The sequence below is a fragment of the Urbifossiella limnaea genome, from assembly GCF_007747215.1.
In the GTDB taxonomy this organism is placed as follows: domain Bacteria; phylum Planctomycetota; class Planctomycetia; order Gemmatales; family Gemmataceae; genus Urbifossiella; species Urbifossiella limnaea.
Genome location: NZ_CP036273.1, coordinates 2,299,060 through 2,356,730, shown reverse-complemented (window position 1 = coordinate 2,356,730; position 57,671 = coordinate 2,299,060). Strand labels below are relative to the sequence as shown.

At 71.2% G+C, this 57,671-nt stretch carries 40 protein-coding genes and 3 tRNA genes (2 of these 43 only partly in view); 18 read left to right on the top strand and 25 right to left on the bottom strand.

Translation table 11 applies throughout. From position 1 onward, the window contains the following. Window positions 1-2,332, top strand: the 3' portion of a protein-coding gene (locus tag ETAA1_RS31765; protein ID WP_202920789.1) for a hypothetical protein. The gene continues 344 nt to the left of window position 1, outside the view; the window shows 2,332 of its 2,676 coding nt (coding positions 345-2,676); its start codon lies off the left edge, out of view; it ends in the stop codon at window positions 2,330-2,332. A gap of 39 nt (window positions 2,333-2,371) precedes the next feature. Here ETAA1_RS31765 and ETAA1_RS09400 read toward each other — a convergent pair whose 3' ends face one another. From ETAA1_RS09400 to ETAA1_RS09385, 4 genes are all read right to left on the bottom strand, one after another. Next, window positions 2,372-3,658 (bottom strand): formylmethanofuran dehydrogenase subunit C, encoded by a 1,287-nt coding sequence (locus ETAA1_RS09400; protein WP_145236771.1) that lies wholly within the window; start codon window positions 3,656-3,658, stop codon window positions 2,372-2,374. A gap of 18 nt (window positions 3,659-3,676) precedes the next feature. Beyond that, entirely contained in the window at window positions 3,677-4,246 is a 570-nt protein-coding gene (locus ETAA1_RS09395) for a hypothetical protein (protein ID WP_145236768.1), read from the bottom strand. A gap of 145 nt (window positions 4,247-4,391) precedes the next feature. Beyond that, window positions 4,392-5,690, bottom strand: a complete 1,299-nt coding sequence (gene eno / locus ETAA1_RS09390; protein ID WP_145236766.1) for a phosphopyruvate hydratase — start codon at window positions 5,688-5,690, stop codon at window positions 4,392-4,394. A gap of 348 nt (window positions 5,691-6,038) precedes the next feature. Next, window positions 6,039-6,926 carry a deoxyribonuclease IV gene (locus tag ETAA1_RS09385; RefSeq protein ID WP_145236763.1) on the bottom strand — a complete coding sequence of 296 codons (888 nt, stop codon included), beginning with the start codon at window positions 6,924-6,926 and terminating at the stop codon, window positions 6,039-6,041. Between the two features lie 76 nt (window positions 6,927-7,002). On the opposite strand from ETAA1_RS09385, the gene ETAA1_RS09380 reads away from it, so the two are divergent. Next, a tRNA-Thr gene (locus ETAA1_RS09380) sits at window positions 7,003-7,074 on the top strand. Window positions 7,075-7,144: 70 nt separating this feature from the next. Here the strand turns inward: ETAA1_RS09380 and ETAA1_RS31760 are convergent. Further along, a tRNA-Ile gene (locus tag ETAA1_RS31760) sits at window positions 7,145-7,217 on the bottom strand. 316 nt (window positions 7,218-7,533) lie between these two features. Here ETAA1_RS31760 and ETAA1_RS09375 point away from each other — a divergent pair. Continuing rightward, window positions 7,534-8,622, top strand: a complete 1,089-nt coding sequence (locus ETAA1_RS09375) for a zinc-binding metallopeptidase family protein (RefSeq protein ID WP_145236760.1) — start codon at window positions 7,534-7,536, stop codon at window positions 8,620-8,622. Here the strand turns inward: ETAA1_RS09375 and ETAA1_RS09370 are convergent. The 8 genes from ETAA1_RS09370 to ETAA1_RS09340 all read right to left on the bottom strand — a co-directional run bounded on the left by ETAA1_RS09370 (window position 8,574) and on the right by ETAA1_RS09340 (window position 20,107). Then, entirely contained in the window at window positions 8,574-9,500 is a 927-nt protein-coding gene (locus tag ETAA1_RS09370) for a transglutaminase family protein (RefSeq protein WP_145236757.1), read from the bottom strand. The genes ETAA1_RS09375 and ETAA1_RS09370 overlap by 49 nt on opposite strands. Before the next feature lie 20 nt (window positions 9,501-9,520). Further along, complete coding sequence (locus ETAA1_RS09365; protein WP_145236754.1) at window positions 9,521-12,085, bottom strand: circularly permuted type 2 ATP-grasp protein; 2,565 nt, start codon at window positions 12,083-12,085, stop codon at window positions 9,521-9,523. Between the two features lie 81 nt (window positions 12,086-12,166). Further along, window positions 12,167-15,574, bottom strand: a complete 3,408-nt coding sequence (locus tag ETAA1_RS09360; RefSeq protein ID WP_145236751.1) for a transglutaminase family protein — start codon at window positions 15,572-15,574, stop codon at window positions 12,167-12,169. Window positions 15,575-15,595: 21 nt separating this feature from the next. Then, window positions 15,596-16,582 carry an alpha-E domain-containing protein gene (locus ETAA1_RS09355; protein ID WP_145236748.1) on the bottom strand — a complete coding sequence of 329 codons (987 nt, stop codon included), beginning with the start codon at window positions 16,580-16,582 and terminating at the stop codon, window positions 15,596-15,598. Between the two features lie 134 nt (window positions 16,583-16,716). Beyond that, entirely contained in the window at window positions 16,717-18,234 is a 1,518-nt protein-coding gene (locus tag ETAA1_RS09350; RefSeq protein WP_145236745.1) for a circularly permuted type 2 ATP-grasp protein, read from the bottom strand. A gap of 133 nt (window positions 18,235-18,367) precedes the next feature. Next, window positions 18,368-18,724: a 4a-hydroxytetrahydrobiopterin dehydratase gene (locus tag ETAA1_RS09345; RefSeq protein ID WP_145236742.1), complete on the bottom strand. Its 357-nt coding sequence runs from the start codon at window positions 18,722-18,724 to the stop codon at window positions 18,368-18,370. Window positions 18,725-18,739: 15 nt separating this feature from the next. Continuing rightward, the gene (locus ETAA1_RS31755) at window positions 18,740-18,892 is read right to left on the bottom strand and encodes a hypothetical protein (protein ID WP_202920787.1); all 153 of its coding nucleotides are present in this window, start codon (window positions 18,890-18,892) and stop codon (window positions 18,740-18,742) included. Between the two features lie 180 nt (window positions 18,893-19,072). Further along, window positions 19,073-20,107 (bottom strand): DUF2891 domain-containing protein, encoded by a 1,035-nt coding sequence (locus ETAA1_RS09340; RefSeq protein ID WP_145244608.1) that lies wholly within the window; start codon window positions 20,105-20,107, stop codon window positions 19,073-19,075. Between the two features lie 100 nt (window positions 20,108-20,207). Between ETAA1_RS09340 and ETAA1_RS09335 the strand changes: the two genes are divergently transcribed. Both ETAA1_RS09335 and ETAA1_RS09330 read left to right on the top strand, forming a co-directional pair. Further along, complete coding sequence (locus ETAA1_RS09335) at window positions 20,208-21,344, top strand: Kelch repeat-containing protein (RefSeq protein ID WP_145236740.1); 1,137 nt, start codon at window positions 20,208-20,210, stop codon at window positions 21,342-21,344. Between the two features lie 39 nt (window positions 21,345-21,383). Next, window positions 21,384-22,394 (top strand): alpha/beta hydrolase, encoded by a 1,011-nt coding sequence (locus ETAA1_RS09330; protein ID WP_145236737.1) that lies wholly within the window; start codon window positions 21,384-21,386, stop codon window positions 22,392-22,394. Here the strand turns inward: ETAA1_RS09330 and ETAA1_RS09325 are convergent. The 3 genes from ETAA1_RS09325 to ETAA1_RS09315 all read right to left on the bottom strand — a co-directional run bounded on the left by ETAA1_RS09325 (window position 22,391) and on the right by ETAA1_RS09315 (window position 27,954). Beyond that, entirely contained in the window at window positions 22,391-23,821 is a 1,431-nt protein-coding gene (locus ETAA1_RS09325; protein ID WP_145236734.1) for a DUF1501 domain-containing protein, read from the bottom strand. The two genes, ETAA1_RS09330 and ETAA1_RS09325, sit on opposite strands and share 4 nt — an antisense overlap. 140 nt (window positions 23,822-23,961) lie before the next feature. Then, window positions 23,962-26,373 carry a DUF1549 and DUF1553 domain-containing protein gene (locus tag ETAA1_RS09320; RefSeq protein ID WP_145236731.1) on the bottom strand — a complete coding sequence of 804 codons (2,412 nt, stop codon included), beginning with the start codon at window positions 26,371-26,373 and terminating at the stop codon, window positions 23,962-23,964. Window positions 26,374-26,544: 171 nt separating this feature from the next. Further along, on the bottom strand, window positions 26,545-27,954 hold the full coding sequence (locus tag ETAA1_RS09315) for an MBL fold metallo-hydrolase (RefSeq protein WP_145236728.1): 1,410 nt from the start codon (window positions 27,952-27,954) through the stop codon (window positions 26,545-26,547). A 107-nt stretch (window positions 27,955-28,061) separates the two neighbouring features. Between ETAA1_RS09315 and ETAA1_RS31750 the strand changes: the two genes are divergently transcribed. The 6 genes from ETAA1_RS31750 (at window position 28,062) to ETAA1_RS31745 (ending at window position 34,917) form a co-directional block, all read left to right on the top strand. After that, a complete protein-coding gene (locus ETAA1_RS31750) occupies window positions 28,062-28,478 on the top strand; it encodes a hypothetical protein (RefSeq protein WP_202920786.1) in 417 nt (138 codons plus the stop codon). A 147-nt stretch (window positions 28,479-28,625) separates the two neighbouring features. Beyond that, window positions 28,626-29,903, top strand: coding sequence for an acyltransferase family protein (locus ETAA1_RS09305; protein WP_145236726.1), 1,278 nt, complete (start codon window positions 28,626-28,628; stop codon window positions 29,901-29,903). Beyond that, window positions 29,903-32,062 (top strand): PSD1 and planctomycete cytochrome C domain-containing protein, encoded by a 2,160-nt coding sequence (locus ETAA1_RS09300; RefSeq protein WP_145236723.1) that lies wholly within the window; start codon window positions 29,903-29,905, stop codon window positions 32,060-32,062. Before ETAA1_RS09305 ends, ETAA1_RS09300 begins: the two co-directional genes overlap by 1 nt. A 3-nt stretch (window positions 32,063-32,065) precedes the next feature. Continuing rightward, complete coding sequence (locus ETAA1_RS09295; protein WP_145236720.1) at window positions 32,066-33,484, top strand: DUF1501 domain-containing protein; 1,419 nt, start codon at window positions 32,066-32,068, stop codon at window positions 33,482-33,484. A 9-nt stretch (window positions 33,485-33,493) separates the two neighbouring features. Continuing rightward, window positions 33,494-34,330: an endonuclease/exonuclease/phosphatase family protein gene (locus ETAA1_RS09290; RefSeq protein WP_145236717.1), complete on the top strand. Its 837-nt coding sequence runs from the start codon at window positions 33,494-33,496 to the stop codon at window positions 34,328-34,330. A 161-nt stretch (window positions 34,331-34,491) separates the two neighbouring features. Continuing rightward, window positions 34,492-34,917 carry an FHA domain-containing protein gene (locus ETAA1_RS31745; protein ID WP_202920785.1) on the top strand — a complete coding sequence of 142 codons (426 nt, stop codon included), beginning with the start codon at window positions 34,492-34,494 and terminating at the stop codon, window positions 34,915-34,917. 5 nt (window positions 34,918-34,922) lie between these two features. Here the strand turns inward: ETAA1_RS31745 and ETAA1_RS09280 are convergent, their stop codons facing one another. Beyond that, window positions 34,923-35,321, bottom strand: a complete 399-nt coding sequence (locus tag ETAA1_RS09280; RefSeq protein WP_145236712.1) for a hypothetical protein — start codon at window positions 35,319-35,321, stop codon at window positions 34,923-34,925. Between the two features lie 182 nt (window positions 35,322-35,503). Here ETAA1_RS09280 and ETAA1_RS09275 point away from each other — a divergent pair, with 182 nt between their 5' ends. Both ETAA1_RS09275 and ETAA1_RS09270 read left to right on the top strand, forming a co-directional pair. After that, window positions 35,504-36,397 carry a cysteine hydrolase family protein gene (locus tag ETAA1_RS09275; RefSeq protein ID WP_145236710.1) on the top strand — a complete coding sequence of 298 codons (894 nt, stop codon included), beginning with the start codon at window positions 35,504-35,506 and terminating at the stop codon, window positions 36,395-36,397. 182 nt (window positions 36,398-36,579) lie between these two features. Then, window positions 36,580-39,933, top strand: coding sequence for a PVC-type heme-binding CxxCH protein (locus tag ETAA1_RS09270; protein ID WP_145236707.1), 3,354 nt, complete (start codon window positions 36,580-36,582; stop codon window positions 39,931-39,933). A gap of 22 nt (window positions 39,934-39,955) precedes the next feature. On the opposite strand, the gene ETAA1_RS31740 is transcribed toward ETAA1_RS09270, so the two are convergent. The 7 genes from ETAA1_RS31740 to ETAA1_RS09235 all read right to left on the bottom strand — a co-directional run bounded on the left by ETAA1_RS31740 (window position 39,956) and on the right by ETAA1_RS09235 (window position 51,589). Continuing rightward, a complete protein-coding gene (locus tag ETAA1_RS31740) occupies window positions 39,956-41,338 on the bottom strand; it encodes an ATP-binding cassette domain-containing protein (protein WP_202920784.1) in 1,383 nt (460 codons plus the stop codon). A gap of 12 nt (window positions 41,339-41,350) precedes the next feature. Continuing rightward, window positions 41,351-42,565 (bottom strand): ABC transporter permease DevC, encoded by a 1,215-nt coding sequence (devC, locus tag ETAA1_RS09260; protein ID WP_145236705.1) that lies wholly within the window; start codon window positions 42,563-42,565, stop codon window positions 41,351-41,353. Next, on the bottom strand, window positions 42,562-43,794 hold the full coding sequence (locus ETAA1_RS09255; RefSeq protein ID WP_145236703.1) for an FtsX-like permease family protein: 1,233 nt from the start codon (window positions 43,792-43,794) through the stop codon (window positions 42,562-42,564). Before ETAA1_RS09255 ends, devC begins: the two co-directional genes overlap by 4 nt. Continuing rightward, window positions 43,791-46,703, bottom strand: a complete 2,913-nt coding sequence (locus tag ETAA1_RS09250) for a 4Fe-4S dicluster domain-containing protein (RefSeq protein ID WP_145236701.1) — start codon at window positions 46,701-46,703, stop codon at window positions 43,791-43,793. Before ETAA1_RS09250 ends, ETAA1_RS09255 begins: the two co-directional genes overlap by 4 nt. Before the next feature lie 115 nt (window positions 46,704-46,818). Next, window positions 46,819-49,065 (bottom strand): NADH-ubiquinone oxidoreductase-F iron-sulfur binding region domain-containing protein, encoded by a 2,247-nt coding sequence (locus tag ETAA1_RS09245; protein WP_145236698.1) that lies wholly within the window; start codon window positions 49,063-49,065, stop codon window positions 46,819-46,821. A 28-nt stretch (window positions 49,066-49,093) separates the two neighbouring features. Beyond that, window positions 49,094-50,617, bottom strand: a complete 1,524-nt coding sequence (locus tag ETAA1_RS09240; RefSeq protein ID WP_145236696.1) for a cytochrome c3 family protein — start codon at window positions 50,615-50,617, stop codon at window positions 49,094-49,096. Window positions 50,618-50,620: 3 nt separating this feature from the next. Next, window positions 50,621-51,589 carry a hypothetical protein gene (locus tag ETAA1_RS09235; RefSeq protein ID WP_145236693.1) on the bottom strand — a complete coding sequence of 323 codons (969 nt, stop codon included), beginning with the start codon at window positions 51,587-51,589 and terminating at the stop codon, window positions 50,621-50,623. A gap of 200 nt (window positions 51,590-51,789) precedes the next feature. On the opposite strand from ETAA1_RS09235, the gene ETAA1_RS09230 reads away from it, so the two are divergent. The 5 genes from ETAA1_RS09230 to ETAA1_RS09210 all read left to right on the top strand — a co-directional run bounded on the left by ETAA1_RS09230 (window position 51,790) and on the right by ETAA1_RS09210 (window position 57,324). Continuing rightward, window positions 51,790-53,142 (top strand): multiheme c-type cytochrome, encoded by a 1,353-nt coding sequence (locus tag ETAA1_RS09230; protein WP_202920782.1) that lies wholly within the window; start codon window positions 51,790-51,792, stop codon window positions 53,140-53,142. A gap of 53 nt (window positions 53,143-53,195) precedes the next feature. Beyond that, complete coding sequence (locus tag ETAA1_RS09225) at window positions 53,196-54,569, top strand: multiheme c-type cytochrome (protein WP_202920781.1); 1,374 nt, start codon at window positions 53,196-53,198, stop codon at window positions 54,567-54,569. Continuing rightward, window positions 54,566-56,326: a multiheme c-type cytochrome gene (locus tag ETAA1_RS09220; protein ID WP_145236685.1), complete on the top strand. Its 1,761-nt coding sequence runs from the start codon at window positions 54,566-54,568 to the stop codon at window positions 56,324-56,326. Before ETAA1_RS09225 ends, ETAA1_RS09220 begins: the two co-directional genes overlap by 4 nt. Window positions 56,327-56,417: 91 nt before the next feature. Then, window positions 56,418-57,158, top strand: a complete 741-nt coding sequence (locus ETAA1_RS09215; RefSeq protein ID WP_145236682.1) for a platelet-activating factor acetylhydrolase IB subunit — start codon at window positions 56,418-56,420, stop codon at window positions 57,156-57,158. An 82-nt stretch (window positions 57,159-57,240) separates the two neighbouring features. Then, a tRNA-Leu gene (locus tag ETAA1_RS09210) sits at window positions 57,241-57,324 on the top strand. Window positions 57,325-57,374: 50 nt separating this feature from the next. Here ETAA1_RS09210 and ETAA1_RS09205 read toward each other — a convergent pair. Then, window positions 57,375-57,671: the 3' portion of a PAC2 family protein gene (locus tag ETAA1_RS09205; RefSeq protein WP_145236678.1), read on the bottom strand. It continues 681 nt past the right edge of the window; the window shows 297 of its 978 coding nt (coding positions 682-978); its start codon lies beyond the right edge, outside the window; the stop codon is at window positions 57,375-57,377.

Below are 57,671 nucleotides of genomic sequence, written 5' to 3'. Positions count from 1 at the left end.
CTTCGCGGTCCCCGGTCCGGAGCAGCGCGTGGCGGTGCGGCTTGCGCTGGCGACCGGCTTCACGCCCGGCCAGCAGCAGCGGTTCCACGGCCAAACGGTCGCGCACCTGGCCCGAATCGGCTTCACGGAGCTGGTCGGCTACGACCCGCAGGGCTTCACGATCGTCCGCGGCGACCTGCCGGCCGGGAACCTGTTCCGCCTCGTGAAGGACGTGCGGAACGAGCCGTCGGGGTGGTTCGCGGCCGACGCCGCCGAGGTGGAATTGCCGGTGCCGCTGCGGGACGTGAACCCCGTCCGGCTGGTGCAGGTACTGAACGTCGCCGACCCGGCACCCTACGCCGCGCCTCCGGTGGCGCCCAACCGCGCCGCGTTCACGCCCGACCTCCGAGCCGTGCTCGACAACATGGCCGCCGCCGGGCAGCCGCTCCGCGTCGAGGTGGTGACGGACCGCGTGTTCGACACCGGCGACATCGACCGCCTCCGCACGAAGCTGATGACCGAGTACAGCCGGGTGCTGCCGAACCCGACGACGAAGCGGCCCGAGTTGGCCCCCGCGACCGTCGAGGGGTCTGTGGGCCATGTGCTGACGCTGCGGTTCGTCGTCGCCTCCGACCTGGAGCGGTTCGCGGCCGAGCCGGGCGTCGTGTACGTGCGGCTGCCCCGGGCCGCGACCGAGACGGCGGCGCCCGCGCCGGCCGGTGCCCCCGCGGCGACCGCCCCCGACGCGGCCCTGCGCGCGACGAAGCTCGACGCCTTCCACAAGAACGGCTTCCTGGGCGACGGGACGAAGGTCATCGTCATCGCCACCGACTTCCCGGGCATGAAGGCGACGCCCGGCGTCACGCTGCTGGACCTGACGGCCGAACTGTCGCCGGACGTGGAGCCGGCGCCGAGCGCGGACGCGACCGAGAGCGCCGGCACCGCCGCGGCCCGCGCCGCCCGGCTGGCCGCGCCGAAGGCGGCGCTGGTGCTCGTGCGCGTCGACCCGGCGTCGCTGTTCCAGGTGGTGACGGTGGCCCGCTTCGCCCGCGGCGACGCCACGTTCTCGGACGCCATGCAGTCGCGGATCGTCGAGCTGACGCTGCGGACCGAGGAGTTGAAGAAGCGGAACACCGAGGCCGTGCTGGAGTACCGCACGGCCACGGCCAACAACTCGGACGACGACCGCGCCGTGGCCCGCCGCGACGCCGCGACGAAGGCGCTGAACGACCTGATCGCCGAGGAGGCGGCCACGAGCAAGGCCATCGCGCGGGCCACGGCGCTGCAGCGGTCGATGGAGGCGCTGGCCGGGGCGACGGTGGTGGTGAACACGCTGGCCTGGGACGCCGGCTTCCCGATGGACGGCCTCAGCGCCCTGAGCCAGTACGTGGACACCGGCTACGCCGGCGACGCGGTGGCGGAGCCCATCAGCCGCAGCGCCACGCGGCCGCGGCTGAGCCCGCGGCCGGTGTGGGTGCAGGCGGCGAGCCCGGCCGTCGGCTCCGTGTGGGGCGGCCCGTTCGTGGACGCCGACGGCAACGCCCACGCCGAGTTCGCCCCGCCCGGGGTGCCGCTGCCGAAGGGCGAGTGGACGCGCGAGTTGAATTTCCTGGCGAGCCGCGCCGCCGACGGCACCGTGACGCCGACGCTGAAGGCCGGCACGAAGCTGCGGCTGACGGTGCAGTGGCGCGAAACGCACGACTCGGCCGGCTACGGCGGCACCGCGGCCGTGTTCCCGCTGACGGTGCGAGTGTTCCAGCAACTCGACCCCGCCGGCAAGGTGCGGGCGAGCGACGAGTTGAAGGAGGTCGCGCGCCCGGTCGGCGGCCCGTACCGCCTCGTGGCGGAGCCGACCTACGGCATCTACGAGCAGGTGGTGGAGTTCGCCGTGCCCGAGGACGGCCGCTACGCCGTCATGCTGGACGGGCAGGAACTCTACGACGCACGGCTCCCCGCACTGCGGCGGCACCTGCAGGTGAACCCGCGGGTGCTCGCCGAGTTCGTCGGCGCGCCGGGGCGGCCGGTGTTCGCGTCCTTCGCCCCGCCGGCCGGCGGCGTCGGGATGCCGGCCGACTCGCGCTCGGCGGTGACGGTCGCGGCGACGGGCGGCCCGCAGCTCATTGGCGCCGGCCCCGGTGTGGCGCTGCTGGTGAAGCCGGACCTGTTCGCGGACGGCACGGTCGGCGGCGCGGTCCGTGGGAACGCGGTGGCGGCGGGCTTCGTCGGCGGCGGGCTGGCGGCGATGGTCGGCTCCGGGGCAGCGCCGACGGACCTGCTGCGGACGGTGGGCCTGCCGCGGGGCGGGCTATACGTGGTGCCCGAGGGGTGGCTGCGGTTCCGCTCGTCGCGGTGACTACCGTTTTCCGGCCGAAGGCCTGAAACTCATGGTCGGTCAGCCCACTCGCTCCATCCGGTAGTTGACGAACTCCGCGCCGCGGCACGTCACCACCTGCGGCGCCACGACGCGGAAGCCGGCCGACTCGAAGCACGGCCGCGCCGTCAGGCTCACCTCGACCCACAGCCGCCTCAGTCCGCGCCGCTTCGCCTCCTCGATCAGCCCCGACACCAGCGCCCGGCCGATGCCGCGGCGGCCGTGGTCCGGCGACACGTAGACGCGGTCGACGTGCCCGTTCGACTCCAACTCCGCGAAGCCGACCGGGGTGCCAGCCACCACCGCGACGCGGACGTACCGCCCCTCGAAGCGGCCGGCCCAGGTTGCCGGATCGGCATCGGACCACGCCCGCACCTGCTCCGCGTTGTAGTCGGCGGCCGCGGTGCGGCGGATCGCGGTGCGGAACACGTCCAGCAGCGCCGGCGCGTCCGCGGGGCGGTACTCCCGCACGACGAAGGCCGGCGCGGGTTCCCCCGCTGGGCCGTCGCCGACGAGCACCTCGCCGGTGCCGCCGTGGAGCAAGTCGCCGCGCCAGCAGCGCACCCGCGCCGCCGCCCGACCGACAGGTATGACGCCGACTCGCGCGACGTGTCGGGCGTAGACCGGCAGGAACGTCGGGGCGTAGTCGCACGCTTCGCGGAAGCTCGGCGGCAGGTTCACCACGCCGCCGCCGGCGAACACGGTGCCGCGCTTCATCCCCGCCCCGGCCCGCCCGCCGACCGCCCCGAACACGAACACACTCCCCGCGATCATCGACGCGCCCGCGAACTGCCCACACGCCCCGCCGACGGCGACGAGCCCGCGCCGCATCAGCAGCCCGACCTCGTCGCCGGCCGACCCGCGGACGTGGATTTCGCCGCCGGTCATGCCGCGCCGCGAGCCGCGGTACGCCGCCCCCACCTGACTTCCTGCGCTGCCGAATACGGCGATGCGGCCGCCCTTCATCTCGGCGCCGAGCCAGTCGCCGGCGTCGCCGTGAATCGTGAGCGAGCCGCCGCGCATCCCCGCGCCGGCGTGCATCCCGACACCGCCCTCCACCTCCACGCGGCCGGTCGTCATGCCGGCGCCGACGTGCTTCACGGTCGCAGTATCGCCGGCGAAGCGGACCACGCCGTCGGCCGCGTCGCCGGCCACGTCGAACCACTCGCCGAGCGGTTCCGTGCGGTTGCCGTGGTAGACGGGGAGCCTGGCGGCTTCGAGTCGCGAGAGCCCGGCCAGCTTCTCGGGAACGATCCCCTCGACTTCGAGCGGGATCGGCGACGGGGCGCGACGGGTCAGCAGCAGCACGGCCGGGTTACTCGCGCGTCACTTGCCCAGGCCGGGGATCGGTTCTTCGGCCTGCTTCTGCACGATGTTGTAGGTGGCGAACGACCGCATCCGGTATTTGCCGTCCGGGTCGCGGACGAACGTCGCCTTCACGTGCTTGGGCACCGTGCCGCCCGGCCCCTCGGCCTTCGCGTCGAACTCCACGTCCACCGCCGGCGGGTCGGTGTCGTGGTACACGACGCGGTTGCGGTCGAAGTTCCAAGCCACGACCTTGGCGTCGAACTGGCGGGCCAACTCGACGGCGCGGCGCAGGTCGGCCTTCTTCAGCCCCTTGGCGTCGAACGAGTCGGAGACGTGGCTCAGGAACCGGTCCGGCTGCCGCTGGTTGACCGCGTCGAGCAGCGCGCCGACACCTTCGACCGCCTCCTCGCGCGGACTCGCGTTCAGCCGGTCGAGCAGGTACAGCCCGCCGAGCAGGAGCAGCGAGACGAGGAAGATGCCGACGCGCTTGCGGTCCTGCCACCGGGCCGCGACGGCGCCGGCGACGATGACCAGCGCCGCAAGGACGAGGTACGCCGTGGACGGCGGGTCGGAGAGGAACGGGGGCATAAAACAAGATTAACCACAGAGTCACAGAGGGCACAGAGAGAAGACCAAGAACCGAGACAATACCGTTCTTCAGAATGGTACTGTTCTCGGCTTTCTGTCTTCTCTCTGTGCCCTCTGTGACTCGGTGGTGAAATCGCTCCCTGAGTCACTTCCGCAGCTCGGCGCCGTACACGGCCGCGCCGCCGAGCTGCTCCTCGATCCGCAGCAGCTGGTTGTACTTGGCGATCCGGTCCGTCCGGCTCGCGCTGCCGGTCTTGATCTGGCCGCAGTTCGTCGCCACCGCCAGGTCGGCGATCGTGGTGTCCTCCGTCTCGCCGCTGCGGTGGCTCAGGATGGCCGTGAACTTGTTCCGCTTCGCCAGCTCCACGCTCTCCAGCGTCTCGGTCAGCGTGCCGATCTGGTTCACCTTCACCAGGATGCTGTTCCCGCACCCCTCGGCGATGCCGCGGGCCAGCCGCGTCGTGTTCGTCACGAACAGGTCGTCGCCCACCAGCTGCACCTTGCCGCCGAGCTTCGTCGTCAGCTTGTTCCACCCGGCCCAGTCGTCCTCGCTCAGGCCGTCCTCGATCGACACGATCGGGTACTTCGCGGCGAGCCCCGCCCACAGGTCGATCATTTCGTCGGTCGAAATGATCTTGTCCGGGGCGCTCTTGAAGAAGCAGTAACCGTCCTTCCCCTTGTGCTTCGCCTCCTCGTACAGCTCGGTGCAGGCCGGGTCGAGCGCGAACGCGACGTGCTCACCGGGCTTGTACCCGGCCTTCTCGATGGCCTTCGAGATCGTGGCGAGCGCCTCGTCGGCGCTGGGGATGTTCGGGGCGAACCCGCCCTCGTCGCCGACGGCCGTGTTCAGCCCCTTGTCGTGGAGCACCTTCTTGAGGCTGTGGAACACCTCGGCCCCCATCCGCAGCGCCTCGCGGAAGGTGGTGGCGCCCACCGGCACGATCATGAACTCCTGGAAATCGACCGTGCTGTCGGCGTGCTTGCCGCCGTTGAGGACGTTCATCAGCGGCACCGGCAGTGTCACCGCGTTGGTGCCGCCGACGTACCGGTACAGCGGCAGGCCCACGGCGGCGGCCGCGGCGTGGGCGGCGGCCATCGACACGCCGAGGATGGCGTTGGCGCCGAGCTTTCCCTTGTTGGGGGTGCCGTCGAGCTCGATCATGCGGCGGTCGAGGCGCACCTGGTCGAGCGCGCTCATGCCGGTGAGTGCCGGGGCGATCGTGTCCTTGACGTTACGCACGGCGCCGAGGGTGCCCTTGCCGCCGTAGCGGCCCTTGTCGCCGTCGCGCAGTTCGACGGCTTCGTGCGCCCCGGTGCTGGCCCCGCTGGGGACCGCGGCCCGGCCGACGGTGCCGCAGGCGAGTCGGACTTCGCACTCGACGGTGGGGTTGCCCCGGCTGTCGAGGATCTCGCGGGCGGTGACGCCCGTAATGGTGTGGTTCATGCCGATGGCATAGCATGAAGGGGTGAAGGGGTGAAGGGGTGAGGGGGTGAAAGCGAGGTGATTTTCGTCACCCCTTCACCCGCTCACCCCTTCACCCCTTCATTCGAAAACGAGCCGGCCGCGGGGAACGTCCGGGACCAGGCGGCGTCGGGGGCCGCCGCCGGTCAACCGGACCGGCCGGGGGGCCGGCGGCGACCGGCCTCCGGCCGTGCGCCCCTGCCCCCCGACCTCGTTCCCCGCGGCCGGCCGTGTCCGGTGCGGTGTGTGTGCCAGTTGTTTCGGCGGCGACGGTCGGCCGGCTTGAACCGGAGAACGGGAAATGTCAAGTCCGATGCTCGGCCGCCCACGCTACACGACCCGCCGCTTCCGCTTCGACGACGGCGGGGCCGCGAACCCCTTCAGCCGCGCCAGGTTCACCGCGTCCATCGGGTTGCCCGCGGCGTCCTCTTTCGGCGTCTCCAGAATCATCGGCATGTCGGCGAAGCGCGGGTCGCGCACGAGCCGGCGGAACGGCTCGTCGCCCATCTCGCCGAGGCCGATGCCGGCGTGCCGGTCCACCCGGCTGCCGAGCGGTTTGAGACTGTCGTTGACGTGGAACAGGCACAGCCGCTTCAGGCCGATGAGGCGGTCGAACTGGCCGAAGGTGTCGGCGTAGTCGGCGGCGGTGCCGAGGGGGTAGCCGGCGGCGAAGACGTGGCACGTGTCGAGGCACACGCCGAGCCGTTCGGGCTGCTTCACGCGGTCGAGCATGGCGGCGAGTTCGTCGAAGGCGGCGCCGAGGGTGGTGCCCTGCCCCGCGGTCGTCTCCAGCAGCACGCGAACCCGGTAGCCGCGGCACCGCTCCAGGATGATGTCCAGCGCGGCGACGACGCGCGTGACGCCGGCTTCGACGCCGGTGCCGACGTGCGCCCCCGGGTGGGTGACGACGTAGCTGAGACCGAGTTCCTCGGAGCGGTCGAGTTCGGCGGCGAAGGCGTCGATGGACTTGTGCCACAGGCCGTCGTCGGGGGCGGCGAGGTTGATGAGGTACGAGTCGTGGGCCGTGGGGTATTGGACGCCGCTGGCGGCGACGGCCTGCTTGAACGCGGCGACGGCGGCGGGGTCGAGTTTCTTGGCGGCCCAGGCGTTGGGGTTGGCCGTGAACACCTGCACGGTGTCCATGCCGAGCTCGGCGGCGGCCGCGGGCGCCTTGTGGAGCCCGCCGGCGACGGACAGGTGAGCGCCGAACAGCGGCATGGGTCGCTTCCGGGAGTTGGGGGAAAGTCTGGTAGTCGCCGCCGCCGCCGGCCGATAGAATTCCGGTGACGGATTCGCCACCTTAGCACAGCGGTAGTGCACCGCTTTCGTAAAGCGGGGGTCGTCGGTTCAAATCCGACAGGTGGCTCTCGACGAGAGTCGCAACGGAGATCGTTGCGACTCTTTTCTTGCGCGACGTGCGTCGGACGGGAGCGGAGTGCGGGGGGTGGGTGTCGCACCCACGGCTCCGGGGGATTAGCCCGGCGAGTTGACTGTCTACTCCACCCCCGCCCCCGCATTCTACGGCGCGGTCACTTCTTCTTCGGCGGCGGGACCGGTTTCACCGGCGCGGCCTTCGCGTCCTTCTTCGGCTTCTTCTTCTCCTTGCCCTGCGAATTGTTTCCCTTGCCCACGTCATCCCCCTCGCTTAGGAGCCCGGCCGGATCGGTACACGACTGATGCTACCCCGTCCGCGTGCGGGGAACACTGGCCGAGTTCGCGGTTCCCGGCAGGAAGCCACCGGCCGGGGCCGTGCCGCCGGCAGGGTCCGACCCGCCGGCACGCCGTTCGCATCGCGGGCGAATGGAGTTATACACGCAAGGAACCCATGAAAGTCTTCCGCTGCGACCACTGCCGCCACCTGGTGTTCTTCGAGAACGTCCAGTGCGTGGCCTGCAACCACTCCCTGGCCTTCCTGCCCGACCTGCGCCTGATCGGCTCACTCGACCCGGCCGGCGAAGGCCTGTTCACGTCGCCGATCGAGCGGTCGGCGCCGGCGTACCGGTTGTGCGCCAACTACGTGTCCAACAACGTCTGCAACTGGGCCGTCCCCGCCGACGACCCCGACCCGCTGTGCCCGTCGTGCCGGCTGTCGAGCGTCATCCCCGACCTGGACGTGCCCGGCCACCGCGAGAAGTGGTACAAGGTGGAGGTGGCCAAGCGCCGCCTGGTGTACACGCTGATGGCCCTGCGGCTGCCGCTGGTCATGAAGGAGCTCGACCCCGAGCACGGGCTGGCGTTCGAGTTCAAGGCCGACCCCGCCAATCCGACCCTGCCGCGCGTCCTCACCGGCCACGCCGACGGCGTCATCACGCTGAACATCGCCGAGGCCGAGGACGCCGAGCGGGAGCGCGTGCGGGCGCTGTTCGGCGAGCCGTACCGCACGCTCGTCGGCCACTTCCGCCACGAGAGCGGCCATTACTACTGGGACCGCCTCGTGAAGGACTCGCCGCGGATCGGCGCCTTCCGCGAGCTGTTCGGCGACGACCGCGAGAGCTACGGCGACGCCCTGAAGCGGCACCACGTCAACGGCCCGCCCGCCGACTGGCGGGACCGGTTCGTGTCGGCCTACGCAAGCGTCCACGCCTGGGAGGACTGGGCCGAGACGTGGGCGCACTACCTCCACATCGTGGATTCGCTCGAAACCGCGGCGGCGTGCGGGGTGCGGCTGCGGCCGCCGCGGCCGGGCGACCCGGCGCTGCGGGCCATCCCCGACCCGCTGGACGACGAGTACGAGCCGTTCCCCGACCTGATGGAGAGCTGGCTGCCGCTGACGTACATGCTGAACAACCTGAACCGCGGCCTCGGCCTCAGCGACGCCTACCCGTTCGTGCTGACCGACCAGGCGGTGGCCAAGCTGCGGTTCGTTCACGACACCGTGTGGGAGGGCCGCACGCCCGCCGCGCCGCCGGCGTGAGCGGGCTGGTCGTCGTCGGGCCTCACGTCCACCGCCACCTTGACCGAGTGGTGCCCGCCGCCGAGGATCACGCCCTTGAGCGGGCTCACGTCCTCGTAGTCGCGGCCCCACGCCAGTAGCACGTGCCGGTCGGCCGGCACCGTGTCGTTCGTCGGGTCCAGGTCCACCCACCCGGCGTCGCCGCAAAACAGGCTCACCCAGGCGTGCGTGGCGTCGGCCCCGACCACCCGCGCCTTCCCCGGCGGCGGCAGCGTCGACAGGTAGCCGCTCACGTACCGCGCCGCCAGCCCCAGCGACCGCAGGCAGCTCAGCATGAAGTGGGCGAAGTCCTGGCAGACGCCGCGGCGGGTCTCGAACACCTCGGCGACCGGCGTGGCGAGCGTCGTCGCCCGCGGGTCGTAGACGAAGTCGACGTGGACGCGCCGCATCAGCTCGAGGGCGGCGTCCACGATGGGCCGGCCGGGCGAGAACGCCCCCGCGGCGTAGTCGGCGTACTTCCGGTCGGCGGCGATGAACCGCGAGTCGAACACGAACTGGTAGGCGTCGAGCCACACCGGGTCGCGGTCGTGCGGCAGCCGGTCGCGGACGGCTTCCCACGGCGGCGAGTGCGTCGGCACGGGGTCGGGCGTCACGCTCACCCGGTGCTCGACGCTCACCGTGAGTTCCTTGTGCGGCTCCTGGACGGTGAAGTAGCACACCGGGTTGCCGAAGAAGTCGACGCGGTCTTCCATCACGGCCGGGTCGGGGGTGATGCTGAGGAAGGGCGACTCGGCGCGCTGCCGGTGCGACGGCCGCGGCGCGAGGTGCGCGACGTTCTGGCAGAGCGACACGGCCTCGGCGTAGGCGTAGGTGGTGACGTGCGTGATGTGGTAGCGCATACCCCAGCCCTTCGTCAGACTCACAACCGGTCGCCGCTCGCCGCCCCCGTCTGCCTCACCGGCTCGGGTGACGCCAGGTGCCGCGACGGCTGCAAGTGCGTGAGGAACTGCAGCGTGATGGCGTCGGAGAGGATCGGCAGCCAGTTGCCGACGATGTCGAGCACCGTCTTCAACTCCGGCCGCGTCCCTTCGACAACCGCGGCCAGTTTCTCCGGCTCGGCCATCCGCACCGAACTGAGCGCCGCCAGCGCGAACCGCTGCTCCGGCGACCGGCCGGCGCCGCGCGTCGGCCGCGGCAGGTGGTTCACGTCGTCCTCCAGCGCCACCAGCTGCGAGCCCAGCGACCGCGGGTTCGACTCGTCGAACACCAGCAGGTCGAGCACCGCCTCGGCCCGCAGGCTGCCGAGGTAGCGGCGGCGGTAGGTCATGCCGCTGTCGGCCACTTCGAGCACGGCGTCGAGGACGGGGCCGTCCTGGACTGACGGGTGCGTCATCGTGCCGTTCAGCAGCGAGATCATGTGGAGCGAGCGTTCGAGCCGCCGGCCCAGGTCGAGGAACCGCCAGCCCTCGCCGCGGGTCATGCTCTCCACGGCCAGGCCGCCGAACGCGGCGAGCGTCAGCACGGTGCGGTTGAGCAGGTCGAGTACGTCGGCCGGGGTCGGGCCGTCCTCGCCGTAGTAGGCCGGGTCGGCGGGGAAGTCGGCGAGGCCGTTCAGCGCCCGCCACATGTCGATGCTGATGCGGTCGCGCACGACCCCGGCCAGCCGGCACACCGCCCGCACCGTCGAGACCAGGCTGCCGGCGTGCGTCGCGTCGAACACCACGCGCAGGACGTGCGCTTCCGGGCTCTCGCGGGCCACCGCCGCCGGCAGGTCGGCGCGGAGGCTCAGCGCGTGGAACAGCGCCGGCACCTCGGGCGTCTCCGCGAGGCCGCTCCGCTCCGCGAGCCGCACGGCGATGCCGCGGAGCAGCCGCGTCGTGCCCTCGGCGCGTTCGGCGTAGCGGCCGAGCCAGAACAGGTTGTCGGCGGCGCGGCTCGGCAGGTCGCCGCCGGCGCGGGTCAGCTCGACGCGGGCGCCCGAGTTCAACATGCTGAAGTCGATCGCCGCCCCGGCCGCGAGCACCCACGTGTCCTTGCTGCCGCCGCCGCGCTGCATCGACACGACGATCGTGTCCGGGGCGGCGCTCACCCGCGTCAGCCCGCCGGGCATCACGGTGAAGCCGCTGCGCGACTCCGTGTCGGCGGCCAGGTACGCCCGCAGCACCATCTTTCGCGGCGCGAGCGCGCCGCCGGCTAGCACCGGGGCCGTGGACAGGTCGAGCCGCCCCTGCGCGACGAAGTCCCGCGGTTGAGCCTTCAACCGCGTCACGAACGCGGCCCGGTCGGCGGCGGCCAGGTCGGACGGGAACACCGGTTCGAGCCGATTCGCCGCGAACGCCGGCTTCACGACGACCGCGTCGAGGTGGTCGAGGACGTACCGCAGCGCCTCCGGGTCGCCGCACCACCACGTCGGCACGGATTCGAGGCGCAACTCCTCGCCGAGCAACTCGCGGCACAGGCGCGGCAGGTACGCGAGCAGCGCCGGCGTTTCGAGTACGCCGGTGCCGAGGGCGTTGGCGATGGCGACGTTCCCGCTGCGGACGGCGTGCGTCAGCCCGGGCACCCCGAGGAACGAGTCCGGCCGCTGCTCCAGCGGGTCGCAGAAGTCGTCGTCGAGGCGGCGGAAGATCACGTCCACCTGTTGCAGGCCGCCGAGCACCTTGAGGAACACGCGGTTGTCGCGGACGGTGAGGTCGCCGCCTTCCACGAGCGTGTAGCCGAGGTAGCGGGCGAGGTAGGCGTGCTCGAAGTACGTCTCGTTGAACGGCCCCGGCGTCAGCAGCACGACGCGCGGGTTGTCGCGGTTGCGGGGCGCGATCGAGCGGAGCGTGTCCCGGAAGGTCTGGAAGAAGAGCGCGAGCCGGTGGGCGCGGCAGTCGCGGAACGCTTCCGGGAGCGTCCGCGTCATCACGATGCGGTTCTCCAGCGCGTACCCGGCCCCGGACGGCGCCTGTGTGCGGTCGCCGATGACGCGCCAGTGGCCGTCGGCACCGCGGCCGAGGTTCGCGGCGTAGAGGTGGAGGAAGCGCCCGCCGGGCACCTTGATGCCGTGGCACGGCCGCAGGAAGCCCGGATTCGGGTAGACGAGTTCGGGCGGGATCAGGCCGTCGCGCAGTAGCCGCTGCGGGCCGTACAGGTCGGCGAGAACCCGCTCGAGGAGTCGGCCGCGCTGGAGGAGGCCGGCTTCGAGGTGGGCGGCCTCGGCGGGCGGGATCAGCAGCGGAATGGGGTCAAGCTGCCAAGGGCGGGCGATGCCGCGCGGGTCGCCGTAGACGTTGTAGGTGACGCCGTTTTCGCGGATGAGGTGCTGGGCGTCGCGCCAGCGGCGGCCGAGCTCCGCCGGGCCGAGGTCGTCAAGGGCGTGGAAGAACCGCTGCCAGTGCGGCCGCGGCCCCGCGGCGTCGGCGGCCTCGTCGTACCCGGCCGGCGGAGGCTGGTACGCGGGAGGATTCGAGATTCGGGATTCGGGATTCAGGGAAGACATCGGCCCGGTGGAAGACGGAAGAGGGTCGCGGGGGGTGGGCTCCGTCCTGAATACCGAATCCTGAATTCCGAATCCTGCCCGTCAGCTTACCACACCCTCCGCGACCCGTCGCGGGGTCGGTTCCGGCGCCGGCTGCGGCGCCCGGTAGCGGACCGGCTCGGCGGTGCGCAGGTCGAGCGTCAGCGGGAACTCGGGGCTCACCTCCGCCGGCGGCACGCTCACCGGCCCCGGCGTGTGACCCAGCGCCGAGAAGCGCGCGATGCGCCGCCCCTCGGCCTCCAGCGCGTTCACCGGCAGCACCTCGTGGCCACGGCCGCCGGGGTGCGACACGTGGTACGTGCAGCCGCCGATGCTGCGGTCGTTCCACGTGTCCAGCACGTCGAACACCAGCGGGGCGTGAACCGGAATTGTGGGGTGGAGGCAACTCGGCGGCTGCCACGCCCGGTAGCGGACGCCGGCCACGTACTCGCCGGTCGTGCCCGTCGGGTGGAGCGGCACGCGGCGGCCGTTGCACGTCACCACGTGCCGCGGGTCGGTCAGGCCTTGCACCTTCACCTGCACCCGCTCCACCGACGAATCGACGTACCGCGCCGTGCCGCCGACCGCCCCTTCCTCGCCGAGAACGTGCCAGGGCTCGATGGCGGTGCGGAGCTCGAGGTTCACCCCGCGGCGCGTCAGCTCGCCGATCAGCGGGAAGCGGAACTCGACGTGCGGGGTGAACCACGCCGGGTCGAGCGCGTACCCGCCGCGGTCGCCGAGCTCGGCGAGGGCGTCGCCGAAGTCCTCGGCCACGAAGTGCGGCAGCATGAACTTGTCGTGCAGCGCCGTGCCCCAGCGCACGAGCGGCTTGTCGTAGGGCTTCCGCCAGAACCACGACACCAGCGACCGCAACAGCACCTGCTGGGCGAGGCTCATGCGGGCGTGCGGCGGCATCTCGAACGAGCGCAGCTCCAGCAGCCCGAGGCGGCCGGTGGCGCTGTCGGGGCTGTAGAGCTTGTCGATGCAGAACTCGGTGCGGTGGGTGTTCCCCGTCGAGTCCGTCAGGAGGTGGCGGAACAGCCGGTCTACGAGGTACGCGGGGACGTGCTCGCCGCGGTTGGCCGTCACCTGCTGGAACGCCAGCTCCAGCTCGCGGAGGGCGTCGTGCCGCGACTCGTCCACCCGCGGGTGCTGGCTGGTCGGGCCGACGAACAGGCCGCTGAACAGGTACGACAGGCTCGGGTGGTTCACCCAGAAGCCGACGAGGCTCTTGAGCAGGTCGGGCCGGCGGAGTAGCGGCGAATCGGCCGGGGTGGCGCCGCCGATCACGACGTGGTTGCCGCCGCCGGTGCCGGTGTGCCGGCCGTCGAGCATGAACTTCTCGGTACACAGGCGGCTCTGCTTCGCCTCCTCGTACAGCGTGGTGGTGGTCGCCACGAGTTCGTCCCAGCTCGCGGCCGGGTGCGTGTTCACCTCGATGACGCCGGGGTCGGGCGTCACCGAGAAGTGGTTCAGCCGCGAGTCGTGCGGCGGCTTGTAGCCCTCGATCAGCACCGGCATCCGCAGCTCGGCGGCGGTCTGCTCGACGGCGGCGACGAGGTCGAGGTAGTCCTCCACGAGCCGCTGCGGCGGCATGAACACGTGCATGATCCCGCCGCGGGGTTCGACGCACAGCGCGGTGCGCACGACGGCGGAGGACGTGGGGCGGGTGACGCCCGGGCGCTCGGGAACGCCGTTGCCGCGGAACCGCGGGTCGAAGACCGGCTCCTTGCCGTCGGCCCGCTGCCCGAGGATCTCGGCCCGCTGCGGCAGCGGGCCGCGCGGGGTGAACGGGTCGCGCTCCGCCATGAACTGCCGGTGGTCGGGGTCTTCCCAGTACACGCCGTCGAGCGGGAGGCGCAAGCCCATCGGGCTGTCGCCGGGGAGGAGGTACAGCCGCTCCTTGCGGAGGAACCAGTCGCCACTCTCCCACTTCGACCCCGGCCCGAACGCCCGCCGCACCGGCAGCGTGTGGCCCACCACCGACCCCAGTTTCTGCTCGAACACGCGGGCCAGCCGGGCGCGCTCCTGCTCGTCGTCGAGCTTGCTGTCGAACGGGTCCACGTTCGCCGGCAGGCGCCGCTCGCGCCACATGTGGTACCACGCGTCCTCGTACCCGGGCATGGCGTGGGCGGGGTTCACGCCCAGCAACTCGGCCAGCCGCGTTACAAACCGGTCGCTGTCGCCGGCGCCGAAGCCGTACTTCACGCTCTCGTCGGCGACGAGTTCGGGGTCGGCCCAGACCGGCTCGCCGTCGCGGCGCCACCAGCAGCCGAACGCCCACCGCGGCAGTTGCTCGCCGGGGTACCACTTCCCCATGCCGTGGTGCAGCAGCCCGCCGGGCGCCCACTTGTCGCGCAGCCGCTTCAGCAGCGTCAGGCCCTGGCGGCGCTTGTTCGGGCCGACGGCACCCGTGTTCCACTCCTCGGCGTCGCGGTCGTCGATGCTCACGAAGGTGGGCTCGCCGCCCATCGTCAGCCGCACGTCCCACTCGCGCAGGTCGGCGTCCACGCGGCGACCGAGGGCGTCGATCGCGGCCCACTGCTCGTCCGTGTACGGCTTCGTCACCCGCGGCTTCTCGTCGAGCCGCGTCACCGTCATCTCGTGGTCGAACTCCTCGACGATCTTCTCGTCGCCGACCCAGCTGTACGAGCCGGCGATGGGTGCGGCGGACGAAGGATCGGCGGTGCAGGCTAGCGGGATGTGCCCCTCCGCTGCCAGCAGCCCGGAGGTGGCGTCGAGGCCGACCCAGCCGGCGCCGGGGACGTAAATCTCGGCCCAGGCGTGCAGGTCGGTGAAGTCGGCGGGCGGGCCTTCCGGGCCCTCCACCGGCTTCTCGTCGGCGACGAGCTGGATGAGGTAGCCGGACACGAACCGCGCCGCCAGGCCGAGGTGGCGGGCCAACTGCACCAGCAGCCACGCCGAGTCGCGGCACGACCCGCGGCGCAGGTCGAGCGTTTCCTCCGGCGTCTGCACGCCCGGCTCCAGCCGGATGACGTAGCCGACGTGCCGCTGCACCGCGTGGTTCAGGCTCACGAGGTAGTCGTTCGTGGTAACCCCGCTCCGCCGGCACGAGGCGACGAGCTCGCGCAGCCGGGGGCCGGCCGGGAGCGTTTCCAGGTACGGCGCCAGCTCGCGGGCCAGCCCGGCCTCGTAGGTGAACGGGTACTCCTGCGCCGACTCGTCGACGAAGAAGTCGAACGGGTTGATCGGCACCATCTCGGCGACGACTTCGACCGTGACCTTGAGTTCGGTCGTCGGCTTCAGGAAAACGAGCCGCGCGAGGTGGTTGCTGTACGGGTCTTGCTGCCAGTTCAGGTACTGGTCGGCGGGCTCGACGCGGAGCGAGTACGAGTGGATCGGGGTGCGGGCGTGCGGGGCGGGGCGCAGCCGGACGGTGTGCGGGCCGAGGGTCACCGGCCGGTCGTACCGGTACGTGGTGACGTGGGACAGCGCGACGCGGATGCCCATGCGGGGTGTCTCGTTGTGCGGTTACGACTGGCTCTGGCTCATGGCGGCCCGCGGCCGCGGCGGCGGCTTCACCTCGGCGGCGAAGAAGCTGGCGTGGACCGCGTTGCCGATCTTGATCACGGAATCCACGATGTGCGTCAGCGCCTCGTGGAGGCCGTCGCGCATGATGTCGGCGCTGGTGCGGCTGTCGAACCAGTCCAGTAGTTCGCGGATCTGCCGCTCGGCGGCGGTCGGCTCGCGGCCGACCGGGTTGCCGGCGGCGGCCTCGGCGGCGCCCTCGCACTCCCACACGCACCGACGGATGGAGCGCGGGAACTCCGCGTCGTACAGCAAGAATTCGGCGACCGCCGCCCCCGGCTCCATCGGCACCGACTTCGGCTTCTTGTGGAACGGCTCGTACCCGGAGCAGCTCATCAGGATGGCGAGCCAGTGGGCGTTGTCCACCGGCGTGCCCACGTCCTCGACCTTCGGCAGGAGCGTGTGGTACTTCACGTCCATGATGCGGGCCGTCTGGCTGGCCCGCTCCAGGTACGTGCCGAGCTTGAAGAACTCCCACGCCTCGCCGTGGCTCATGGTGGCGTCGGCGATGCCGTGGACGAGGTGGTTGATCCGCTTCACCTGCGCGTAGAACTCGTGCCGGTTGGTGTCGTACACCTCGCGGGCGTCGGCCTTCAGCCACAGGTGGTAGTAGTTGATCCGCTCCCACATCTCGCCCGAAATCACCTCGCGGATGATGCGGGCGTTCTCACGGGCCCAGTACATCGAGCTGGTGATGCTGAACGGGTTCTTCTCGTCCCAGGTCATGTACTCCTGGACGTTCTCGGCGGTCGGCTCGTGCGGGTAGTCGTGGAGGCCGGTGATGATGAGGATGGGCTTCCACTGCTGTTCGGCGGGGACGTGGAAGTCCAGCAGCAGGGTGTGGTTGACGTCCAGCACGCGCGCGACGTTCTCGGCCCGCTCGAGGTAGCGGGCGAGCCAGAAGCAGTGTTCCGCGACCCGTGAAATCATGGGCGCCAAACTCGTCTGATGACCCGGGATCGTCGCCAGCCGGGCGAACGGCCGGCGTCAGCCGGCTGGTCGTTGGTCAAGGCACCTGCACCACCGACCGGCCGGCTGACGCCGGCCAGTTGCCGGGTCCGCTGTCACCGCCCCTCAAGAACCCACGTATCCTTGCTGCCGCCGCCCTGGCTGCTGTTCACGACCAACGAGCCCTTCACGAGCGCCGTGCGCGTCAGCCCGCCGGGCAGCACCCACGTGCTCTTCCCCGTGATGATGTACGGCCGCAGGTCCACGTGGCGCGGGGCCGGCCCCTCGTCCGTCCAAGTTGGCACGGTGCTGAGCGTTACAACCGGCTGCGCGATGTAGTTGCGTGGGTTGTCCCGTATCTTCGCCGCGAACTCGGCCCGCTGCGCGGCGGTGCTGCTCGGCCCCATCAGCATGCCGTAGCCGCCCGACTCGTTCACCGCCTTCACCACCAGCTCCTCCAGGTGGTCGAGCGTGTACTTCAGGTCGTCCGGCCGGGCGCAGATGTACGTCGGCACGTTCTTCAGGATCGGCTCCGCCCCGTCCAGGTAGAAGCGGATCATGTCCTCGACGTAGGGGTACACCGCCTTGTCGTCGCACACCCCGGTGCCGACGGCGTTCGCCAGCGTGACGTTGCCGGCCTTGTACGCGCGGAACAGGCCCGGCACGCCCAACAGGCTGTCCGGGCGGAACGCCTCGGGGTCGAGGAAGTCGTCGTCGAGGCGGCGGTAGATCACGTCCACGCGCTGCGGGCCGCGGGTCGTCTTCAGGTAGACCACGTCGTCGTGGACGAACAGGTCCGGGCCGAACACCAGTTCGACGCCCATGTGCCGGGCCAGGAAGCTGTGCTCGAAGTACGCCGAGTTGTACTGCCCCGGCGACAGCACCACCACGCACGGCGGCGACCCCGCCCCCTCCGGCGCGACGGACGCCAGCGCGTCGCGGAGGCGGTGCGGGTAGTCCTCGACGCGCTTGACGCGGATGTCCTGGAACAGGTGCGGGAACACCTTCTTCATCACGGCGCGGTTCTCGAGCACGTAGCTGACGCCGCTCGGCGTCCGGCCGTTGTCCTCCAGCACCACGAAGTTCCCGGCCGCGTCGCGGATCAGGTCGGTGCCGCAGATGTGGACGTACACCCCGCCCGGCGGGCGGAAGCCGACCATCTCCTTGCGGAACCCCTTCGACCCGAGCGCCAGGTCTTCCGGGATCACCTTCTCTTTCAGGATGCGCTGGTCGTGATAAATGTCGTCGAGGAACTTGTTCAGGGCGGTGATGCGCTGTTCGAGCCCCTTCTCCAGGGTGGCCCACTCGGTGGCGGGGATGGGCCGCGGGATCAGGTCGAAGGGGAAAATCTTCTCCACGCCGCGCTGGTCGGCGTACACGCTGAACGTGACCCCCTGGTTGACGAACGCCAGGTCGGCGCTCGCCCGCCGGTTGTCGAACTCGGTCACGTGCAACCGGCCGAGCCGGTCGACGAGGGCGCCGCAGTAATCGTGCGGGTTGCCGCCCCGGTTAAACAGCTCGTCCCAGGCGGAGGGGTGGAGGCGATACTGGTCGAATAGGAGCGGTCCCACGGTGGGCGACTCGTGGCCGTTGAGTGAGAAAGCCGAGCGGACCGAGCCGGTGGCGACGGCCATACACGCTCCCGGGTGCCCCGACAACAGGCAGCGACGCCCATTTCGACGGCACGAATGCATCATTCTTCCGCGGCCGGGCGGGCCGACGGGGGTGTTTCATCCCCTGACGCAACTCGAGGGCCGATTCGCGAGGCTATTTCGCCAGTTCCAGTGGCAGCGAGTCGATCTTGGCCGCGAGAATGAAGTCGTTCTCGGTCAGCCCCCCGACTGCGTGTGTCCAGAGCTCGACCACCACGCAGCGGTAGTCGGTCAGGTGCAGGTCGGGGTGGTGGTCTTCCTCATCGGCGATCCCGCCGATCCGGTTGAAGAACGCCAGTGCGGTGGCGAAGTCGCGCGCGTGCCAGGCGCGACGGATGCGGTCGCCCCCGGGCGTGAGTGACCAGTCGGGCACCTCACGCAGCAGGCGGTGCACGTCGTCGGCGGGCAACGACTGAGCCGTTCCCGAACAGGGTGTGCATCTTTTCGCCGCGAGGCCGGTGGGTTGGCTCATGGCGAATCTCGGGCCTTAGTTCCCGTCGCCGGTCAGCCAGCGGGCGACGGCGTCGGAAGCGTCGGCGGCGGCGGCGGCGGGCGGCGTGTCAGCCGGCGGGCTGGGCTCGGCGGACGCCTTGCGGGCCTTCCACTCGGCAAACCAGCCGGCGGTGGAGGAGGCGAACATCGGGCCGGCGGGGGCGGGTTTCTTCGCACGGGGCGAGACGGACGGAGATCGGCGCTCGTTCATGGACCATCGGAGTTGGGTGGAATGGGCGGCCGACTTGCCGCCCGCGGACAGGGTACTCTACCTGCTGGCGGTGTCAACTGCGAACCGGGTGCCGCGGGCAAAGTTCTTTCGGAATCGTCACGGCGTGGGGGTGGCCAGCAACAGCACCGCGAACGACGCCAGCCAGTGTTCGCCCGCGAAATCGCCGCTGGCGACGTGCGGAAGTGCCGCCGCCGCGTGCCGCCGGGCCGACGCTGCCAGCGCCGCACGCGCGGGGTCGCCCGCCGGCAGCGCCGCCGCGATCGACCGCATGCACCACGCCCGACTCAGGTTCAGGCCGTCGAGGTGAACCAGCTGCGGGTCGGTGCGGTCCGTCACCGTCGCGGGGGCGAGCAGGCGCGGCGGCAGAGCTGGCAGGAAGCGAGCGAACCACGCCCGGAACTCGTCGCGCGGCAGCACGCGGCGCATCAGGTCCGCCTCGCACAGCGCCGCGGAAAGGAAGTCGGCCCCGTTCGGCTCCCACGAAGCGGGGTAGTCGGCGTCGGCCAGGAAGTACGCCCGCGCCCGCTCCTCGACGAGCGACTTCAGCTTCGTGTCGCCGACGGCGACGGCGTAGTCGTGGGCGAAGGCCAGGCCGAAGGCCGTGTTCGCGTGCGTGCCGACGCGGGTGGGGTACGTCTGCTTCGGGTAGTAGCTCACGTACTTCCCGGCGATCAGGTCCGCGAGCGGCCGCAGGTTCGCGGCCCACCGCTTCGCGTCGGGGTCGTCCCAGCCGTGCAACTCGGTCTGAAGTTTGAGCAGCCACGTCCAGCCGTAGGGCCGCTCGAACGACTTCGACTCCGCCCGCGCGAAGTACTCCAGTTCCACCCTCACGTTTGCCGCGGTGAGGTGCTGGTCCAGCACGGCACGTGCCTGTTTCGACTCCGGCAGGTCGGGGTGCGTGCGGACCACCTTCACGAGCAGCCAGTGGCCGTGGACGGCCGAGTGCCAGTCGTAGGAGCCGTAGAAGGCCGGGTGCAGCGCCTTCGGCGTGCGGGCGTCGGCGGGGCCGCCGAGGACGTGTTCGGGCTTGTTCGGGTACTCGCGGACGACGCCCTTGAGCGCCAGCCGGGCGAACGCCGCCGCGGCCTCACGGGTGAGCGTGGCCGGCGGCTCGGGAGAAGGCTGGCTCATGGCGGCGGCGGCAACAAGTGTGAACACGGAAGGCACCTCCGGTCCGGGGCGTTACACAGATGGTACGGTTCCGGCCCGCCGCGGCGGGTAGCATCGGGGCATGACAACACGCCTCCCGCTCCTCCTCGCCGCGGCCGTCGCCGCTGCCCCCGCCCTCCCCGCCCAGGACGCCGACGACGGCACCGGCGCCGGCCGCATCTTCCACTCGATGGTGTGGACCGGCAAGGAGGCGATCGTGTGGGGCGGCGGCTCCGAGGGGAAGTTCTTCGACCACGGCTTCCGCCTCGACCCCACCGCGAAGACCCGCCGCGCCTTGACCACCGACGGCGCCCCGTCCGCCCGCTGGGCGCACGCGGCCGTGTGGACCGGCACCGAGATGCTCGTCTGGGGCGGGCGCTCCGAGTTCGCGTCGAACAGCCACCGCGACGACGGCGGCCGCTACGACCCCGCCACCGACCGCTGGCGCGGCGTGTCGGCGGTGAACGCCCCGACGGCACGGTCGCAGATGGCGCGGGTGTGGACCGGCGACGAGATGATCGTGTGGGGCGGGTTCGGCGACGGCGCCACGGCCTGGGACACCGGCGGCCGCTACGACCCGAAGGCCGACCGCTGGCGGATGCTGCCGCTTCGCGGCGCCCCGGAGGCCCGCGTGGAACCGCTTCACGTGTGGACGGGCACCGAGCTGCTGGTGTGGGGCGGCATCACGCCCGACCTGAAGCAGACGTTCCGCACCGGCGGCCGGTACAACCCGAAGACCGACCGCTGGGCCGCAATCCGCCCCGACGACGCGGCCCCGTCGGTGTGGGGTGCGGCGGCCGTGTGGACCGGCACCGAGATGCTGGTCTGGGGCGGGGCGCTGCAGAACGGCGACGAAAACGTGAACCAGGTGACGAACCGCGGCTGGGCGTACAACCCGGCCACCGACCGCTGGCGGGCACTTTCCACGACCGGCGCCCCGTCGGCTCGGTTCTTCCCGACAGGCGTTTGGACCGGCTCGCGGTTCGTGGTGTGGGGCGGCGGCGACCAGGGCGGCGAGGGGAACCCGGCCCAACACTTCGCCGACGGCGGCGTCTACGACCCCGTCACCGACCGGTGGACGCCGCTGCCGCGAGTCGGCGAGTTGGCCGGCCGCGGGCTGCACACGGCGGTGTGGACCGGCCGCGGCATGATGGTGTACGGCGGCTCCACCGGCGGGTTCAGCGCGTTCGCCGACGCCGCGTTGTGGGTGCCGCGCTGACCGATAGAACCTCCCTGCCGTCTCTCCAGGGGGTTCGACATGCTGAAGCTCCGCACCGCCGCCGTCCTCGTCGTCGGCATCGCCGCCGGCGCCGTCCTCACCCGCGCCGTCGGGCAGCCGCCGTCACCCGCCCCGAACCCGGACTCGCAGTACCGCCTCGGCCCCGATTCGCTCCCGCAGGACGGCGTGCCGCGCGGCGAGATCCGCGGCCCGTTCACGCTGCCGTGCAACGTCTACCCCGGCACGCAGCACACGTACTGGGTCTACGTCCCCGCGCAGTACAACCCCAAGGTGCCGGCCGCGCTCATGGTCTTTCAGGACGGCCAGGCGTTCAAGAACGAGAAGGGCGACGTGCGGGCGCAGAACGTGATGGACAACCTCATCTACCGCCGCGAAATCCCGGTGATGCTCGGCGTGTTCATCAACCCCGGCCGCCGCCCCGACCAGCCTGAGCCGACGCCGTCGAACTGGGGCGACAGGGATACCAACCGGCCGACCGAGTACAACTCGCTCGACGACAAGTACGCCCGTGTCGTCACCGAGGAACTGCTGCCGGCGCTGAAGAAGGACTTCAACATCTCCGACGACCCCGAGATGCGCGGCATCGGCGGCAGCAGTTCCGGGGCGATCGCGGCGTTCACGGTGGCGTGGGAACGGCCGAACCAGTTCCGCAAGGTGCTGTCGAACGTCGGCAGCTTCGTGAACCTCCGCGGCGGCCACGTCTACGCCGACAAGGTGCTGGCGAGCGAAAAGAAGCCGCTGCGGGTGTACCTGTGCGACGGCCGCAACGACAACCGCGGCATCCGCAAGGGCGGCCAGTACGACGAGAAGATGGACTGGTTCCTCCAGAACGTCCGGCTGATGAAGGCGCTGACGGCGAAGGGGTACGACGTGAACTACTCGTGGGGCATGAACAACCACGGGCAGAAGTTCGGCGGCGCGATCCTGCCCGAGATGATGCGCTGGCTGTGGCGCGACGGACCGGTTTCGACCGACCCGACGGACATGGTGGAGCGCGGCTTCCGGCAACCGGTGGCGCGGAAGAACTAGGCCAGGATCGCGCGGATGACGTGCCCGTGGACGTCGGTCAGCCGCCGCTCGACGCCGTTGTGGTAGAACGACAGCCGCTCGTGATCGAGCCCGAGCAGGTGCAGCACGGTCGCGTGCAGGTCGTAGATGGTCGTCAGGTTCTCGGCCGCGGTGTAGCCGAACTCGTCGGTCGCGCCGTGGCTGAACCCGCGCTTCACGCCCGCCCCCGCCAGCCACACCGTGAACCCGCGCGGGTTGTGGTCGCGGCCGCTCGCCCCGCGCTGGAACGTCGGCATCCGCCCGAACTCCGTCACCCACACGACCAGCGTGTCGGCGAGTAACCCCGTGCGCTTCAGGTCCGCCAGCAGCGCCGCGCACGGCCTGTCGAGAATCGCCGCGTGCGTCTCGTACTGCGGCTTCAGCGTCTTGTGCCCGTCCCAGTTGCCGACGCCCTCGCCCATCGCGTAGGAGCCGTTGAACAGCTGCACGAAGCGCACGCCGCGCTCGAGCAGCCGGCGGGCCAGCAGGCAGTTGCGGGCGAAGCCGGCCTTGTAGCGGTTCGCGTCGCCGGTGCCGTACTCGTCGTGGACGCGCTGCGGCTCCTTCGCCAAATCCGCCACCTCCGCGGCGCGCAGCTGCATCCGCCCGGCCATCTCGTAGCTGGCGATCCGCGCCGCCAGCGCCTCGTCGCCGGGGCGGGCGGCGGCGTGGCCGGCGTTCAGCCGCTCCAGGAACGCCCGCGTGTCGGCGTCGGCCTGCGGCGCGATCGTCCCCGGCCGGGCGAGGTGCGGGATGGGCCGGTCGGCGCCGAACGGCGTGCCCTGGAACACGGCGGGGAGGAAGCCGCTGCCCCAGTTGTTCGGCCCGACCTGCGGCACGCCGCGCGGGTCGGGGATGGCGACGAACGCCGGCAGGTCGCGGCACTCGCTGCCGAGCGCGTAGCTGACCCACGCCCCGGCGCTGGGGAAGCCGTCGAGCGTGAACCCGGTGCTCATCTGGTTCTCGGCCGGCCCGTGGGTGTTGCTCCGGGCCGTCATCGAGTGGACGAAGCACATCTCGTCCGCGAGGCCCGCCAGGTTCGGCAGCAGGTCCGACACCATCTTGCCGCTCTGCCCGCGCGGCCGGAACGTCCACAGCGGCTTGACCAGGTTGCCGTTCTCGCCCTGGAATGTGACGAGCCGGTCGGCCCCCGGCAGCGGCTGGCCGTCGCGGCGGACGAGCTCCGGCTTGTAGTCGAACGTGTCGAGGTGGCTGACGGCGCCGGAGCAGAAGATGGTGAGGACGCGCTTCGCCTTCGGGGCGAAGTGCGGCGCCCGCGGCGCGAGCGGGTCGTCGGGCCGGACCGCGGGGCGGATCGGGTCGGCGGCCTCGGCGAGCAGCGCGGCGAGCGCGACGCCGCCGGCGCCGGTGGCGGCATCGCGGAGGAAGGCGCGGCGGTCGGTGAACATTGATGGGCTCGGGGAGAAGAGTTTTGACGGGATAACAGGATGAAGCAGGATGGAATACAAAGACAGAAATCAATTTAAGTTTTGTCTTTGTCTTCCATCCTGCTTCATCCTGTTATCCCGTCAAAACTCTTGGTTTGAATTCAGTCCACGAACACGAACTCGTTCGCGTTCAGCAGCGCCCGGCACAGCGCCGGCAGCCCGTGCTTCGCAACCAGCTCCCGAGCCGCGGCCAGCTCGTCCGCCCGCGGCGCCCGCTGGAAGGCCAGCCGGAACGCGCTCGCCACGGGGTCCGCGTCCTTCTCGACGCGCGCGGCGAAGAACCCGGCCTGCTGCACCACGAACGGGCTGTTCAGCAGGTTGAGCGCCTGCAAGGGCGTGATCGACACGTTTCGACGTGGTGCGACCTGGCCGCCGTCGGGGCAGTCGAACGCGCCGAACGTGTCGTCCGGCTGCATCCGCGGGCGGTGCTGATAAACCATGCGGCGGAACTCGGCCGGGCCAAACGTCGTCTTCGGCGTGTACACGCGGACGTAGTTCGTGTTCGGCTCGAACAGGTCGAAGCCGGGGCCGTACATCGTCCGGTCGAGCTTGCCGCTCACTGCCAGCACCGCGTCGCGCAACACCTCCGCTTCGAGGCGCCGCGGCGGGTAGCGCCACAGCAATCGACTTTGAGCATCCTTCGCGGCGGCGTCGGGGCGGTTCGCCGACGCCTGACGGTACGTGTCGCTGGTGACGATGAGCCGGTGGACGTGCTTGAGCGACCAGCCGTGCTCGACCAGTTCCGCGGCGAGCCAGTCGAGCAGCTCGGGGTGGCTCGGCCGGCCGCCGTTCTTGCCGAAGTCGCTCGGCGTGTCCACGAGGCCGGTGCCGAAGTGCCAGTGCCACAGCCGGTTCACGACCACGCGGGCCGTCAGCGGGTGCTTCGGGTCGGTCACCCAGGCGGCGAACGCCTTGCGGCGCTCCACGTCGGTCGCGGCGTCGGGAATGTCCAGCGGTGCGCCGATCTCGGTGAGCGCCCCGGGGCCGACGGCGTCGCGCTTCTGCGTCACGTCGCCGCGGCCGAGGAGGTGAACAGCCTCCGGCGTCGTGAACCGGCCCGCGTAGGCGACCATCCCGCGGGCCGCGTCCGCCAGCCGCTTCCGCACGTCGTCGCGCTGGCGGCTCAGGTTCGCCCATTCGAGTAGCTGCGCGGCCGCGAGCGCCGGCGGGGCGGTGCTCTTGTCGCCGACGGGGAGGCGGTCGTCGGACGACGCCACCACGACCCACGCGGCACGGTCCGCCGACACGTCGATGCGGTAGCGCGTCGGCAGGCGGTCGGCGAACTTCCCCTCGCGGTCGCGCGCCCACACCACGCGATCGATCTTCGCCACGTCCGCGAACTCGACCTCGACCCAGCCGCGGGGCGTGCTGGAAATCCAGCTGCGGCCGTTGCCGTAGCGGCCGTCGGTGAGGTGTTCGAGCTTGTGGAGCGTGCCGCCGGGGTAGTCGCCGCTCGACCGCAGCTTGCCGCCGCGGGCCACGTTCACCGGCGTCGGCCCGGCCGTGAACGCCTCCAGTTCGTCGAGGCACGGCTCGCCCTGGTTCGTCTCGAAGGCCACGAACCGCACGTACCTCGCGGCGACCGGCGCGAACCGCTCCGTGTTCAGCAGCGGGCTCACCGGCATGCGGCGCGGTTTCACCGCGGCGGGGTCGGCGAGGGGCTCCAGCGCCGCGAGCTTGGCGTCGAGTTCGGCGACCTGCGCCGTCAGGCGGTCGGTGTCGGCCTTCGGGTCGGCGGCGCCCGGCAGCTTCACCGCGCGCTCGCCGTGCTGCACGCCGGCGAACACGGCCTTCACGCGGTAATAATCCTCGGCCGGGATCGGGTCGAACTTGTGGTCGTGGCAGCGGGCGCACGCCACCGTCAGCCCCAGGAATGCGGAGCCCGCGGTCCCGATCAGGTCGTGTAGTTCGTCGGCCCGCTGGTTCGCGGTCAGCACCGGGTCGGGGCTCTTCACCTGGTCCCACGGGCCGGCGACGAGGAACCCCGTGGCGGCGTCGGCCCCGAGGGCGTCGCCGGCCAGCTGCTCGCGGACGAAGCGGTCGAACGGCACGTCGGCGTTCAGCGCCCGGATGACGTAGTCGCGGTAGTGGTACGCCGTCGGCCGCGGGTTGTTCATCTCGAAGCCGTGGCTGTCGGCGTAGCGGACCACGTCGAGCCAGTGCCGCGCCCACCGCTCGCCGTAGTGCGGCGACGCGAGGAGCTTCTCGACCAGCTTCTCGTAGGCGGCCGGGTCTGGGTCGCGGACGAAGGCGTCCACGTCGTCCGGCGTGGGGGGCAGGCCGATCAGGTCGAACGACAGGCGGCGGAAGAGCGTACGGCGGTCGGCGGCGGGGGAGAGTGATAGCCCCTTGTCCGCGAGTTTGGCGACGACGAACCTGTCGATCGCGGTGCGCCCCGCAGCGACCGGCACCGGGGGCCGCTTGACGGGGGCGAAAGCCCAATGGTCGTCCGCGTGGGCGACCGGTACGAGGGCGAAGAGAGCGACGCAGGAGAGGAGCGTGCGGGAGGGCATCCGAATAGCTTACCGAACTCGCCCGCCGTGCCGCAAGTCGCGTCTAGGCGTACGCTTCGGCCGGCCCGGACCTCGGATATCGCTCCAACATTTATTTGTGTCACTGACTCAATGCGTGCCTCGACCCCCCGGGGGGGGTAGCGTACACACAATGCGCCGGGTCAGAATGTGTCACACCTCTGTCGTCTCGCCGCGGTCGGGTGCTGCCACGTCTGTGAAGCCGATGCCGCGGAGCCCTTCGGCCAGCGCCGCGGCGCGGTCGGGTTCGCCGTGGACGAGCCGCACCCGCGCCCCGGCCAGCGGCCCGAGCATCCGCAACAGGTCGCCGTGGTCGGCGTGGCTCGACAGGCCGTTCAAGACCACCACCTCGGCCTTGAGCGGCACCACGCGGCCGAGCACGCGCACCTCCGGGCGGCGTTCCACGAGCCGCCGGCCGAGTGTGTGTTCCGCCTGGAACCCGGCAATGAGCACTGTGTTCCGCGGGTCCGGCAGGTGGTGCTTCAGGTGGTGCAGGACGCGCCCCGCCTCGCACATCCCGCTCGCGGCGATGATGACGGCCGGTTCCGGCATCCGGTTCAGCTTCATGCTCTCCAACGGCGACTCGACGTAGCGCACGCTGCGGCCGCCGAACAGCTCCGGGTGCGCGGCCAGCAGCGCGAGCGTCTCGTCGTCGAAGCACTCGGGGTGGGCGCGGAACACTTCCGTCGCGCGGGTCGCCATCGGGCTGTCCACGAAGATCGGGACGGCGGGCAGCTTGCCGGCCTGCATCAGCTGGTGGAGGAAGTAGATGAGCGTCTGCGTCCGGCCGACGGCGAACGCCGGCACGATCACCTTGCCGCCGCGCTCGACGGTGCGGCGCACGACCTCGCCGAGCTTCTCGGCGGTCTCGTCCACGGGCTCGTGGGTGTGGCCGCCGTAGGTGCTCTCGGAGATGAGCAGGTCGCACGCCGGCACCGGCTCCGGGTCGCGGAGGATGGGGAGCCCCGGCCGGCCCAGGTCCCCGGTAAAAGTCAGCCGCCGTTCGCCGCCCGGACCGTCGATGCGGACCGCGGTCACGGCCGAGCCGAGGAGGTGGCCGGCGTCGGAGAATGTGGCCTCGATCCCCTTCCCGACCGAGACGTGCGCCCCGTACCGCACCGCTTGCAGGCGGAGGAGCGTGCGGTACACGTCCTTGGCGTCGTACAGCGGCTCCACCTTCGGCTCGTCGCGGCCGCGCTTGCGGTTGAGGTAGTTGGCGTCCTCCTCCTGAATCTTCGCCGCGTCGCCGAGCATCACCGCGGCGAGCGCGCGAGTAGCCGGCGTGCAGTAGATCGGCCCGGCGAAGCCTCGTCTCACGAGGTTCGGCAGGTTCCCGCAGTGATCGACGTGGGCGTGGCTGAGGATGACGGCGTCGATGTCCTTGGCCCGGAAAGGGAAGTCGCGGTTGCGCTGCACGGCTTCCGAGCGATGTCCCTGGAACAGGCCGCAATCCAGCAGCACCGTCTTGCCGCCGGCGGTCAACTGGTGCATCGACCCGGTGACGGTGTGGGTGGCGCCCCAGAACGTGACGGAGGGCGCGGCGTTGCGGGCGGGTCGGGGCATGGCGCACCTGATGAGTTCGTCATTAACAGGGTACGCATCAGTCGCCCCTTGCGTATAACCGCGGTGTGCGGCCGGCTCCCCCGGCCGCCTCTCCGGAGGGTCTCGCGATGCGCGTGCGGATCATGATGGTCGGGCTCCTGGCCGGGCTCGTCGGCGTGCTCGGGCTCGGCGGTAGCGGGCTGGCCCAGGACAAGGCGAACAGCCCCACCGGGACGTGGAAGTGGACGACCAAGGCGAAGGACGGGAAGGAGCGGGAGACGGTGCTAAAGCTCAAGGCCGACGGCACCAAGCTGACCGGCACCGTCAGTGGCGGCGGCAAGGACGCGAAGGACATCGAGATCGAGGACGGCAGCGTCAAAGACGGCGAGGTGAAGTTCAGCGTCACCCGCATGTTCAAGGACCAGAAGAACACGTCGAAGTACGCCGCCAAGGTGACCGGCGACGTGATGAAGGGGACGATCGAGGCGACGTTCGGCGGCAAGGACACGAAGCGCGAGTTCGAGGCCAAGCGGTCGAAGGACTGACGCCACCCGGGACGTACTGTCAAGGGCAAGGACGCCCTCTCGTCTTTCGGCGGGAAGTCGGGGTTGCCCGGCGGCGTCGGTCTACCCTAGCATCTTCCCTTCGCCGTTCGCCCCACGAGAAGGATCTCGCCCGGAAACGGCACGGAGATGCCCCAAACGCCACGCGCTACCACCCCGTCCCCGGGTCGGGACGCCGCCCTCGACAACCTCCGCGTCTGTGCGATGCTGCTCGGCCTGGTGACCCACGGCGCGCTGCCGTTCACGGCCACCGGCCTCATCCCCTTCCCCGTCCGCGACGCCACCCGCCACCCCGCCGCCGACGCCGTGTACTTCGCGGTCCACGACTTCCGGATGCAGCTGTTCTTTTTGCTCGCCGGTTTCGCGGCCGCATCCCTCGGTGCGGCCCGCGGCGTCGGGGCCGTCGTCCGCAACCGGCTGACCCGGATCGCAATCCCCCTCGCGCTCGCGGCGGTGACGTTGTGCCCGCTGATGCACCTGCTCGTCGCCCGGCACACGGCCGCCCGCGGCGTGGAGTGGCACCCGGCCGACGCCGGCGGGTGGGTCGGGCCGAACTTCCACCTGTGGTTCCTGTACTACCTCCTCCTCTGCACCGTCCCGCTCGCACTCCCGCTGGCCTTCGGCCACCGCATTCCCCGCGGCGCGACCCGGGTCGCCGACCGGGCGGTCCGCGCGCTCGTCGGGTCGCGGTGGCGTGTGCCGTTGCTGGCGGCTGCGGTCGTGCCGGCGCTGTGGTGGATGCCGGCGTGGTGGGTCGAGTCTCCCGTCGGGTGGGTGCCGGACCCGGACGTGTTCGCGTACTACCTCGGGTTCTTCGCGGCCGGGGCGACCCTCAGCCGTCACCGTGACCTCCTCCCGGCCGTGGGGAGAAACTGGCCAACCCAGTTGGCCGTAGCGAACGCCCTCGTGCTGCCGGCGATGCTCGGGCTCACGGTGTCCGGGGTCCGGGCCGCCGCCGCCCCCCCGGCGGGGTTCGTCGCCTGGAAGGTGTCCGCGATCGTGCTCGGTGGCGCGTACACCTGGCTGATGATCGGCGGGCTCATCGGCCTCTTCCGCCAGTACTTCGCCGTGTCAACCAGCCCGTGGCAGTACCTCGCGGGGGCGTCGTACTGGTGTTACCTTGCCGGGTTCCCGGTGCAAGTCGCGCTCCAGGTCTACTTCGCGCCGCTCGGGTACCCGATGTGGGCCGAGTTCGTGGTCGTGAACGCGCTGACCTTCACGGCCCTCCTCGCCGGCTACGAGTTGGTCGTCCGGCGGACGTGGCTCGGCACCCTGCTGGGCGGGAAGCGACGCGACACCGTGCGGCCGGGCGTCGTGGTTGAGATGCGGGTGCCCGCGGGCCGGAACGTGGTCGCACCGGGAAGAAGGGTCGAGTACGATAGACCTGTCTCCCCGGTGCCCACCTGATGCGAACCGCAACCCTCCCGGCGGTGCTCTTCCTGGCGACGGCCGCCCGCGCGGCCCCGCCGGACTTCGACCGTCAAGTCGCCCCCATTCTCGCCGCCCGCTGTGCCGCCTGCCACAGCGGCGACGACGCCAAGGGCGACCTCGACCTCACCCGCAAGGGCGCCGTCGTCGGCAAGGCGGTGGTGCCCGGCAAGCTCGCCGACAGCCCGCTGTGGCAGCGCGTCGATGCCGGCGAGATGCCGCCGAAGGGCGGGCTCCCCGCCGCGGAGAAGGCGCTGCTCAAGGAGTGGATCGCCGGCGGCGCCGGGTGGGGCACCGACCCCATCGACCCGTACGCCGTCACCACCAGCACCCGCGCCGGCCGCGACTGGTGGAGCCTGCAACCGATCCGCCGCCCGGCCATTCCCCCCATCCTCGGCCGCGAGCACCTCGCCCGCAACGACCTCGACCGCTTCATCCTGGCGAAACTGCCGCCCGGCTGGGAGCCCGCCCCGCCGGCCGACAAGCGTACCCTCATCCGTCGCGTCGCCTACGACCTGATCGGGCTGCCGCCGAGCTACGAGGAGGTGGAGGCGTTCGCCGCCGACGCGGACCCGCACGCGTACGAGAAGCTGGTCGAGAAACTGCTGGCGTCGCCGCACTACGGCGAGCGCTGGGGCCGCCACTGGCTCGACGTGGCCCGCTACGCCGAGACGTGCGGGTACGAGCGCGACCAGGTGAAGCCCGACGTGTGGAAGTACCGCGACTGGGTGATCCGCGCCTTCAACACCGACCTGCCGTTCGAGCGGTTCGTGCTCGAACAACTCGCCGGCGACGAACTGCCGGACGCGACCGCGGACACGGTCGCGGCCACCGGCTTCATCCGCCTCGGCACCTGGAACGACGAGCCGAACGACCCCACGGAGTACAAGTACGACCGGCTCGAAGACATGGTCGGCGCCACGAGCACGGCGTTCCTGGGGCTCACGGTCCGCTGCGCCCGCTGCCACGACCACAAGTTCGACCCGATCCGCCAGACCGACTACTACCGCATGGGCGCGGCGTTCTGGGCCGGGTTCGTCGAGCCGGGGCCGCGCGAACTCCTCGGCGGGCCGGACGCGAAGGCGCTCGGCTTCCCCGCCGTGTTCGGCTGGACCGACCGCGGTCGAACGGTGCCACCGCTGAAGCTGCTGAAGAAGGGCGACCCGGCGCGGCCCGGGGCCGTGGTCGAACCCGGACACCAGTCCGCGATCCCGGCGCTGGACCGACCGTTCACCCCGCCGCCGGAAGGGGCCAAGACGACGACGCGCCGGCTGCAACTGGCACGCTGGATCGCAGACCCGGTGAACCCGCTGGCGGCTCGGGTGTGGGTGAACCGCGTCTGGCAGCACCACTTCGGCCACGCCCTCGCCCGCACCCCGGACAATTTGGGCTTCACCGGCGACAAGCCGACGCACCCCGAATTGCTGGACTGGCTCGCCGCCGACTTCCGCGCCCTCGGCGGCCGCACGAAGCCGCTCCACCGGCTGATCCTCCACAGCGCCACGTACCGGCAGGCATCAATTCACCCGGTGGCCGCCGAGTACGAGAAGACCGATGCCGGCAACCGCCTGTGGTGGCGGGCCGAGCGCCGCCGGCTCGACGCCGAGGGGCTCCGCGACTCGTTGCAGAGCGCCGGCGGCAATCTCAAGCTGGACCGCGTCGGCGGCCCGAGCTTCGCCCCGGACATCCCGCCGGACGCACTCGAAGGTTTGTCGATGAAGGGGGCGGCGTGGAAGGCGTCGCCGCCCGCCGAGCAGGGGCGGCGCACCGTGTACGTGTTCGCCAAGCGCGGCCTGCTACCGCCACTGCTCACGACGTTCGACTTGCCCGACACAACGCTCCCGAGCTGCCGCCGCGACGTGACCATCGTGCCGACGCAGGCGCTGGCGCTGCTGAACAACCCGTTCGTGCACTCGCAGAGCGCCGCCCTGGCGCGGCGGGTCGGCGGCGGGTCGAAGGACGAGCAAGTGACGCGGGCGTGGCGGCTGGCGTTCGGCCGCGACCCGCGCCCCGGCGAGCGGGCAGCGGCGCTGACGCACTTGGAGCGACAAGCGTCGCTGCTCGGCGACCCGACAGCGGCGCTGGCGTCGCTGTGCCACGTGCTGCTGAACACGAACGAATTCGCCTACGTGGACTGAAACATGCCATCCCCGTTCCCCTGCGGCCTGACCAGACGCGAAGCGATCTGGGACATGGGCGGCGGCTTCGCCGGCGTCGCCCTCGCGGGGCTCCTTGCCGAGGACGCCCGTGCCGCCGACGGGCCACTCGCAGCGAAGCCAGCGCACTTCCCCTCGAAGGTGAAAAGCTGCATCTTCCTGATGATGAACGGCGGCCCGTCGCAGGTGGACACGTTCGACCCCAAGCCGGCCCTCGCCCGCTTCGCCGGCACCGAACTGCCGGCCGACAAGAAGTACATCAACTCCGGCGGCCGCCGCGTCGGGCACCTCACGCCGGCGTTCCGCCCGTTCCGCCCCGGCGGCACCAGCGGCCTCCCCGTCTCCGACTACTTCCCGAACGTCCGCCGACACGCCGACAAGCTCGCCGTCGTGCGCTCGTGCCACACCGACAGCCACGCCCACGGGTCGGCGCTGGTGATGATGAACACCGGCAAGACGTTCATCGGCCGGCCGTCGCTCGGCAGCTGGGCGGTCTACGGCCTCGGCACCGTTAACCAGAACCTCCCCGGGTACGTCGTCCTCATGGACAAACGCGGCGGCCCGATCAGCGGCCAGCCGAACTGGGCCAGTGGGTTCATGTCCGCCGCGTACTCCGGCACGCTGTTCCGCCCCGCGGGCGACCCAATCCTCGACCTCCGCGGCCCGCACGGCCCCGCCGCGCAGCGGAACCAACTCGACCTCCTCGCCGAGCTGAACCAGCAGCACCTGGACGCCCGCCCCGGCGGCCGCGAACTCGCCGCCCGCGCAGCCAGCTACGAATTGGCCTTCCGCATGCAGGCCGCCGCGCCCGAAGCCGTCGATCTGACGCGCGAAGCGACCCGCACCCTCGACGCCTACGGCGTCGGCCGGCAGCCGACGGACGAGTTCGGCCGCAACTGCGTGATAGCCCGGCGGCTCGTCGAGCGCGGCGTGCGGTTCGTGCAGCTTTACAGCGGCGGCGGCCACCTCGAAGACACGTGGGACGCCCACGCCAGCGTCGAGCGGAACCACGGCCAGCACGGCGCCGAGGTCGATCAGCCGATCGCGGCGCTGCTCACCGACCTGGAAGCCCGTGGCCTGCTCGACAGCACGCTCGTGATCTGGGGCGGCGAGTTCGGGCGGATGCCGTTCAGCGAGGGCCGAAACGAGCCCGGCCGCAACCACAACCCGTACGGCTTCTCGATGTGGCTCGCCGGCGGCGGCGTGAAGGGCGGCACCGCCTACGGCGCGACCGACGAGTTGGGGTTTGAAGCGGTCGAGAACAAGGTTCACGTCCACGACCTGCACGCCACTATCCTGCACCTGATGGGGCTGGATCACGAGAAGCTCACGTACTTCCACCAGGGCCGGGCCGAGCGGCTGACCGACGTGTACGGCACCGTCGTCCGCGGCATCCTGGCTTGAGGACTCCGCATGCGCTGCCTGCTACTCGCCACCGCGGCCGCGTTCGGCGTCGCCGCGGACGCCCCCACCCCGGTGCGGGTCATGAGCTTCAACGTCCGCTACGGCACCGCCCGCGACGGCGACGACCACTGGGACAGGCGCAAAGACTTCCTCGCCGCCACGATCGCGGCGTTCGACCCCGACCTGCTCGGGACGCAGGAAACGCTCGCCTTCCAGCGCGACTTCCTCGCCGAGAAGCTGAAGACGCATGCCGCCGTCGGCGTCGGCCGCGACGACGGCAAGGAGCGCGGCGAGATGGCGGCGCTGTTCTACCGCACCGCCCGGTTCGAGAAGCTAGCCGGCGGGACATTCTGGCTCAGCGAGACCCCCGACCGCGTTAGTAAGGGCTGGGACGCCGCGCTGCCGCGCGTCGCCACCTGGGTTAAGCTGAAGGACCGCACGGACGCGACGCCGGTGCTGTTCCTGAACACGCACTTCGACCACATGGGCAAAAAGGCCCGGCACGAGTCGGCGAAGCTACTCCGGGCGAAGGTTGTGGAGCTCGGCGCCGGCTGCCGCGTCGTCGTCACCGGCGACTTCAACGCCGGCGAAGACAGCGACCCGTACAAGGCGCTGTTCGACCCGGCCGGCGGGCTCGTGGACACGTTCCGCGTCAAGCACCCGACGCGCGGCAAGGCGGAGGGCACGTTCAGCGGCTTCGAGCCGGCCGCGACGACGGGGCCGCGCATCGACTGGATCGCCGCCGGCCGCAACTGGCACGTCATCGACGCCGGAATCGACCGCACGGCGAAGGGCGGTCGAGTCCCGTCCGACCACTTCCCCGTGACCGCGGTGGTGCGTCGCTAGAGCGGCACAAAAATGATCTCGGCCGCGCCCGACGCCGACATCGGCGGTGGGCGTGTGCTAGAACTTACCAGCTTCTCTACCACCAATGTCGGTCTGACGGCGGTCCCGATCGGGAGTCGGTCGGCGGTCGTGCGTCGGGCACCCGACCCCGGGAGCCAGCCGTGTCGCGAACGCTCAACTACAAGGAGTACGCCCGCGAGTTGGCCGGCGCGCCGCCAGCCCGACCCGCCCCCGTCACCGCCGTCATTCCTGCCCCGGCCGCGCATCTCCGCCCGCCGCCCCCCGGCGTCCTGGTGTGTGTCCAACCGCCGGGTGAGCTCCTCGGGAAACTCATCACCCTCCGTGGAACGCCGGTCGTGTTCGGCCGCGAGCAGGACGCGGACGTGGTACTCGATGAGCCGTCGGTCTCGCGGGCCCACGCCCGGCTGGAGCCCCGGCCGGACGGCACTTACCGGCTGATCGACCTCGGGAGTTCGAACGGCACCTACGTCAACGGCGTCCGCCTGGAGTCGAGCCCGGTCCACAACGGCGACCGGGTTCAGTTCGGCAACGTGATCTTCCTCTACATCGCGGGCGAGACCCCGTAACGCGTTCAAACGAGCGCGCCGGCCTCGTTCCGCGGCGAGTACGACGGCGGGTCGCTGCACGGGAACGAGTCGTCCACCGTGTCGTCGACCGGGTCGTCGATCAGGTCGCCGGACGGGGCTCGCTCCTCCTTGCGGTTCTGAGCGGTTTGGTCATAGATGCCGGCGGTGACGCCGGCCCCGAGGCGCTCGCGCAACGCATCGCACTTCGCCTTATCCGGCTCGCACGCCGCCGGGTCGAGGGCGCAGCGGGCCGCCCTCGACCCGCGGTACAGGAGGTAGCCGCCCGCGGCCGTCATCAGCAGCCCCGTCAGCGACCGCCGCTTCAGCCCGACCGCCGTCAGAAGCACCCCACCCAGCAACGAGCCGGCACCGGCCGTACTCATCCCCATGATCGACGCATTCATAACGCCTCCCACCCGGGTTCGGGCGACTCGTGGTGTACGAAACCTGTCCGGGGACATCCGATCGCACTGACAGGAAATGGCCACGCCGAGATGAAGCAATGCCCGTGCCGCGAACCGGCTGGCACCCCCGCTGCAGCGGCCGTAAACTAGCGGTTCCCACCCCGCCGGCCCGCGGAGTCGTCATGTCTTATCACCACGCCTCGCTCATCCCGGCCGTGCTAGTCGCCCTCGGCGTGACCGTGTTCGCACCCGCGGCCGAGCCCGCGAGTTCACTCCGGCTCACCCTCCGCAGTCGGCCGAACCCGTTAACCTCCTCCGCAGGTCCGGCGGCCGAGCGCACGGCCGAGTGGGACGCGAAGAAGACCGCCATCATCGTCTGCGACATGTGGGACCATCACTGGTGCAAGTCGGCCGAGGCCCGCGTCGGCGAGCTCGCGGGACCGACGGAGGCGCTGCTGAAGGCGGCCCGCGACAAAGGCGTCTTCGTCATCCACGCCCCGAGCACCTGTACCGACTTCTACAAGGACACGCCGCAGCGGAAGCGTGCGACGGACGCCCCGTTCGCGGCCACGCCGCAGCCGCTGGCCTCGACCGAGCGGTGGGGCACGTGCTGGAACTGGCCGGACGCCAAGCGCGAGGGCCCGCTACCGATCGACGACTCGGACATGGGCTGCGACTGCAAGGTGAAGTGCACCATCCGCGAGGCGTGGACGCGGCAGACTGCGGCGCTCACGATCGCCCCGCAGGACGCGATCACCGACCACGGCCAGGAGACGTGGAACCTGCTGGCCGAGCGGAAGATCGACAACGTGATCCTGTGCGGCGTGCATCTGAACATGTGTGTTCTGGGCCGGCCGTTCGCCATCCGGGCGATGGTGAAGCAGGGGAAGACCGTCGCCCTGATCCGAGACCTGACGGACACGATGTACAACCCCGAGCGGCCGCCCGGCGGCACGCACTTCGACGGCACCGACCGCGTGGTCGAGCACGTCGAACGGTACTGGTGCCCGACGTTCCTCAGCAGCGACATCACCGGGCGCCCGGCGTTCCGGTTCAAGGACGACCCGCGGAAGTAATCGAGAAGCAGGCTTAACCACAGAGTCACAGAGGGCACGGGGGAAGACAGAAAGCCGAGGCAGAGCAGAGTTTGAAATCAAGATCTGTCCTCCCTCTGCCTTTTGTCTTTCCGCTGTGCCCTCTGTGGCTCTGTGGTTTAATCTTCTTCATCCTCCCGTTTTCCCACCTGGACCACCTCCCCATGCACCGGCGCCTCCTCGCCGCCCTCGCGCTCGCCACCGCCGCGCCGCTGTTCGCCACGCCGCCCGAGCCGCCCCCTGCATCGCCGATCCCCGACCTCGCGGACGGCACCGCGGCGGCACTCCAGCACATGAAGTCGTTCCGCGTCCCGGCCGGGCTGACGGTCGAGTTGTTCGCCGCCGAGCCGAAGCTCGCCAGCCCCGTCGCCATCAGCGTGGACGAAAAGGGCCGCGTGTTCGTCGCCGAAGAATACCGGCTCGGCAAGGGAGCCGCCGAGAACCGCGGCAACCCGAAAGACAACTTCTCGTTCTGGCTCGACGACGAGCTCCAACTCCAGAAGCTCGACGACCGCCTGAGCATGTACAGGCGGTGGGAGAAAAAGTTCCCCGGCGGTATGGAGTGGTTCACGAAGTGGAGCGACCAGGTCCGCCTCGTCGAGGACACGAACGGTGACGGCAAGGCGGACAAGGCGAGCGTGTTCGCCGGCGGCTTCAACGGCCCGCTGGACGGCCTCGCGGCCGGGGTGCTGGCGAAGGACGGCGACGTGTACCTCACCAACATCCCGAGCCTTTGGAAGATGAAGGACGGCGGCAAGGGCGTCGCCGCGACGAAGGAGGCGCTGCTCAGCGGGTTCGGCGTGAACTGCGCCTTCTACGGCCACGACCTGCACGGCCTCATTTTCGGGCCGGACGGCAAGCTGTACTTCAGCGTCGGCGACCGCGGCTTCCACGTCACGTCGAAGGAGGGGAAGCAGTTCAGCGGCCTGCGAACGGGCGCCGTGTTCCGCTGCGACCCGGACGGCACGAACTTCGAGGTGGTGATGCGCGGCCTGCGCAACCCGCAGGAGCTGGCGTTCGACCAGTACGGCAACCTGTTCGCCGACGACAACAACTGCGACAAGGGCGACCACGCGCGACTGGTGTACGTGTGCGAGGACGGCGACAGCGGCTGGCACATGGAGTACCAGACGATCAACCCGCCGTACATGGGCGGACCCTGGTTCGCGGAGCGGCTGTGGCACCTGCCGCACGCGGGTCAGCCGGCGTACCTGGTGCCGCCGGTGGGGAAGATCGGCACCGGCCCGAGCGGCTTCCTGTTCACGAGCGGGACGACGCTGCCGGACCGGTACAAGAACGCGTTCATCATGTGCAACTACGCCGGCAGCCGGGGGCTGGAGGCGTTCAAGGTGACGCCGAAGGGGGCGGGGTTCGAGATCGCCGACTACCACGACTTCCTGACGCCGATCATGGCGACGGACGTGGACCAGGGGCCGGACGGCAAGCTGTACGTGAGCGACTTCGTGAACCTCGACTGGGGCGGCAAAAGCCTCGGCGGCCGCATCTACACCGTCTTCGACAAGCAGAAGGTGAACACGCCCGAGGCGCTGGAGACGAAGAAGCTGTTCGCCGAGGGGTTCGGGAAGCAATCGGACGGCCAACTAGCAAAGCTGCTGGCTCACCCGGAGCAGCCGGTACGGCTAAGGGCTCAATGGGAGCTGGCGAGACGCGGGGGTAAAGTTATCCCGGTACTCGCTGACGTCCTCGCCACGTCGCAGGACCAACTCGCCCGCATCCACGCGCTCTGGGGGCTCGGCCAACTCGCCCGCAAGCAACCGGAGGCCGGGCAGCTGATCGCGGGTCGGCTGTCGGGCCCGGACGGCGAGGTCATGGCCCAAGCCGCCAAGCTGTGCGGCGACATCGGCCACGCCCCCGCGGCGGAGCAACTGGTACGAATTCTGGTGGACCCGCTCACCCGCGGTGGCGACCAACGGGGCAAGTTCTTCGCGGCGCAGTCGCTCGGGAAGCTGAAGCACCGGCCGGCGGTCGAGCCGCTGTTCCGCGTGCTGGCCGAGAACAAGGACGCCGACCCGTGGCTGCGGCACGCCTGCGTCGCGGCGCTCGCCCGCATCGGCGACGCCGACGCCGTCGCCGCGAAGGCCACCGACCCGAACGCCTCCGTGCGGCTCGGCGTCGTGCTGGTGCAGCGGAAACTCGGCGACAAGCGGGTGGCGAAGCTCCTGACCGACGCCGATCCGCTCGTCCGCACCGAGGCGGCGCGGGCGGTCCACGACCTGCCGATCGAGAGCGAGTTCGCCGCCCTCGCCGCCGTGCTGCCGAACCTCACCGCGGCCACCGACGACGAGTCGATCGCCCGCCGCGCGATCAGCGCGAACTACCGCCTCGGCGGAGCCGAGCACGCGACCCGAGTGCTGGCCGCGGCGGCGAGCCCGTCGCTGTCGCCGGCGGTGCGGCAGGAGGCGGTGCTGGCCCTCCGCGACTGGTCGAACCCGCCGCCGCGCGACCGCGTTACCGGCTTCTGGAACCCGCTCCCGAAGCGCGACGCGGCCGTCGTCCGCGGCGTCGTCGGGCCGCGGTTCGAGAAACTCCTCGGCTCCGCGTCCGGGCCGCTGCTGACGGACGTGGTCGGCCTCATCGGCCCGCTCGGGCTGGAGGTCAGCGAATCGACGCTCACCGGCTGGGTGGCCGAGGCCGGCAAGGGCGTGCCGGTCCGCGTCGCCGCCCTGCGGGTGCTTGCCGACCGCCGCGCGAAGGCGCTGCCGGAATCCGTCGCCGTGGCGCTGAAAGATTCGGCCCCGCTGCTTCGCGCGGAAGCCCGCGACGTGCTGGCCGCGACCGACCCGACGAAGGGCGTGCAGAGCCTGATGGCGGTGCTGACCGAGGCAAAGGCCGCGACCGCCGAGAAGCAGCGGGCACTCGCGACGCTGACGAAGGTAAAGGCGCCGGCCGCGGGCGCCGCGCTCGACCAGTGGGCCGAGAAGCTGACGGCGAAGGCGGTGCCGGCCGAGCTGCAGCTAGACGTGATCGAGGCGCTGAAGGCGGCGCCGAGCCCGGCCCGCGACAAGGCCCGCACCGGCTTCGAGGGAGCGCTGCCCGGCGGGCCGGCGTACTCGAAGTTCGCGGTCAGCCTCGTCGGCGGCGATGCGACCCGCGGCCGCGAGGTGTTCGTCGGCCACGCCGCGGCGCAGTGCTTGCGCTGCCATGTCGTCGGCGGCAGCGGCGGCAACGCCGGCCCGGACCTGTCGAAGGTGGCGGGTCAGCCCGGGAAGGACCGGGCGTACCTGATGGAGTCGCTGCTGAACCCGAGCGCCAAAATCGCCCCCGGCTTCGGCGCCGTGACGATGACCCTGCTCGACGGCCGCAGCGTGAGCGGCGTGCTGGCCGAGGAGAACGCGAAGGCGGTGGTGCTGGTCCACCCCGACGGCCGCCGCGAGACGATCGCCACGGAGGACATCGAGCGGCGGACGCAGCCGACCTCCGCGATGCCGGCGGTGGACCGGGCGCTGACGCCGCGCGAGGTGCGCGACCTGGTAGAGTACCTCAGCACGCTGAAGTAATGCGACCGTCGAGCCGGGGGCGTCAGCCCCCGGCTTCGTGTAGCGGCCCGCCCGGCCGCTCGGCGGGGCCGGCGTCGGGGGCACGGCGAAGGAAGTTCGTCAGGATGCGGTCGATGAACGGCCGGCTCTCGGCCCGGAAGCGGTCGAACGTCGTCCGGTCCACCGCGTACACCTCCACCCGCGTCGCCGCCCGCACCGTCGCGTTCCGCGGCTGGTTCATCAAGAGCGCCACCTCGCCGAAGTAGCCGCCCGGCCCCATACGGTCCAGGGTGTGTTCGGTGCCGTCGGCGGCGGTCGTCACCACGTCCACGGACCCGCGGCGAACCAGGTAGAACTTGCTCCGCTCGTCCACCGCGTCGCCCTCGCGCACGATCGCCTGCCCCGGCCCGAACACCTCCACCCGCCCGGTCGCGGCGTGGTCCGGCCGCACCGGTTGGTCGGGGTGAACGCCGACGAGCAGTTGGTCGGCGATCTTCTGCTGCTCGTCCGGCAGGATGGCCGCGAACACCGGCGACCGCCGCAGGCCCTCGCGCACGAACAGCCGCTCCGCCACCACCACGTTCGACTCGATCCGCCCGCGCTCCATGTGGACGATCCGGTCGGCCATGTTCATGATGCGGGCGTCGTGCGTCACGATCAGGCTCGTGGTGCCGGTCTCGGCCGCGACGCGGTCCAGCAGCGGCACCTGCCAGTCGGCCAGGCGACCACCGTCGGCCGAGTCCACGGCGCTGCGGACGAACTTCATCAGCTCCTCGGGCGCCCGGCGGCGCGCGAGGCACTTCAGCAGCGTGACGACGGCCAAGCCGCTGTTGGCGTCGAGGGCCGCGGTCGGCTCGTCGGCGAGGACGAGCTTCGGGCGGTTGACGAGCGCCCGCGCGACGGCGACGCGCTGCCGCTGCCCGCCGGACAGCGCCGCGGGTTTGTTGCGGAACTTCGCCGCCTGCGGCTTGTCGTCGATGTCGCGGTCGCCGAGAAGGAGGTAGCTCAGCAGCGCGCGGGCGTCGGCGTCCGGGTCGGCGGCGCCCTTCAGGCGCTGGGCCATCCGCACGTTCTGGATCGCGGTGAGCGAGTCGAACAGGTTGTGCCGCTGGAAGATGAACCCGATCAGCCTGCGGACGCCGACCAGCTGCTCCTCGGCCATGCCGGCGAGGCGGGCGTAGTCGCCGCGGCCGGCGTCCCACACCTCGATCTCGCCGGATTGCAGCGTGCGGAGGCCGCCGATGAGCGTCAGCAGGGTCGTCTTCCCGGAGCCGGACGGGCCGCTCATGATGACCAGCTCGCCGGGCATCACCTCCAGTGTGTTCTCGAACAGAACCTGCGTGCGCGTCTCGCCGGTGCCGAAGTGGTGGTTCACCCCGCGAATGCGGAGGACGGGCAGGCCGGGCGGCGGGAGGGTTGACGACATCGAACCGCCTTGTCAGCCGAACACGTCCGCGGGGTCTGCGGACTTCACGCGCCGCACCGCCAGTAGCCCGGACGCGGCGCACATCCCGGCGGTCAGCGCGAACACCAGACCGGCGCGGCCGGGGGTCAGCTCCAGCGGCATCCCGGTCAGGTGCGTCAGCAGCCGGTACGCCAGCCACGTCACCAACAGGCCGGGCAGGTAGCCGGTGATCGCCAGGATGCCCGCTTCTTGCAGCACGATGCCGTTCAGGTAGCCGTTGCGGTACCCGATCGCCTTCAGCGTCGCGTACTGCGGCAGGTGGTCGGCCACGTCGCCCGACAGGATTTGATAGACGATCACCACGCCCACGACGAACCCGAGAGCGACACCGGCCCCGAACGCAAACCCGACCGGCGTACTCACCCACCAGAAGCCGCGCTCCCGCGCCACGAGTTCGTCCTTCGTCAGCACCGTCACGTCGGCGGCGGCGGCGAACGCGGCGCGGATTCGGTCCTGCACGGCCAGCGGGTCGGCGCCAGGCCCGACGCGCACCGCGGCGTAGTCGACGCCGGCCTGCGGGCTCTGCGGGAAGTAGGGCTCCCGCAGGGTGCGGGTGAACGTCCGGTCGTTCAGGATCAGCGTGCCGTCGGTGGCGAAGTCGAAACCCAGGTCGAACCCCGCCGCCAGTTCGAGGTTTTGACCCGCAAGCTCGGTGTGTGTGCCGACGGCGAACGGGCCGAAAACCGTCTCCACGGGCGCGTCGGCGTTCCGGCGGCTGAGGCGGTCGAACAGCGTGGTGCCGGGGCGATTCAGCGCCTCCCACCCGCCGGGGTCGAGGTTCGGCAGGTCGAACACGCGCGCCGCCGGGTCCACGCCGACGACGCGGAGCTTGCGCGTCTGCGTGCGACCGGCGGGGTCGGCGGACGTGTGGCGGAGAGTACTGGCGTTGTGCTCGACGTAGATCGCGTGGACCGACGCCACGCCCGGGACGCCGGCCGCCTGCTCGAGCCGGCGGCGGCTGAACGTGTCGGCGAACACCAGCGCCGGCCGGGCCGGGTTCAGTAGCACCAACTCGGCGTCGATGCTGCGGAACAGGCGGGTGTTGCCGTCGAGCATCGCGTTCATGATGCCGAGTTGCACGCCCATCAGCACTACGGCGAAGCCGATGCCGGAGGCGAACAGGGCGAACCGGACCGGGTCGTGGACCAGGTTCCGCCACGCCAGCGGCACGGGCGGGATGCGGCTCATGCGAACAAGTCCGCGGGGTCGGCGGCGTGGACCTTCCGCACCGCCAGGAGGCCCGAGCCGAGGCACATGCCGCAGGTCAGACCCAGCACCACGGCGGCGCGGGAAGCGGTCATCTCGGTCGGGATGCCGCCGACGGTGCGGGCCACCGCGTACAGCCCGACTGCGGCGACGAACCCGGGCACGAAGCCGAGCACGGCCAAGAACGCGGCCTGCGCGAGTACCACGCCGCCCAGGAACGGCGGGCGGTAGCCGAGCGCCTTCACCGTGGCGTATTCCGGCAGCATGGCGCGGATGTCGGCGGCCATCATCTGGTAGACGAAGATCACCCCAACGGCGACGGCCAGCACCACCGCCACCAGTAAGAACTGCCCGATCGAGGTGAGCCGCATCCAGTGGCGGTTCTCGTGCGCCTCGATCTCGGGGCGCGTCATCACCCGCACGTCCGCCGGCAGCGCGGCCCGCAGCGTCCTCGCGGCGGCGTCGGGGTCGGTGCCCGGCTCCAGCGACACGAGGCCGAACGCGACGCGGTCCGCGGGGCGGTACGTGATCGCGGCGAACGTCGGCTCGGCGGTCAGGATCATGGCGTTCCAGCTGAACCCGGTGCCGAGCGCGAATCCGCCCACCACGTCGACATGGCGGCCGTTGTAGCGCAGGACGTTCCCGGTCGCGGGGTCGCCGGCCGGGGGTACGTCGATCAGGTCGGCGAGGCGGCCGAACTCGGGTTTGGAGCGGGTGTCGAACAGAATGGCGTCGGGCCCGGTGAGGAGCTTGCCGGCGCGGGCCGCTTCCGCGGGGGAGCGGAACACGCGGCCGCGGTCCACGGCGAACACGTCGGCGAGGCGGTCGGGCGGGACGCCGAGGATGCTGATGCTGCGGGTGCCGCCGGCGGGCACGGCGCGGCCGAGGAGGTCGCGGCGGGCCGGCATCCGCCACGTGCCGATACCCATGCTGACAGGGACGGCGTCGGTCACGTCGGGCGCGGCGCGGGCCTGGGCGAGGCGGGCTCGGGGGAAGTCGCCGGTGCGGCTCACGTCCACGTACTCGGACGAGACGAGGAGCAACTCGAAGCGGAGGGCGTCGTACAGCATCGCGGCGGTTCGGCCGACGCCGTCGTACAGGCCGAGTTCCATGAACACCAGCACCACGGCGAAGGCCACGCCCGCGACCGCGATGGCGGTACGGCCGCGCTTGTGGGCGAGGTTGTGCCACGCCAGCGCCGCGGGGCTCACGACTTCGCCGCCGACATCCGCCCGGCCACGGCGTTGCGGAGGGTGTCGCCGTCCCAGCGGAAGGCCGCGTGGTGCGGGCAGGCGTTCACACAAAACGGCTTCCCGCCGACGGACGCACACAGGTCACAGTTCGCCGCCTGTCGAGCCACCACCGCCGTGCCGGCACCGCCGGGCTTGCCGAGCGGTACCATGTGGATCGAGCCGTAGGGGCAGTTCCGCTCGCACAGCCCGCAGCCGATGCAGTGGCTCTCGATGAGCACCTCCAGCCGAGTGCCCTTCCGGTGGATCGCGTCCACGGGGCAGCCGTCCATGCAGTACGGCTTGTGGCACGACCGGCAGGACGTGGCCACGAGGAAGTCGCCGAACCGCATCCCGTCGCGGAGGAGCCGGGGGTTGCCGCCGTGGGTGTCGGCGCAGGCGCGCGTGCATTCGTCGCAGCGGGTGCAACTCTTGAGGTCCAACACCAGCATCTTCTGGCCCTGGAACAGCCCCTGCGACACGTACGCCGGCGTCAGCTCGGCGGGAACCGTCTTCGGCGGGTTGAGCCGCAGCCGGACCAGATTGAACAGCAACTCCTTCACCTGCGGGAAGCGGTCGCACATGCCGTCGAAAACGCCACCCGGGACGCGCACCAACTCGATCGGGTCGATGGCCGCGACCGTCGCCTGGCGGCGCGTCGTGCTGGCGTTCTGCGGCAGGATGCCGGCCTCCTTCAACTCGTCGCCGAGCAGCGCGATCTCGCCGATGCAGTCGCCGTCGCCGAGCCGGCCGAGCACCTGCTTGCGGCCGCTCACCGTCTTGTACAGCTCGACGTTGCCGATGCGGATGAAGTAGAAGTCCTGGGCGCGCTCCCCCTCCGCGAGCAGCACCTCGCCGGGGGCGGCCGAAATGTACGTGAGCTTCCCCGAGCGCACCAGGAAGTCGGTCACCGCCCGCCGCTCGTTTTCCGGCAGACCCGCCAGGAGCGCCGACCCCATCAGCAGCTTGGACTCTGCGACGCCGCGCTCGATGGCCCGCGGCTGGTACACCTCGCGCACGGCCTGCCGGGTGTCGCGGGCGCGGAGGAACATGTCGAGCATGTTCCGCGTCACCTCGTACACCACGACGTCCCGCGCGGCATCCGGGTGCTGCGGCGCGACGTACTCGCCGGGGCTGACTTCGAGCAGCGTCCGGCCCGGCTCGTCGGGGTCGGCGAACACCTCGATCGTGGCGTTGCGGGCCTTCTGCGTCAGCGGGGCCATCTCGCCCAGCAGCAGCACGGTACCGGGGATCGGGTTGGCGTTGATCTTCTGCCCCAGCTCGCGCTTCACGACCGTCTCTTCTTCCTTCCCCAGCAGCCGGCCGATCCAGCCGGGCGTGACCGTCTCGCGGACCGTTTCGTAGGCGTTAAACTTGCCGGTGCCGGTGAGGAGGAACGCCGTCGTGTCGTACTCGCCGCCCCACGCCAGCACTTTCCGCTGGCCCGGCTTGATGACCCACCGGCGGACGGCCCCCTCGTTCCATTTCAGGTACGCGAACGGCACCGAGGCGAACGGCGCGATCACCCGGCCCTGGTCGGCCGGCTTCCCCGGCGGGACGTAGTACACGCGGATGTTCCGCACCTCCTCCGCGGTGAGGAAGTCGCCGCCCTCGGGGAACGGGATGTTGGGGTTCTGCGGGATCAGCTCCGGCGAGTCGTCCCACGCCCGCGGCTGCACCCGGCGGCGGAGCGACAGCGCCCCGGTGGGGCAGCTGGTCATGCACTCGCCGCACTGCACGCAGGTGGATTGCGCCAGGTTGGCGTCGGCCTGGCCGTCGGCGCGGGCGCGCGGCCCCATCAGGAAGTCGAGGTCGAAGCTGACCCGGGTGGCGTACCCCTTGCCGGTGTGGCCGATGACCTGGAACGGTTTGACCTCCGAGCACGAGCGGACGCAGCGGTCGCACAGGATGCACTTGTCGTGGTCCACGACCACGGTGCGCGACGAGTACGGGAAGCGCTCGTCGACGACACGGTTCCACGCGGCCCAGGCGGCGTCGGCCTCGCGGCTGAGGGTCTCGTGGCCGGGCACCGTCGGGGCAAGCAGGTCGAGCGGGATGCGGCGGAGCGGCTTGGTGTGGGGGCGGTTCGGGTCGGTGTCGCTCGGGATGTCCTGGGCCATCCGGTTGCGGCTGAACGCCCCCTCGGGCCGCTTCAACCGGTCGCGCACCTTCGTCACGCCGATGCGGGCGGCGACCGCCTGCAACTCGTTCTCGTAGCGCTTGCTTTCCTTGTACTCCCGCCCGTCGTCCTGCCAGCGGACGGTCTCCGGCTTGTGGTCGGCGTACAGCATCTCGACGACGAGGCTGACCGACTTCTGCACCTTCTTCGCGGTGTCGCCGAGGCTCGACTGCTCCTTCTCGGGCATCGCCTTGAGCCGCTCCGGCTCGTGCCGCTCGGCCCCGAGGCGGGTGGTGACTTCGAGGCCGGTGCTGACTTCGAGGTGGCACGCGGGGAACAGCTTCCGCTCGGCGCGCTTCGTCCCCTTCTTCACCTTCACGACGTGGACGGAGCAGACGCGGCACACGGCGACGGGGTTGAGGTGCGACATGTGGCACAACACCGGCAGCCGCTCGCGGAGTTCCGTCTCGGTCCAGCGGCCCAGGCGGACGAGTTCGCGGCCGGCGTCGTAAACGGTGGTGGCGCGCGGGATCAGGTTGCCGGTGGCGTCGCGCAGCTCGGCCCCCGCGGAGTCGGTCTTGGGGACGGCCTTGGGCACGGTGACGGCGTAGCCGTCGAGGACGACCTCGATCAGTTCCTTGAACTGCTCGGCGGTGGCCCGCTCCTTGCGGACGAGCACGTCGTCCTCGTCGGACGACAGGTTCGAGGTGGTGTCCGGGCCGACGAGTTCGTAGCCGTCGTCGTCGGGCGCGGGGGTGGCGGGGTCGGGCATCGGTCTGTCCTTGTCGTCGAACGCTCGCCGGGCGAGCGGCCCGCGTGAGCGGGCTGTTCCTGAGCGCCACTGGTGCGATTACCAGCAGCCCGCTCGCGCGGGCCGCTCGCCTGCGTCACGACCCCTTCGCGGCCTGCGCCGCCGGCAGCAGGAAGTACTCCAGCGCCGACGCCATCGGTACCGGGGCGATCTGGCCCAGCCCGCAGATGCTGGTCTGCGCCATCGCCTCGGTCAGCGTCTTCACGTCCTCGCCGACGCCCTTCAGGTCCGACGTGCTGAACGCCTGACCGGCGGCGCGCTGGCGGATCAGGTCGAGGCCGATCTGGTACAGCTTCTGCGACCCGAGCCGACACGGCACGCACTTCCCGCACGACTCGTTGCGGAAGAACCGCGTGTAGTTCACCGCCTGCGACAGCGCGTCCGTGCCGGTGGCGTACACGACGATGGCCGCCCCCAGCGCGATGCCCACCTTCAAGCGCAACGCCCCGTTCACGCCGCGGAAGAAGTTCAAATCCATCGGCAGCTGGCGGATGTCGAGAGTCGTCGCGCCGGGCGGCAGGTGATTCTTGGCGATCCGCTCCATCGCCGCCTTCTCGGCCGGGCTCCGGAAGCTGCCGAGCACCTTCGCCAGCCACGCGTCATAACCGGCCGCGTCGGGTACGGGGGCGATGGGAATCGCAGCAGGCACGATACCGCTCGACGGCCCCGACGGGGCGACCGCGAACAGGCCGTTCGGCACGCCGCCGCAGTACTTCGGGTCGTCGAACACCTCGCCGAGCGGGATGCCGACCGGCACCTCGTACACGCCCGGCCGCTTCACGTCACCGCTGATCGAGAACAGCCGCCGGCCGCCGAACGCCGCCTCCGTGCCCGGCACCTTGTACCCGGCGCCGGCGTAGGACTTGCCCTTGCGGGTAATGATGTACGGGACCCACCCCAGCGTCTCGACGTTGTTCACGACCGTCGGCTGGTCCCACAGACCATTGGTTTGCAGTTCGGGCGGCCGCTGGCGCGGCTGGCCGCGCTTGTCTTCCATCGCCTCGATCAGGGCGCTCTGCTCGCCACAGATGTAGCCGCCGGGGCTCTCGAACACCTCGGCGCGGAAGCTGATGCCGCTGCCGAACACGTCCGGCCCGCACGCGCCGAGCCGCTCCGCGCGCTTGATCTCGGTGTCGATCGCGTGAATCTGTTCGTGGTACTCGTGGCGAATGTAGATGTACCCGGCCGTCGCCCCCGTCAGCAGCCCGGCGAGGATCAGCCCTTCGACGATGAGGTGCGGCGTCCGCAGAAGCAGTTCGCGGTCCTTGAAGGTGCCGGGCTCGCTTTCGTCCCCGTTACAAACGATGTACTTGTCCGGCCCCTTGCCGCGAGCGAGGAGCAGCTGCGACCACTTGTCGTAGGCCGGCTCGCCGGCGCCACCCATGCCGAGCAGGTTCGACGCCGCGAGCTCGGCCAGGAACGGGTGGTTGGCCTTCACCCAGTCTTTGAGCTTGTCGCCGCCGAGGCCGTCGGGCGGGAGCGGCACCGGCTGCTCGCCGTCCTTCAACTGGCGGGCCGTCTCCGGGCGCTCGGCCAGCCAGTTCGCCACTTCCTTGACCCCGCGGTAGTCGCGCGGGTGGTTCTGGGTGGCGTAACAGTCGATCTCCCACTTCGCGCTCGGCAGCTCGTCCGGAAGTTCGAACTCGGCCAGCGACCGCGCCCGCGGGTCGGGCGGCAGCGCCGGCATCCCGTACTCGACGTTCGTGCCGGGCTCGTATGTCGAATCGGTGTCCGGCTCGACGTGCCCGCCGGCGGCGATGGCGCGGATGGTGGCTTCCATCCGCTGGCGGAAGGCGTCGGCCTTCTCGCCGGCCTTGCGGGCGAACACCCACGCGTGGTGGTGCTCGTCGGCCGGCATCGGGTTGCGCTCGACCCACACGGCCGGAGCGCGGTCGCAGCGGCCGAGGCACGACACCCCTTCGACGACCAGTTTGCAGCGGTCGGGCGACGGCGTCGGCAGCTCGATGCGCTTGCCGCCGGGTGCCTTACGGGCTTCCTCCGCCCAGCCGGGGGCGTTCTTTGCCAGGTCCGCCGCGATGGCGTCGTCGTTGCACAGCGTCAGGAGGCCGGTCTTACTGTTGAGGAGGTTGCCGGCGCCCTTGTGGGCGCAGGTCACGTCGCGGCAGACGCGGACTTCGAGGACGGCCGGCTTGTCGCGCTCCTGGCGGAACGCGGGGAAGAAGCTGGCGACCTCCTCGATGCGGTACATCGGCACGCCGACGAGGCGCGCGAGCTGGGCCAGTTCGCGGTCCGGCAGGAAGCCGTACCGGTTCTGGATCTCGCGGAGTCGCTTCACGATCATCATGGCGGCGGTCCGGTGCATCGCCGCGAGCGGCGAAGAAAGCAGGGGGCTACTTCCCGCCCTTGAGGAAGTCGGCAAGCGTCTGGGGCGTCTGCGGGTCGCGGCGGGGGCTGCCGAGGCCGTGCAGCGGGCGGTCGCCGTTGTGGTAGCGGTGGCAGTCGGTGCACCGGTGCCGCACCCCGGCCGCGAACGTCGTCGTGCCGTCGTCCTGCACCACCGGCGTGCCGGCGGGGGCGTGGCACGCCTGGCACGACTTCACCCCGCGGATGGCGATCGGCTCCACCTCGTTGACGCTGCCGATCGGCGCGGCGGGGCGACCGGTGCCGGGGTGGCACTCGGCGCACGTCAGCCCGCGGTGGCTGACGTGGTTAAACTTCGCGTGCTGGAACCACACGGTGTGCTGCGGCAACTTCGAGACCCCCGGCAAGGAGGCGCCGCCGGGTGTCGGGTAGTGGCACTTACCGCACGTCGCACCGCCGCCGTGCAGTTGGTTCTGCGCGGTGCTGGTGAGCGAATCCACGGCGGCCCCGAACTCGGTCAGTTCCTTCGGCGCGGGGGCGGGGTCGAGACGGCCGCCGGGCAGTGGCGCTTTCGCGGCGGCCGGGCTCGCCCTGAGCAGGTTCGCGGCGTACCCGCCGCGGAGGAGCGCCGCGAGGCTGCCGCCCTCCGACTGGTGCGGGACGGGGAATCCGTCCACCACGGCGGTGCCCGCCTTTCCCGGCGGAGCCGCGAGCGGGTGGCACGACTGGCAGTGGTTCTCGAACTTGATCGGCAGGTAATACGCCCCCTCGGCCCGCGGCACGCCGGGATGATCGGGCGCCTGGGCGTCGAGCTGGTGGCAGGCGGCGCAGTTCAGGGCGATGCCCTCGGCCGTGTTGTACCCCTCGTAGCGCTTCGCGGCGTCGGGGCCGCCCAGCTGCGCGACGCGCTCTGTGGTCATGCGGTTCGTCAGGCCCGGCGTCATGTGAACGGCGTGGCTGAACTTCAACTTCCGCGGCGTGTAGTTCTGGCCGGGCGGGTAGTCCCGGAGCACGCGGAACTCGGGGTGGTTCCCCGCGAAGGCGGTGACGACGGCCTCGTAGCCGCTCTGCCCCGCGACGTGCGCCGCCGGTAGGTTTTGGTGGCAGCGCACGCAGTGCTCGTCCGAGATGTCCGTGAGCGAAGTCGTGCGGCCGGCGTGGTCGTGGTGGCAGTTCGAGCAGCGGTCGTGGAACGCGGTGTCGGCCACGGTGGCGTGGTGCGGCGGGCCGGCGTGGCACTTCGTACACGTCAGGTCGTGCCAGCGGTCGCGGGCGTTCAGCACGTTCGACAGGCTGAAGTCGCCGATCCCCTGCGAGCGGTGGCACGCGGCGCAGTCCTGGTCCCACGCGGCGTGCGGGTTGGCCAGCTCGCCGTGCGTGTGGAACGCCCCGGCCCGCGGGTGGGCCGCCTCGACCACCAGCCACAGCCCGAGCAGCACGCCGGCCGACAGCAGCGCCACCGACTTGGCGCGGGCGTAGGCGTCCGGCACGCGGACGTAGCCGCGGAACCCGGTGAAGCGGTCGGACCGATCGCGGCTCGGCGAGCGTGGCATGGGTTACCAGTACTTCAGGGCGCGGACCGCGTGGACGATCATCAGCCCGGTCATTGCCGCGGACAGGCCGAGGTGGACCGGCACCCAGGCGTGCAGCCAGCCGTTCACCCGCCGCTGCGTGTCCCACTCGCGGCGGTACTGGGCCAGCTGCTCCAGCCGGTCGATCGCGGGGAACGCCTCGGCGGGTAGCGTCTCGCGGAGCTGGGCGAAGCGGCGGCGGGCGTCGTACTCCGACTTCAGCGGCGACACCGACGCCCGGCCGCGCTCCAGGTACGGTACGAGAATCCCTTCGCAGAACAGCCACAGCTCCTCGGCCGGCTTGCCGCGGACCAGCGCCTCCGACCGCGCCGCCACCACCGCCCCGCCGCCCGGCACCGGCAGCACCTCGCCGGGTTCGGCACCTTCGAGCGTCAGCGACTCCAGCAGCCGGAACACCTCGCCGGTGCGGTCGCGGTCGTTGTCCGCCGACCACACCACCGGCTTCTTGCCGATGTACCCCGCGGCCACGCGGTCCACCTGCGACGCGACCGTCTCGTCGGGCACCTCGTCGATGAGCGTTTGGGGCAGCCACTGCTGGACGACGAGCCCCCAGACGCCGCTGGCGATGGTGGCGATGAACAGGAGCATCGTCGCGGCCGGTACGAACCCGCCGAGGCCGTACCCGCCGTGAACCAGGATGATCGGCAGCACGGCGATGCCGAGGACGACGTGGACCCACAGCCACAGGCGGACGTTCCACAGGATCGGCGGCCAGCCCTTGAAGCGGCGGAGTTTCTTCCGCACGTACAGGGCCATCTCGAAGAAGATGATGGCGGCGCCGACGAGCCCGAGGAGCACGCCGGCGGGGCTGCTCGGCGCCACCCACCGGCCGGTCAGCCGCATGACCGCGTAGGGCACGAGCGCGGCGGCGGCGGTGGCGGCGAGGACCACGGCCACCCGGCGGCCGACGGGCCAGTTCTTGCTGAGGAGCACGCGGAACCCCACCGGGTGAAACAGCCGGATGCTACCACGCCCCGCCCCGGTGTCAACGGCCTGTCGCAGAACGGTGAAGGTCGGTCCGTGCGGGGCGGCGTGCGGGGAGGATAGCGGAAAATGCGTCCGCGGGCTTGTACCGACCGGGAAAAATGGGAAACTACCGTCGTCTTTTCCACCCCCCGACCGGCCCGCACCGCATGACGCGTACCGGCTCCGTTCTCGCCGTGTTCGCACCGGCCGTGCTGGTCACGGCCGCGTGCTGGGCGACCGTCCGCCCCGCAGCCGGCGTCCAAGGAACTGCGACCACACGCCCCGAAGACAAGGCGGTTCCCGCGGTCGTCGGCCGCGCCGTCGGTCAGGGTGGGTGCTCGTCCGTCGGCTGTCACGGTGCCCCCGGTAGCGACGTGTTCCGCACCGGCCCCACGCCGACGAGTTGGGCCTCGTCGGCGCTCGTGTGGGCCGCCGCCGACCCGCACCGCCGGGCCTACGTGGTGCTGGACGGCGAACTGGCGACGAAGATGATGATCGCCCTGACCGGCGAGGCGTCGCCCGGCGTGCCGAAGGTGAAGGCGACGGCCGAGGCCCGCTGCCTGGCCTGCCACACCAACCCGACCCTCGCAACGAACAACGACCCCCACGCCGTTTCGCTCCGCGCCGAGGGGGTGAGCTGCGAGGCCTGCCACGGCAACGCCAGCGGCTGGCTCCAGTCGCACACCGGCTTCACGGCACCGACTCGCCCCGCCGGGTACGACGCGGGCGGGATGTCGAAGCTGTACGAGCTCGGCGAGCGTGCCCTGGCGTGCGTCGGGTGTCACGTCGGCGCCCCGGCGGGGAACGGGCTGCCGCTGCGTGACATGAACCACGACATGATCGCGGCCGGTCACCCGCGATTGAACTTCGACTTCGCCACGTACCAGTTCATCCTGCCGAAGCACTGGTACGAGCGCGACCGGAGTAAGCCGGAGAGTCGCCCCGACCCCGATTTTGAGACGCGGGCCTGGCTGATCGGGCGGGTTGCGCACGCGGAGGCGGCGTGCAAACTGACCGCCGACCGGGCGAAGCGTGCGGACCCGTGGCCGGAGTTCGCCGAGTACAGTTGCGTCGCGTGCCACCACCGCATCGGCGACTCTGGCGCCGCGTACCCAGCGCCGAATGGTCGGCCGCTCGGCTCGGTGCCGTGGCAGCCGATCTGGCCGGTCGATCGGATGGTGCCGTCACTGTCGAGCGTTCGCACAGCAATGCGCGGCCCGCGACCGAATGCCGGCGCGGAAGCGGCTGCGACGAGGGCGGCGGCAGAACTGGCGGCGCTGCGTGCTTCCGGGACGGCATTCGCCCGCGAGTGGTTCACGAAGGCACTCCCGGCTGGCGAGTGGGACCGAGACCTGACGGAGCAGGTCTACCACGGAGCCGCCGCCTTCGAGCGCTCGAAGGCGACGCGTGACCCGGCCGCGTTCGCCGCGGCCGCGAAGCTGCTGACGCTGCCGCGCGGCACAGTGCGGTTCGACCTGCCGCCCGGCGCCGCGGACGCGGTTCGGGCGCTGGTAAGGTAGCGGCCGCCACAGGATTCCCCGCACGGATGCGACCCACGACCGCGAGACCAGCCGTGCGAACCGCGGTTTGCCTCCTCGCCGGCGCCGGCCTCGCCGCCGGCGCGTTGTTCGGCCCCACACCGCCAGCCCCGGCGGCGGAACAAGCGGCCCCCGCACCTGCTCCCACCGCGGGCGGGCTTGGTTGCGCCGCGGCGTCGTGCCACGGCGGCGGCCGGGCCGGCGAGCGGTTCAGCGAGCACTCCACTTGGGCCGCCGACCTCACCCGCGTGCCGCCGGTCCCCCACGACCCGCACGCCAACGCCTACCGCGTCCTGTTCAACGCCGACTCCGTTCGCATCGCCAGGCTCCTCGGCTGCGGCCCCGCCCACACCAACCCCACCTGCTTGAAGTGCCACGCCGTCCCCGGCGCGGAAGCGGGCGCCGTCGCGGAGGGTGTCGGTTGCGCGGGGTGCCACGGCCCTGAGGAGAAGTGGTTGACCGTTCACTACCTCCCGGAGTGGAAGGCGCTGAGCAACCGCGAAAAGGCCGCCACCGGGTTCGTGCCGACCAAGAACGTCGTCGCCCGCGCCTCGGCCTGCGTCGGCTGTCACGTCGGCGACGCCACCCGCGACGTGGACCACGACCTGATCGCCGCCGGCCACCCGCGGCTGAACTTCGAGATGGCACGCTTCCAGAGCAGCCCGATGTACCGGAAGCACTGGACCGACCCCGCCGCGGACACCGGCTTCGAGGTCAAGGCGTGGGCCGTCGGGCAGGTCGCCAGCCTCCGCGCTGCGGCCGACCTGCTGCGGGCACGCGCCGACCGCGCCGGCCCCTGGCCCGAGTTCGCGGGGCAGAGCTGCTACGCCTGCCACCAGTCGGTCGCCGACCGCGACCCGAAGGGCGGCGCGTCGCCGACCCGCGCCCTCGGCTGGCCGGCGTGGGAGGCGTGGTACACCGCCGCCGCCGGCCCCGCCTTTGATCTCACCCCCGGCTACCGCGCCGGCATCGAGAAGGAACTGACGGCGCTGCAAGCCGTGATGAACCGCCCGAACCCGCCGCGCGCCGCGGCGAAGGAGAAGGCCGCCGCGCTGGTCGCCGCCCTCGACCGCTGGCTCGCCGCCACGCGGGACGCCGACGACGCCGGCCGGCTAGTAGTTCCCACCGGCACCGCACGGCGAGTCGCCGCGGAGCTGGCACAGGCGTCGGCGTCGGCCGCGGACTGGGATTCGCTGGCGCAGCAATACCTGGGGTGTGCCGCCGTCTACCACTCCGCCGGCGGCCGCGCCGCGAACCCGGCCTGGGAGGCGCCGCTGGTGCAGATTCGAGACGGGCTGCGGTTCCCGCCGGCAACAAGTGGGCGGTGGGACAGCCCGCGCGGGTTCGACGCCACTAGACTGACGCAGGTGCAGGCGAATTTCGGCCGGCTGCTCGGGGGGGACCGATGACCACGCAGGCGGAACGGATGGGGCGGGCGGTCGGGGTTCTGGCCCTGGTGTTCGGGGTGGTCGTCGGCCTCGCGGCCGGCGGCTTCTCCGCGGGCGCCGCACAGCCGGCCGGCGCGCGAAAGACGATCCCGCCCGCTCCGCCGGCGGAGAGCGAAGTCGCTTGGATCGGCGCGTCCGAGTGCAAGACGTGCCACAGCGAGGAGACCCCGGAGAAGGTCGAGTTGTACCAGGAGACGAAGGGCTTCACCTTCGTCCGCCTCTGGGAAAACAAGGTGTGGCAGGCCCACGACCTGCACGCCGAAGCGTACAAGAACCTCCTCACGGACCGCAACAAGGGGAAGTCGAAGGCCGAGGCCAACCGCACCGCCACCATCATGGAAGACAACCTCCGCCGGGCCTACGGCAAGGACGACTACACGGTCACCGGCGACACTCGCTGCCTGGCGTGCCACGCGACCTCGAAGTTCCCGGTCACCCCGGCGCGGGTAGCGAAGTGGGCGCCCTCGTCGTTCGTCACGACCGAGGGCGTCGGATGCGAGATGTGCCACGGCCACGGCAGCGCGTACCGCTCCCCGCACCGCGACCCGGTGCTGATCGACGGCAACCCGGACCCGGACGAGTCCACGAAGTACGTCCCCTGGCGCGACGCCGACCCGGCCCGCAAAGCGGCCTGGGGGCTGGCGAACCTCCGCGACCCGGCCGTCGCCGCGGCCCGGTGCGCGTCGTGCCACGTCGGCAACCTCGCGGAGGGCCGGTTCGTCGCCCACGAGTTCTACGCCGCCGGTCACCCGCCGCTGCCGCCGCTCGACCTGCTCGCGTACACCCGAGAGCAGCCGCGTCACTGGGGGCTCGCGTCCGAGATGCCGTTCATCACGGCACTGGCGAAGCGCGACGCGGCCAAGGTCTGGAACACGTTCCACTACAAGGCCGGCGAGTCGGCCGTGGCCCGGCGGTTCGCCGAGTCCACGGTCGCCACCCTGCGGGCAAACCTCGACCTGACGGCGCAGCTCGCCGCCGACGCCGAGAAGACCGGCGGCGGCCTCGACTTCTCGGCGTTCGACTGCTACGCCTGCCACCACGACCTCAAGTACCCGAGCGACCGCCAGGCCCGCGGCTACGTCGGCCCGCCGGGTCGGCCGCTGTTCCGCCCGGCGCCCTTCGCACTGGCCCGGGTGATCGCCGACCACGCTGCCGGCGTCCAGGGGGGTGAAGCTCTGGCCGGCCGCGGCGCCGCGCTGCTGGAGGTCGAGAAGGAGCTGGCGAAGGCGTTCGGTGCGAAGACGTTCGGCGACCCGGCGCTGATCCAGAAGGCCGTCGCCAACGGCACGAAGCTGTCGGACGAAACACTCGCCGCGGTGCGGAAGCTGACCTACGACGCGGCGGCGCGCGACAAGCTGCTCGACGCCGTGGTCGCCGCCGCGGGCCGGCCCGTGGCCGACCCCGAGGTGGCGCAGCTGTACGCCTGGGCCTACGAGACGCTGGCACTGGACGGGGCCGGCCCGCCACCGTCGCCGAAGGACGCCCCACAGTCGCCCCCCCCGGCGGTGGCCGCCCTGCACGCCAAGCTCGCCGGCATCGTGGTGACGCGGCTCCGGCCAGGTGCGAAGTTCACCTACGAGGTGACGCCGACGACGACGCACCCGAGCCCGACCCTGCAATCCGTCGACATCCGGTTGCAGGAGCGGATGAAGACGTTCAACGCCTTCGAGGCCGGCCGCTTCGGGGCCGCGTTCGCGGACCTACGGCCGAAGAAGTGAGCCGCCCGCGGCGCGCATCACTACACCACCGAGAGCCCGGGGGCGCCCGCCCCCGGGCTCTGCCCGTTCTCCCCTCCCCGGAGCCCGCCCAATGACCCGACGGTTCTGCGCCCCGCTGTTCGTCCTGACGGTGGCGTCCTTCGCCGCGTTCGGCCAGGACGCCCCCAACCCCGCCACCAAGGCCGTGTCGAAGCCCGACAAGGGCTGGCAGGGGCGGCACGAGTCGTTCGTCAAGCGCGCCGCCAAGGGCGACGTGGACGTGCTCTTCCTTGGCGACTCCATCACGCAGGGCTGGGAGGGCGGCGGCAAGGCGGCGTGGAAGGAGACGTTCGAGCCGATGAAGGCGGCCAACTTCGGCATCGGCGGCGACCGCACCGAGCACGTCCTCTGGCGGATCACCGAGGGGAAGGAGTTGGAGGGGATCAACCCGAAGGTGGCCGTGCTGATGATCGGCACCAACAACAGCGGGTCGAACTCGCCCGACCAGATCGCCGAGGGCGTGACCGCGATCGTCAAGGAACTCCGTAAGCAGCGGCCGGAGACGAAGGTGCTGCTGCTCGGCGTCTTCCCCCGCGCCGGCAAGTCGACGAAGGAATCCAAGTCGGTGCCGGCGATGGACCTGCAGCCGAAGATCAAGCAGATCAACGACCGCATCGCCAAGCTGGACGACGGCAAGGCGGTGAAGTACCTGGACATCGGCGCCAAGTTCCTGGAGAAGGACGGCAGCCTGAGCCGCGAGGTGATGCCGGACTACCTGCACCTGTCGGGCAAGGGTTACGCCATCTGGGCGGACGCGATCAAGGGGCCGGTGGCGGACCTGATGAAGCGGTAACGGGAAGGTTTCGCCCGTCACGCTTGACGCCGCGGGAGTCGTGCTTAAGATACCTCCACGCTCGCCCGGCCGCCGGGCGAACGCCGAGGTGGCGGAATTGGCAGACGCGCTAGATTCAGGTTCTAGTGGCCGTAAGGTCGTGGAGGTTCAAGTCCTCTCCTCGGCACTGTGATTTCAGACAAGGGGTTGCGGCGAAAGCCGCGACCCCTTTCGCTTTCACGCCCCCGCCTCGCCGGCCTTCTTGAACAGGTCGAGGAAGCGGTCCTCGTACTCGCGGAACAGGCCGAAGCGGTCCAGCGCCTGCTTCAGCTCGAACGCCTTCGAGCGGTCCGCGGCCGCCGCCACGAACAGCTCTTCCACCCGCGCACGCGCCGACGGCCGACGCGCCGCCGGGCTTGGCTCGTCGCCCGCCTCCGGCTCCTCGGCTTCCGCCACCGCCTCACTGTCGTCGTCTTCGTCGTCCTCATCCTCCTGGTCGCCGAACCGCTCCTCGACGCGGGCCAGCACCTCGCC

Excerpts from the sequence above, each read along its gene's own strand:
- eno (WP_145236766.1), bottom strand. The coding sequence starts at position 5,690 with ATGAACCACACCATTACGGGCGTCACCGCCCGCGAGATCCTCGACAGC.
- ETAA1_RS09230 (WP_202920782.1), top strand. The coding sequence starts at position 51,790 with ATGACGCGTACCGGCTCCGTTCTCGCCGTGTTCGCACCGGCCGTGCTG.
- ETAA1_RS09365 (WP_145236754.1), bottom strand. The coding sequence starts at position 12,085 with ATGTCTTCCCTGAATCCCGAATCCCGAATCTCGAATCCTCCCGCGTAC.
- ETAA1_RS09280 (WP_145236712.1), bottom strand. The coding sequence starts at position 35,321 with ATGAATGCGTCGATCATGGGGATGAGTACGGCCGGTGCCGGCTCGTTG.
- ETAA1_RS31750 (WP_202920786.1), top strand. The coding sequence starts at position 28,062 with ATGCGCGTGCGGATCATGATGGTCGGGCTCCTGGCCGGGCTCGTCGGC.
- ETAA1_RS09220 (WP_145236685.1), top strand. The coding sequence starts at position 54,566 with ATGACCACGCAGGCGGAACGGATGGGGCGGGCGGTCGGGGTTCTGGCC.
- ETAA1_RS09345 (WP_145236742.1), bottom strand. The coding sequence starts at position 18,724 with ATGAGCCAACCCACCGGCCTCGCGGCGAAAAGATGCACACCCTGTTCG.
- ETAA1_RS09245 (WP_145236698.1), bottom strand. The coding sequence starts at position 49,065 with ATGCACCGGACCGCCGCCATGATGATCGTGAAGCGACTCCGCGAGATC.
- ETAA1_RS09215 (WP_145236682.1), top strand. The coding sequence starts at position 56,418 with ATGACCCGACGGTTCTGCGCCCCGCTGTTCGTCCTGACGGTGGCGTCC.
- ETAA1_RS09270 (WP_145236707.1), top strand. The coding sequence starts at position 36,580 with ATGCACCGGCGCCTCCTCGCCGCCCTCGCGCTCGCCACCGCCGCGCCG.
- ETAA1_RS09335 (WP_145236740.1), top strand. The coding sequence starts at position 20,208 with ATGACAACACGCCTCCCGCTCCTCCTCGCCGCGGCCGTCGCCGCTGCC.
- ETAA1_RS09315 (WP_145236728.1), bottom strand. The coding sequence starts at position 27,954 with ATGCCCCGACCCGCCCGCAACGCCGCGCCCTCCGTCACGTTCTGGGGC.
- ETAA1_RS09355 (WP_145236748.1), bottom strand. The coding sequence starts at position 16,582 with ATGATTTCACGGGTCGCGGAACACTGCTTCTGGCTCGCCCGCTACCTC.
- ETAA1_RS09300 (WP_145236723.1), top strand. The coding sequence starts at position 29,903 with ATGCGAACCGCAACCCTCCCGGCGGTGCTCTTCCTGGCGACGGCCGCC.
- ETAA1_RS09360 (WP_145236751.1), bottom strand. The coding sequence starts at position 15,574 with ATGGGCATCCGCGTCGCGCTGTCCCACGTCACCACGTACCGGTACGAC.
- ETAA1_RS09250 (WP_145236701.1), bottom strand. The coding sequence starts at position 46,703 with ATGCCCGACCCCGCCACCCCCGCGCCCGACGACGACGGCTACGAACTC.
- ETAA1_RS31740 (WP_202920784.1), bottom strand. The coding sequence starts at position 41,338 with ATGTCGTCAACCCTCCCGCCGCCCGGCCTGCCCGTCCTCCGCATTCGC.
- ETAA1_RS09325 (WP_145236734.1), bottom strand. The coding sequence starts at position 23,821 with ATGTTCACCGACCGCCGCGCCTTCCTCCGCGATGCCGCCACCGGCGCC.
- ETAA1_RS09340 (WP_145244608.1), bottom strand. The coding sequence starts at position 20,107 with ATGAGCCAGCCTTCTCCCGAGCCGCCGGCCACGCTCACCCGTGAGGCC.
- ETAA1_RS09350 (WP_145236745.1), bottom strand. The coding sequence starts at position 18,234 with ATGGCCGTCGCCACCGGCTCGGTCCGCTCGGCTTTCTCACTCAACGGC.
- ETAA1_RS09295 (WP_145236720.1), top strand. The coding sequence starts at position 32,066 with ATGCCATCCCCGTTCCCCTGCGGCCTGACCAGACGCGAAGCGATCTGG.
- ETAA1_RS09330 (WP_145236737.1), top strand. The coding sequence starts at position 21,384 with ATGCTGAAGCTCCGCACCGCCGCCGTCCTCGTCGTCGGCATCGCCGCC.
- ETAA1_RS09385 (WP_145236763.1), bottom strand. The coding sequence starts at position 6,926 with ATGCCGCTGTTCGGCGCTCACCTGTCCGTCGCCGGCGGGCTCCACAAG.
- ETAA1_RS09320 (WP_145236731.1), bottom strand. The coding sequence starts at position 26,373 with ATGCCCTCCCGCACGCTCCTCTCCTGCGTCGCTCTCTTCGCCCTCGTA.
- devC (WP_145236705.1), bottom strand. The coding sequence starts at position 42,565 with ATGAGCCGCATCCCGCCCGTGCCGCTGGCGTGGCGGAACCTGGTCCAC.
- ETAA1_RS09305 (WP_145236726.1), top strand. The coding sequence starts at position 28,626 with ATGCCCCAAACGCCACGCGCTACCACCCCGTCCCCGGGTCGGGACGCC.
- ETAA1_RS09370 (WP_145236757.1), bottom strand. The coding sequence starts at position 9,500 with ATGCGCTACCACATCACGCACGTCACCACCTACGCCTACGCCGAGGCC.
- ETAA1_RS09375 (WP_145236760.1), top strand. The coding sequence starts at position 7,534 with ATGAAAGTCTTCCGCTGCGACCACTGCCGCCACCTGGTGTTCTTCGAG.
- ETAA1_RS31755 (WP_202920787.1), bottom strand. The coding sequence starts at position 18,892 with ATGTTCGCCTCCTCCACCGCCGGCTGGTTTGCCGAGTGGAAGGCCCGC.
- ETAA1_RS09395 (WP_145236768.1), bottom strand. The coding sequence starts at position 4,246 with ATGCCCCCGTTCCTCTCCGACCCGCCGTCCACGGCGTACCTCGTCCTT.
- ETAA1_RS09275 (WP_145236710.1), top strand. The coding sequence starts at position 35,504 with ATGTCTTATCACCACGCCTCGCTCATCCCGGCCGTGCTAGTCGCCCTC.
- ETAA1_RS09290 (WP_145236717.1), top strand. The coding sequence starts at position 33,494 with ATGCGCTGCCTGCTACTCGCCACCGCGGCCGCGTTCGGCGTCGCCGCG.
- ETAA1_RS09240 (WP_145236696.1), bottom strand. The coding sequence starts at position 50,617 with ATGCCACGCTCGCCGAGCCGCGATCGGTCCGACCGCTTCACCGGGTTC.